The sequence below is a fragment of the Streptomyces sp. NPDC042336 genome (assembly GCF_055581985.1).
Window position 1 is genome coordinate 1 of the sequence record NZ_JBVJEA010000035.1, and the last position, 57671, is coordinate 57671.

Annotated in this window: 42 protein-coding genes, 1 pseudogene and 4 CRISPR repeat arrays (1 of these 47 running past the window's edge); of the genes and pseudogenes, 22 read left to right on the forward strand and 21 right to left on the reverse strand. The window is 70.9% G+C overall.

All coding sequences use genetic code 11. The features are described 5' to 3' along the window. The first annotated feature begins 1233 nt into the window (after positions 1-1233). A CRISPR array of direct repeats spans positions 1234-2238; the repeat unit is 28 nt; unit sequence GAGCAACCCCCGCGGGCGCGGGGACGAC. Positions 2239-2259: 21 nt separating this feature from the next. From cas2e to cas3, 8 genes are all read right to left on the reverse strand, one after another. Beyond that, the gene (gene cas2e / locus ACZ6IM_RS38195) at positions 2260-2604 is read right to left on the reverse strand and encodes a type I-E CRISPR-associated endoribonuclease Cas2e (protein ID WP_469563331.1); all 345 of its coding nucleotides are present in this window, start codon (positions 2602-2604) and stop codon (positions 2260-2262) included. After that, a complete protein-coding gene (gene cas1e, locus ACZ6IM_RS38200) occupies positions 2601-3566 on the reverse strand; it encodes a type I-E CRISPR-associated endonuclease Cas1e (RefSeq protein ID WP_469563334.1) in 966 nt (321 codons plus the stop codon). Before cas1e ends, cas2e begins: the two co-directional genes overlap by 4 nt. Continuing rightward, a complete protein-coding gene (gene cas6e / locus ACZ6IM_RS38205) occupies positions 3559-4344 on the reverse strand; it encodes a type I-E CRISPR-associated protein Cas6/Cse3/CasE (RefSeq protein ID WP_210985173.1) in 786 nt (261 codons plus the stop codon). The genes cas1e and cas6e overlap by 8 nt, the downstream gene beginning before the upstream one ends. Positions 4345-4348: 4 nt before the next feature. Further along, positions 4349-5140: a type I-E CRISPR-associated protein Cas5/CasD gene (gene cas5e / locus ACZ6IM_RS38210; RefSeq protein WP_210985174.1), complete on the reverse strand. Its 792-nt coding sequence runs from the start codon at positions 5138-5140 to the stop codon at positions 4349-4351. Continuing rightward, positions 5137-6315, reverse strand: a complete 1179-nt coding sequence (gene cas7e, locus ACZ6IM_RS38215) for a type I-E CRISPR-associated protein Cas7/Cse4/CasC (protein WP_469563338.1) — start codon at positions 6313-6315, stop codon at positions 5137-5139. The genes cas5e and cas7e overlap by 4 nt, the downstream gene beginning before the upstream one ends. Positions 6316-6436: 121 nt before the next feature. Further along, a complete protein-coding gene (casB, locus tag ACZ6IM_RS38220) occupies positions 6437-7636 on the reverse strand; it encodes a type I-E CRISPR-associated protein Cse2/CasB (RefSeq protein WP_469563340.1) in 1200 nt (399 codons plus the stop codon). After that, positions 7633-9324 carry a type I-E CRISPR-associated protein Cse1/CasA gene (gene casA / locus ACZ6IM_RS38225; RefSeq protein ID WP_189285066.1) on the reverse strand — a complete coding sequence of 564 codons (1692 nt, stop codon included), beginning with the start codon at positions 9322-9324 and terminating at the stop codon, positions 7633-7635. Before casA ends, casB begins: the two co-directional genes overlap by 4 nt. 333 nt (positions 9325-9657) lie before the next feature. After that, positions 9658-12594: a CRISPR-associated helicase Cas3' gene (cas3, locus tag ACZ6IM_RS38230; protein WP_469563343.1), complete on the reverse strand. Its 2937-nt coding sequence runs from the start codon at positions 12592-12594 to the stop codon at positions 9658-9660. A gap of 139 nt (positions 12595-12733) precedes the next feature. Then, positions 12734-13738: direct repeats of the CRISPR family, unit length 28 nt; unit sequence GTCGTCCCCGCACCCGCGGGGGTAGCTC. 842 nt (positions 13739-14580) lie between these two features. Here cas3 and ACZ6IM_RS38235 point away from each other — a divergent pair. From ACZ6IM_RS38235 to ACZ6IM_RS38250, 4 genes are all read left to right on the forward strand, one after another. Beyond that, positions 14581-14853: a hypothetical protein gene (locus ACZ6IM_RS38235; RefSeq protein ID WP_052842461.1), complete on the forward strand. Its 273-nt coding sequence runs from the start codon at positions 14581-14583 to the stop codon at positions 14851-14853. Then, the gene (locus ACZ6IM_RS38240) at positions 14850-15236 is read left to right on the forward strand and encodes a PIN domain-containing protein (protein ID WP_469563347.1); all 387 of its coding nucleotides are present in this window, start codon (positions 14850-14852) and stop codon (positions 15234-15236) included. Before ACZ6IM_RS38235 ends, ACZ6IM_RS38240 begins: the two co-directional genes overlap by 4 nt. Positions 15237-15926: 690 nt before the next feature. Next, complete coding sequence (locus ACZ6IM_RS38245) at positions 15927-16487, forward strand: GNAT family N-acetyltransferase (RefSeq protein WP_469563350.1); 561 nt, start codon at positions 15927-15929, stop codon at positions 16485-16487. A 440-nt stretch (positions 16488-16927) separates the two neighbouring features. Beyond that, complete coding sequence (locus tag ACZ6IM_RS38250; RefSeq protein WP_469563352.1) at positions 16928-17509, forward strand: hypothetical protein; 582 nt, start codon at positions 16928-16930, stop codon at positions 17507-17509. Positions 17510-17589: 80 nt separating this feature from the next. Here the strand turns inward: ACZ6IM_RS38250 and ACZ6IM_RS38255 are convergent, their stop codons facing one another. Further along, positions 17590-18159 carry a hypothetical protein gene (locus ACZ6IM_RS38255; protein ID WP_469563355.1) on the reverse strand — a complete coding sequence of 190 codons (570 nt, stop codon included), beginning with the start codon at positions 18157-18159 and terminating at the stop codon, positions 17590-17592. 29 nt (positions 18160-18188) lie between these two features. Beyond that, complete coding sequence (locus ACZ6IM_RS38260) at positions 18189-19286, reverse strand: C40 family peptidase (RefSeq protein WP_469563358.1); 1098 nt, start codon at positions 19284-19286, stop codon at positions 18189-18191. A 251-nt stretch (positions 19287-19537) separates the two neighbouring features. On the opposite strand from ACZ6IM_RS38260, the gene ACZ6IM_RS38265 reads away from it, so the two are divergent. The 11 genes from ACZ6IM_RS38265 to ACZ6IM_RS38315 all read left to right on the forward strand — a co-directional run bounded on the left by ACZ6IM_RS38265 (position 19538) and on the right by ACZ6IM_RS38315 (position 32925). Then, on the forward strand, positions 19538-20530 hold the full coding sequence (locus ACZ6IM_RS38265; RefSeq protein WP_469563361.1) for a hypothetical protein: 993 nt from the start codon (positions 19538-19540) through the stop codon (positions 20528-20530). A 13-nt stretch (positions 20531-20543) separates the two neighbouring features. Next, entirely contained in the window at positions 20544-20891 is a 348-nt protein-coding gene (locus tag ACZ6IM_RS38270; RefSeq protein WP_469563364.1) for a hypothetical protein, read from the forward strand. Between the two features lie 11 nt (positions 20892-20902). Beyond that, positions 20903-21661, forward strand: a complete 759-nt coding sequence (locus tag ACZ6IM_RS38275; RefSeq protein ID WP_469563367.1) for a hypothetical protein — start codon at positions 20903-20905, stop codon at positions 21659-21661. A 67-nt stretch (positions 21662-21728) separates the two neighbouring features. Then, positions 21729-23615, forward strand: coding sequence for a hypothetical protein (locus ACZ6IM_RS38280; RefSeq protein ID WP_469563372.1), 1887 nt, complete (start codon positions 21729-21731; stop codon positions 23613-23615). A gap of 3 nt (positions 23616-23618) precedes the next feature. Further along, a complete protein-coding gene (locus ACZ6IM_RS38285) occupies positions 23619-25172 on the forward strand; it encodes a PrgI family protein (protein WP_469563375.1) in 1554 nt (517 codons plus the stop codon). Beyond that, positions 25172-26755: a type VI secretion protein gene (locus tag ACZ6IM_RS38290; protein ID WP_469563378.1), complete on the forward strand. Its 1584-nt coding sequence runs from the start codon at positions 25172-25174 to the stop codon at positions 26753-26755. Before ACZ6IM_RS38285 ends, ACZ6IM_RS38290 begins: the two co-directional genes overlap by 1 nt. Positions 26756-26757: 2 nt before the next feature. After that, positions 26758-28464 (forward strand): type IV secretory system conjugative DNA transfer family protein, encoded by a 1707-nt coding sequence (locus ACZ6IM_RS38295; RefSeq protein WP_469563381.1) that lies wholly within the window; start codon positions 26758-26760, stop codon positions 28462-28464. Beyond that, positions 28457-28975, forward strand: a complete 519-nt coding sequence (locus ACZ6IM_RS38300) for a hypothetical protein (protein WP_469563383.1) — start codon at positions 28457-28459, stop codon at positions 28973-28975. Before ACZ6IM_RS38295 ends, ACZ6IM_RS38300 begins: the two co-directional genes overlap by 8 nt. A 164-nt stretch (positions 28976-29139) precedes the next feature. Continuing rightward, the gene (locus tag ACZ6IM_RS38305) at positions 29140-29565 is read left to right on the forward strand and encodes a hypothetical protein (RefSeq protein ID WP_469563386.1); all 426 of its coding nucleotides are present in this window, start codon (positions 29140-29142) and stop codon (positions 29563-29565) included. After that, the gene (locus tag ACZ6IM_RS38310) at positions 29562-31136 is read left to right on the forward strand and encodes a hypothetical protein (protein WP_469563389.1); all 1575 of its coding nucleotides are present in this window, start codon (positions 29562-29564) and stop codon (positions 31134-31136) included. The genes ACZ6IM_RS38305 and ACZ6IM_RS38310 overlap by 4 nt, the downstream gene beginning before the upstream one ends. Positions 31137-31296: 160 nt before the next feature. Continuing rightward, the gene (locus ACZ6IM_RS38315) at positions 31297-32925 is read left to right on the forward strand and encodes a hypothetical protein (RefSeq protein WP_469563392.1); all 1629 of its coding nucleotides are present in this window, start codon (positions 31297-31299) and stop codon (positions 32923-32925) included. 259 nt (positions 32926-33184) lie between these two features. Continuing rightward, positions 33185-33579: direct repeats of the CRISPR family, unit length 27 nt; unit sequence GTGCTCCCCGCACCCGCGGGGATGGTC. 359 nt (positions 33580-33938) lie between these two features. Here ACZ6IM_RS38315 and fxlM read toward each other — a convergent pair. The 7 genes from fxlM to ACZ6IM_RS38350 form a co-directional block, all read right to left on the reverse strand. Beyond that, positions 33939-35135, reverse strand: a complete 1197-nt coding sequence (gene fxlM, locus ACZ6IM_RS38320) for a methyltransferase, FxLD system (protein ID WP_469563395.1) — start codon at positions 35133-35135, stop codon at positions 33939-33941. Between the two features lie 13 nt (positions 35136-35148). Further along, positions 35149-36291: a lanthionine synthetase C family protein gene (locus ACZ6IM_RS38325; RefSeq protein WP_469563397.1), complete on the reverse strand. Its 1143-nt coding sequence runs from the start codon at positions 36289-36291 to the stop codon at positions 35149-35151. Next, a complete protein-coding gene (locus tag ACZ6IM_RS38330) occupies positions 36288-39317 on the reverse strand; it encodes a lantibiotic dehydratase (RefSeq protein ID WP_469563399.1) in 3030 nt (1009 codons plus the stop codon). Before ACZ6IM_RS38330 ends, ACZ6IM_RS38325 begins: the two co-directional genes overlap by 4 nt. A 101-nt stretch (positions 39318-39418) precedes the next feature. Further along, the gene (gene fxlA, locus ACZ6IM_RS38335; protein ID WP_469563402.1) at positions 39419-39607 is read right to left on the reverse strand and encodes an FxLD family lanthipeptide; all 189 of its coding nucleotides are present in this window, start codon (positions 39605-39607) and stop codon (positions 39419-39421) included. A gap of 236 nt (positions 39608-39843) precedes the next feature. Next, a complete protein-coding gene (locus tag ACZ6IM_RS38340; RefSeq protein ID WP_469563405.1) occupies positions 39844-40347 on the reverse strand; it encodes an ATP-binding protein in 504 nt (167 codons plus the stop codon). A 42-nt stretch (positions 40348-40389) separates the two neighbouring features. Then, positions 40390-40866, reverse strand: coding sequence for a DUF6302 family protein (locus ACZ6IM_RS38345; protein WP_469563408.1), 477 nt, complete (start codon positions 40864-40866; stop codon positions 40390-40392). After that, entirely contained in the window at positions 40854-41330 is a 477-nt protein-coding gene (locus ACZ6IM_RS38350; protein WP_469563410.1) for a DUF6415 family natural product biosynthesis protein, read from the reverse strand. Before ACZ6IM_RS38350 ends, ACZ6IM_RS38345 begins: the two co-directional genes overlap by 13 nt. A 320-nt stretch (positions 41331-41650) precedes the next feature. Between ACZ6IM_RS38350 and ACZ6IM_RS38355 the strand changes: the two genes are divergently transcribed. Next, the gene (locus ACZ6IM_RS38355; RefSeq protein WP_469563413.1) at positions 41651-42976 is read left to right on the forward strand and encodes a DNA-binding protein; all 1326 of its coding nucleotides are present in this window, start codon (positions 41651-41653) and stop codon (positions 42974-42976) included. A gap of 50 nt (positions 42977-43026) precedes the next feature. On the opposite strand, the gene ACZ6IM_RS38360 is transcribed toward ACZ6IM_RS38355, so the two are convergent. Beyond that, positions 43027-44040, reverse strand: coding sequence for an NAD-dependent epimerase/dehydratase family protein (locus ACZ6IM_RS38360; protein WP_469563416.1), 1014 nt, complete (start codon positions 44038-44040; stop codon positions 43027-43029). 392 nt (positions 44041-44432) lie between these two features. Continuing rightward, positions 44433-45437: a CRISPR direct-repeat array (repeat unit 29 nt; unit sequence CTGCTCCCCGCACCCGCGGGGATGGTCCC). A 258-nt stretch (positions 45438-45695) separates the two neighbouring features. On the opposite strand from ACZ6IM_RS38360, the pseudogene ACZ6IM_RS38365 reads away from it, so the two are divergent. The 3 genes and pseudogenes from ACZ6IM_RS38365 to ACZ6IM_RS38375 form a co-directional block, all read left to right on the forward strand. Continuing rightward, positions 45696-47663 (forward strand): annotated as a pseudogene (locus ACZ6IM_RS38365) (DUF6531 domain-containing protein); the annotation flags it as partial. A 409-nt stretch (positions 47664-48072) separates the two neighbouring features. Beyond that, positions 48073-50370 carry an RHS repeat-associated core domain-containing protein gene (locus ACZ6IM_RS38370; RefSeq protein WP_469563419.1) on the forward strand — a complete coding sequence of 766 codons (2298 nt, stop codon included), beginning with the start codon at positions 48073-48075 and terminating at the stop codon, positions 50368-50370. Between the two features lie 31 nt (positions 50371-50401). After that, positions 50402-51133, forward strand: coding sequence for a hypothetical protein (locus tag ACZ6IM_RS38375; protein WP_469563421.1), 732 nt, complete (start codon positions 50402-50404; stop codon positions 51131-51133). 186 nt (positions 51134-51319) lie between these two features. Here ACZ6IM_RS38375 and ACZ6IM_RS38380 read toward each other — a convergent pair whose 3' ends face one another. Then, positions 51320-53470, reverse strand: a complete 2151-nt coding sequence (locus ACZ6IM_RS38380) for a hypothetical protein (RefSeq protein ID WP_469563424.1) — start codon at positions 53468-53470, stop codon at positions 51320-51322. Between the two features lie 182 nt (positions 53471-53652). Between ACZ6IM_RS38380 and ACZ6IM_RS38385 the strand changes: the two genes are divergently transcribed. Further along, a complete protein-coding gene (locus ACZ6IM_RS38385) occupies positions 53653-54273 on the forward strand; it encodes a hypothetical protein (protein WP_469563427.1) in 621 nt (206 codons plus the stop codon). On the opposite strand, the gene ACZ6IM_RS38390 is transcribed toward ACZ6IM_RS38385, so the two are convergent. After that, positions 54270-54818, reverse strand: a complete 549-nt coding sequence (locus tag ACZ6IM_RS38390; RefSeq protein WP_469563430.1) for a recombinase family protein — start codon at positions 54816-54818, stop codon at positions 54270-54272. The genes ACZ6IM_RS38385 and ACZ6IM_RS38390 overlap by 4 nt on opposite strands. Further along, positions 54778-55533 (reverse strand): class I SAM-dependent methyltransferase, encoded by a 756-nt coding sequence (locus tag ACZ6IM_RS38395; protein ID WP_399947034.1) that lies wholly within the window; start codon positions 55531-55533, stop codon positions 54778-54780. Before ACZ6IM_RS38395 ends, ACZ6IM_RS38390 begins: the two co-directional genes overlap by 41 nt. A 417-nt stretch (positions 55534-55950) precedes the next feature. Here ACZ6IM_RS38395 and istA point away from each other — a divergent pair, with 417 nt between their 5' ends. Both istA and istB read left to right on the forward strand, forming a co-directional pair. After that, positions 55951-57546: an IS21 family transposase gene (gene istA, locus ACZ6IM_RS38400; protein ID WP_469563443.1), complete on the forward strand. Its 1596-nt coding sequence runs from the start codon at positions 55951-55953 to the stop codon at positions 57544-57546. Next, positions 57543-57671: the beginning of an IS21-like element helper ATPase IstB gene (gene istB / locus ACZ6IM_RS38405; RefSeq protein WP_469563433.1), read on the forward strand. Its footprint extends 636 nt past the window's final position; 129 of the gene's 765 nt are visible here — the first part of the coding sequence; it begins with the start codon at positions 57543-57545; the stop codon falls past the right edge of the window. Before istA ends, istB begins: the two co-directional genes overlap by 4 nt.

Genomic DNA, 57671 nt, shown 5'->3' on the forward strand with positions numbered 1-57671 from the left:
AGCCATCTGCCGCCAGCTGTTCAAGATCCTCGAACGCTCAGGTCGAACCCCGACGACCTCCTCCGAACCGCTTGACTCGATATAGCAGCCTCGGGGGGGGGCAGACCGGGTTGGGCTGGGCCGTCAGGACCGGGTGGGGACCATCTCCGCGGGTGTGGGGAGCAGCACGAGAAGCGGAAGTTCGGCGACCCCGCCATGGGACCATCCCCGCGGGTGTGGGGAGCAGGGCGAGGCGAACGGTTTGAGGGTTCACGCCGAGGGACCATCCCCGCGGGTGCGGGGAGCAGCGGCTCAGCACGGCGACGGCGGGGGTACGGCGGGGACCATCCCGGCGGGTGCGGGGAGCAGTCTGTTGCGGGAGCCTTCGGGCTCCCGCTCTCGGGACCGTCCCCGCGGGAGCAGGGAGCGTCGAACCCCTCCGTGAGCACCATGCAAGGACCATCCCCGCGGGTGCGGGGAGCAGCCGACGAGAGCTGTCGACACCTGCTTGGGGGCGGGGCCATCCCCGCGGGTGCGGGGAGCAGGAAGCCGACGGCGCCGAGTACCACGTCGACACGGGGCCATCCCCGCGGGTGCGGGGACGACGTGACGAACCGGCGGGTGTTCTCGGTCGCGAAGGAGCAACCCCCGCGGGCGCGGGGACGACGGCCGCCTGGACACCGCCCCGGCGGTCGCTGCGGAGCAACCCCCGCGGGCGCGGGGACGACGGAGCCATGCACACGAACACCAGGATGCCGAGGGAGCAACCCCCGCGGGGGCGCGGGGACGACGGCGGGGCCGACCCGGGCGAGTAAACCCAAGGAGAGCAACCCCCGCGGGCGCGGGGACGACACCGTGACGCCGTAAGGGCTCATGATCGCGCAGGAGCAACCCCCGCGGGCGCGGGGACGACACCCCGGGTCCGCGTCCCGCGCGTCCAGCTCCAGCGAGCAACCCCCCGCGGGCGCGGGGACGACCTCTCGGGCCACCAGCTCCGCATCCTCAACCTGGAGCAACCCCCGCGGGCGCGGGGGACGACGGCAGAAGGCTGCGGAGGGCGTCAACCGGGCCGGAGCAACCCCCGCGGGCGCGGGGACGACGGCCCGGCCCACAGCCCGGCCGACGCTCCTGTCGAGCAACCCCCGCGGGCGCGGGGACGACATGATCCCCGGTCTGCTCGGCCCCCTGCTCAAGGAGCAACCCCCGCGGCGCGGGGACGACCCGGGGAACGCTGCCGTACGGTCGCAGGAGCCGGAGCAACCCCCGCGGGCGCGGGGACGACGCCGCGGTGAGGAACAGAGCGGCGGTGAGTCGCGAGCAACCCCCGCGGGCGCGGGGACGACTGGGCACCGCGTCCGGCACGCTCGACGTCGCCGGAGCAACCCCCGCGGGCGCGGGGACGACAGGCTGCGGAGCAGACGGCTGCCGCCACCACGCGAGCAACCCCCGCGGGCGCGGGGACGACGCCCTCCGTGACCAGCCGGAAAGCCCCATACAGGAGCAACCCCCGCGGGCGCGGGGACGACCAACGGGTCACCACCGCCGGATCCGCGCTGCTGGAGCAACCCCCGCGGGCGCGGGGACGACCGACCCTGCGCTGTGTCTCGGGCGTGCTTCGGGGAGCAACCCCCGCGGGCGCGGGGACGACCGATCCCGTCACGGAGCTACCGGCCGACGCCATGAGCAACCCCCGCGGGCGCGGGGACGACTTCGGGTACCGGGAGGCGTGCAGCGCGGCGTAGGAGCAACCCCCGCGGGCGCGGGGACGACCCGCCGGCCGCGCCGGTCATGTACAGCTCGGCGGAGCAACCCCCGCGGGCGCGGGGACGACGCGATGGGGACCTTCCAGTCCATCGGCTCGTCGGAGCAACCCCCGCGGGCGCGGGGACGACCCGTCGCCGCCACTGCCGCTGTCGCCATCCTTCGAGCAACCCCCGCGGGCGCGGGGACGACTTCCCACGAATGTCCGCCCCCGGCAGGGTTTCGGAGCAACCCCCGCGGGCGCGGGGACGACTCCGCACCGGTCACCTTGCAGCCCAGGAAGTTCGAGCAACCCCCGCGGGCGCGGGGACGACTGGCGGGCCGATGTGGCGATGCCGTCGCATCGCGAGCAACCCCCGCGGGCGCGGGGACGACAAGAAATATGCAGGCCAAAGCGCCGAAGGGGGGTGAGCAACCCCCGCGGGCGCGGGGACGACCACCTGGTCAGGGTCTTCGGAGTGATTGTGTGTGAGCAACCCCCGCGGGCGCGGGGACGACACTTCATGACCTGCGGCGTTGTCAGGTGATCATGTCATTTTCCTTTGCCTCGTTCGCAGGCCGCCAAGATTGTCCGTTCTGGCGGGGGCGGGCCATGAGGGTCAGGCCGTCGAAGTCGACGGGGGTCCAGCGGTCGCGGCCGGCTGTGCGGGCTGACCAACCCTGTTCCGTGGCCGCCGGTTCGATCATGACGGCTTGGCCGTCGTGGATGCGTTCGGCGAGGACGGTCCAGAGGCGGTCGCGGATGCGTGGGTTGGGGTTGCCGACGAAGACACCGGCGGCCACTTCGACGAACCAGCGGGTGAGGTGTCCCCGGAGCCCGGGCGGGGCCGCGATGAGCACGACCACTGTGGTCCCGGCGCTCACGGGGCCGCCGTAGGGTCAGGGATGATGTCGAGGTGGTGCGTGGCGCTCCAGTTTCGGCCGCCGCTGACGATGCTGTCGCCGTCGTCCCAGAGGGCACCGAGGTCCTCGTCCGGCAGGTCGCCGCCGTCGGGCACGAGGAGCTGCTTGATGTCGGCGACGACGCGGGGCAGGAGTTTGCCTCGTACGGCGGCGTCCCGCAGGGCGGTACGCGCGTCGCGTTCCGAGGTGAGGCCCTGTGCGACGAGGTCGAAGGCGAGGGGGATGGTGAACTCGGCCTTGTAGAGGTCGGCGATGTCCAGGACGAAGGAGAGGGCGTTGCCAGTGTGGACGAAGCCGAGGGCGGGGCTGGTGCCCAGGCCGGTGATCGCGGCGTGGCAAATGCCGTAGAGAGCCGAGTTGGCGGCGGACAGGAGCCGGTTGACGTCGTCGCCGGCGGCGAAGGCGTCACCCGGTTTGTAGTCGCGTTTGGTCCAAGGCACTCCGGTGCGTTCGGCGTGGTGGGCGTAGAGCTTGCGGATGCGGGTGCCCTCGCGGCCGCGGAGTTGCTGGAGGGTGAGGCCGGTGGTGTTCTCGCCGGGGAAACGCATGTCGTACATGCGGCGGGCGACGGCGACGCGCTCCTTGGGACGGGTGACCAGCCAGGCCTGGCGGAGCTGGAGCTGGGAGCCGCGCGCCGTGCTGGTGCCGGTGGCGTACAGGCGTACGCCCTGCTCGCCGACCCAACACACGGCGGTGCCGGAGTCGGCGAGCAGGGTGACGGCGGGGTGGGTGACGCGGCTGCCGGGGCCGATGAGGAGGACGGCGAGCCAGGCGGCCGGGACGTGGACGGTGCGCACTTTGTTGACCAGGACGATGGCGTTGTCGTCCCGGTCGATGTGGCAGCGCTCGGCATACAGGCTGGAGATGCGGTCCTCCAGCCTGTGCACGTCCTGCGGTCCGGTCCGCCACCAGGGTTCAGCCATGGTTCGCCTCGGTGGTTCGGAGTGGGGCGAGGGTGAGCAGGCCCTGCCCGTATCCCTTCGCTGGGCCGATGCCGCCCAGGAGGGTGGCGCGCAACGCGTCGGGGTCGGTCACGTGAAGGCGTCCCTCGAAGGTGGCGGTGGACAGAGTGACGCGTGGACCGGCGGAGCCCTTGCGGAAGCGGAGGATGTCACGGGCGACGATGGTCACCGCCGGTCCGGCGGAGAGGTCTTCGCCCCGGTTCTGCAGGCCGGGGGCGAAAGACGCGACGGTGGCGTCGGGGACGGTGAAACCGTGGCGCTCACACCGTTTGAGGAGCCACTCGAGCTGCTGCGCGGCGGTGCGGTGGGCGACCCGCGCGCCGCGAGGTCGACCGCCGTTGTCGGCTCCTTCTTTCAGGCGTGCGGCCTGCTGTTCGCTTGGTTTGTTGGGCTGAAGGGCGTTGCGGACCGGGTTTGCGGTGAGACGGAAGCCGAACTCGCGTCCCCGGACGAGGCGTTCCAGCAGTGGTGTGTAGTCGGCGATAAGTGGATTGCCTCCGTCGGCGCCCGGCCAGCCGGCTTCGTCGACGAGGTGGGCCCAGGAAGGGCGGCTCTCGGTCAGGACGAGGATGTCCGCGCGGTGCGGAGTATTGCTCTCCAGGCGCCACAGAACGCGTTCGGCGACGGGCTGGACGGCCAGTCCGGACAGGATGGAGGCGTGCAGACGGTGTGGGCTGGAGAGGAGCGCCGTGGCGGCGCGGCGGCGCGGGTTGAGCGCGATCTTCGACAGGTAGGGCATGCGGTCACCAGCCCAGGAGGGCGAACGGGTCGTGGTCGGGCTGTCCGGCGGAGGCCGTTTCCGTCTCGGGCCGGTCGCTGCCGCTGGGGATGGTGACCCAGAGGTGGCGGACGTCGCGCCGGACGAACCGGGTGCCGGTCTTGAGGTCGTAGGTGTCGGGCACATCGAGGGCGATCTGGTCGCCGGCCGGGTCCTCAATGGTGGCTTCCAGGGACACGGTGGTCCCCTGAACCTGTCGGCGGCGGTGGCTGCCGGCCTGCCACGGCACGTCCTCCAAGGCTTCCTTCAGCGGGGAGTCGGTGCGCAGTCCGAGGCTGACGGGTCCGGTGGGCGGGCAGGAGCGGCGGCCGAGGCTGAGCGGGAAGACGGGGTTGCGGACGGCTTCTTCGAGACTCTGCACCAGGGCCTTCGGGCCCCGGAGGGCGGCGACGAAGACGGCGTCCTGGAGGTAGAAGCGCCGGGTGACGCCTGTGTGCTTCGCCGGGGTGGTCCTGGTCTGCTGTCCCTTGGCGTTGGTCTTGGCCGACAGCAGCGGCACTCCGCGGTAGTCGCTGTAGGTGTGGTAGTCCCGCAGCAGGGTGCCGGGCTGGTCCACCCGGACGCCGAGCTGCAGGCCGACCAGGTCGGTGAGGGAGGCCTCGCGGTTACGGCCCTCGGCGGCGGCGAGGAGGCCGAGGACGCCGGACTTGGTGGGCTGGGGGCGGGTTTCGCGCTGGTTGTAACGGGACGGACCGCCCCATGACTGGAGCGGGGCGGCCAGCCGCATCACGAGGACGGCGTGGTCGGTGCCGGTCATCGGGCACCGACCTCCGCGGTCCCGGCGGGCGCGGTCTCGCCGTCGGCGAGCCACTGTCCCACCAGGGCGTCGACGGAGCCGAGCAGGACGGGGAAGGGCAGAGAGGAACCGAAGACCTCGGTGATCTTGTCGCCTTCGGCGGTGTAGGTGGCCAGGGTCCGCAGTGGCTTGTCGCCCCAGGTTTCGCCGACCCCCTTGAGCTCGTCGGCGAGCCGCACAACGGATTCCGTGGCCAGGCCGGTGACGCCGGTGACGGGTTCCTCGTAGGCGGAGACCAGGTTCACGGGCTGGTCGGCCCGGACGGTGAGCAGCACCAGATGGGGCAGGGTGCGGTGGGCGAAGGAGTTCTGGTGCCCAGTCGGCATGGAGCGGGCGAACGCGTCGACGAACCGCACGGCCGCCCGGCGCGTCTCGTCCGCGTCGCTGAGGTTGTCACGCAGCTGGTGCACGCCGAGGACGGCGTAGCGGTACAGGGTGGAGGAGTTGAACTCGACGGTGCCGATCATGCCGGCGCCGTGGTCGTCGGTGTTCTCGTCGTCGACCGCGGTGTAGTAGTCGAACTCGGTGCGCACGGCGTGGGTGGACAGGGCGTGCGCGACCTGGACGGAGGCGTCCACGTTCAGGGCGGGCAGGTCGGCGACCATACGGCCGAACAAGGCGACCTCGGCCGGGTGCCCGGTGGACAGCGTCTGGACGACGGGGAGCTTCTTCACCTCGTTCTTGAGGTCGTCGTCGGGCAGGGCAGCGAGCTCGGCGGCTCGGCCGTCGAGCAGACGGACCAGGTCGTCGAGCTGCTTCTTGCCGAAGAACAGCAGGTAGGCGGACTGGTCGTCCTTCTTGGCCGACTTGGTGATGCCGAGCGGCTCCAGCAGTGCGGCGGCCAGCCGGTCCGCCGGACCGGTCTCCAGTCCGGCGCCGCCCTCGGTGACGGGGCGGGCGAGGCGCTGGGCGAGCAGGCCGACGATCCGCTTGGTGCGGGTGGCCCGGTCGGCCTCGGGCACCTGCTTGGCGTACTCGGTACGGGTGGCGCGCTTCCACGCCTGCGAGGAGACGCGGGCGCGGCGGGCACCGCCGTAGACGGCCTGCTTGGGGGTGCCGGAGTCGTCCCGGTTCACGTTGGACGGCGGCAGGCTCTGCAGGATGTGGACCTCGACGAAGAGGGTGGGCCGGCTCATGGCATGACTCCTTGAAGACGTGAGGCGCCGCTCGGACGGGGCGCGGTCGAAGACGGCTTGAAGTGGGCGGGGCTGCTCGACCGATGGCACGGAGCCGTGGCCGGCCGGTCCCCGGGTGGCGTCAGGAGGACGCGGTGACGGTGGTGTGGAAGTCGCGGTCCCATCGCTGCCGGAAGCGGTCGACGGCGTGCGGGCGGCGGGGGTCGTCCCAGGTCCGAAGAGCGGTGCGGAGCAGGTCGTAGTCGAGTCCGACTCCGGCTCGGTTCAGCAGCGGGGTGAAGGACCGCAGGTGCATGGCGAGTTCGTCGGCGTCGGCGGAGGTGAGTAGATGGCCGAAGCGCCGCTCCAGTGCCACGGTGGCGGCCTTGCCCTCGCTGTCCGTGGCCGCCTTCCGGGCGAGCAGCCCGACGGCGGTGCCCGGGCTGTTGCCCGTGACGTGCATCCGGCGGTCGTGCGTCTGCTGGTGGCGGGCGAAGAGGGTGAGCGCGGTGTGCTCGGCCGCCAGGTCCCGGGTGAGGGAGCCCTTGTTCCGCCACTCGGACGCCATGCGGGTGCGGTGGAACGGCCACATCGAAGCGACCGTGCCCGGCTCGCGGCCGGTACCCGAGCGCAGCGCGGCCAGCTCCGCCCCTGCGTCCGGGCTGCCAGGCTCGAACGTCACCCAGTACGGCGCCCGTTCCTGGCCGCCGGTCTCCTCGTCGGCCTGCCCCTCGGCCGGGGCCGGTGTGCCGGGGTCGGTGTACTGCAGGCCCCAGGCTCGCAGTACCCGGTCGCGGTCCGGTCCGTGCCACGCGGTCATCTCACGGAACAGGCGGGTGTAGTCCAGGCCGACACCCGCCTGCTGCAGGAGCGGCACGAGCCGCTGGAGGTGCTGCACCAGCTCGTGGAGGTCCTGGGCGGTCGCGGCCGCGATCAGCCGTCGCTCCACGGCGGCCTCCGTCAGTGCCTCGCTGCGGCGCAGCAGCAGACAAGCGGTGCCCAGTCCGACGCCCGGCCGGTGGACAGGTTCGGACGCGGTGTGCTGGTGCAGTCCGAACAGGGTGAGCGTGCAGTGTTCAGCGACGTAGCGGTCCGGGAGGCGGTCGGCGCCGTCGTCCCGCAAGGAGACCCGGTGGACGGACCGCATGGCCGGGACGGTGCCGGCCTCCCGGCCGACACCCTCGCGCAGGGCCCTCAGGCTCCGTGCCACGTACTCGGAGAATTCCGGACGCCGCCCTTCCTCGTACGCCGACCGCCAGTCGTCGGCCGCCTCCTCCCAGAAGAACGGCCGGGACCGGCCCGCCGGGGGAGTGCTGCCGGAAGCGCTGCTGGTGGTGGTCATGCTGCGGCCCCCTCCTCGCGCTCGGCGCGGCGTTCCTCGGCGATCCGGGTCAGGATCTCGGCGAGCCTCGCCCGGAAGACACCGACGGCCTTGCCACTGCGGTATACGAACTCCTTGTCGCCGTTCCTCACCGTGCGGCCCACCACGGCCCGCGGCGGGACCGCCGCGAGCAGGAGGTCCGCCTCCCGATCGGCGGCGAACTGCACGGACTGCTCCCACGCGAGCTGGGCGCGCTCCAGGAGCTCCTCGTCGTCCTCGTCGACGGTCCGCAGCCCGGCGAGCAGCCGGCGCATGGTCGTGTCGAGGGAGTGCAGGAACTGCGCGGACGGCCGGCTCCCCTTGTCACGGGGCAGCGGATCACCGCCGGAGGCACGCCGAAGGTCGTTGTTCAGACCGTCCAGGGCGCGGGCGACCCGATCCGCCTGGTCCACGCACTCCAGCAGGGCTTTGCGCAGCCATTCGTCCTGAGCGAGCAGGGCCATCACCGGCAGGGGCAGGTCGTCGCCGATGGCGTTCTCCACCACGGCAGACTGTGTGCCGTACTCGAGCCCGGACGTCTCGACGCCCAGCGGGTACTGCTCGGACAGCACCCTGAGGACCTGCAGGTCCCCGATCTGGCGCAGCAGCAGCGAGGTGTAGGGGCCGTCGCCCTGCGCGGGCAGCGTCATCGACAGCAGTGTTCCCAGTCCCTGCCAGGCAGCGCGGCCCGAGGTGGGCCGGCGGGGCCGCCGGTGGGGCTGGCCCTTCTTCGGTTTGGCGGTGTGCTGCCACGCTGTGTGCGGCTCGATCTCGGGCGTCTGCGTCAGCCGGTCGCCGGCCGACACGATCGCCCGGTGGACCCGCGGCCCCTGCTCCGTCTCGCAGGTGATCAGACGGATACGACGGGCCTGGAAGGTCAGCAGGTCCAGCAGGCCGGACGCCGGACGCTCGGACCAGGCGGCCCCGGCCGGTGACGTGCAGCCCAGACCGGCCGGACGCTCGTCCCACGCCCACTGCGGCCGGTCTCCCGGCTCCAGGCCGTCGGGCAGGATCGGTGTGTTCAGCAGCAGCGTCTCGTAGAGGGTCCGACCGGTGGGCACGATCACGCCGAACTGGCCGAGCGGCCCGGTTGGGTTGCCGGTCGTTTTTCCGCTCTTAGCCTGCGGGTCCCCCACGGCACCGGTCTTGATCGACGCCGTGTCCCAGCAGTGCGCGTGCAGCAGCCACAGCGCAGCGTCCCCCGGTGTCAGCAGCAGCTCGTCGGCCTCGCTGAGCGCGCTGAACAGGGGCACGTTGTTGCCGGACGCCATGGACGGCACCAGCTGAGCGGCCGTCTTCGTCTCCCCGTTCAACGCCTGAAGACCGACGACCTGAGCGAACGGGCGCTCCGCGTCGAACAGGCGGAAACGGTCCCCGTAGCGGGCGTTCAGGTAGTCCGCGAGACGGTCCTGCTCGTCCTGCGAGAAGCGGCCGCGGTGGAACCGCTCCGCCCACTCCTGCCGGGTGCGAGGCGCCCCGAGGACGTCGATCACCACGGGCAGCAGTAGTTGCCGGAGTACCACCGGCAGCATCGTGTGCACCGGCAGCTCGATCCGCCGGACGGTGTGCGATTCACGCAACGCGCTCAGCAAGCCGACGGGTTGCCGGTTGCCGTCACGAGTGACGGCAGTGAGCCATGCGTCGTGGACGAGGTCTCCCTCGCTGGCCATGGCGGTTCCCCCCTCCATGTACTGGCATTGCCACGTCTCCCCAGACGTGCCGACCGAGAGGGTCAACTCCGTTTCTTTTTAAGGGAGTTAGCTCCGTCCGGTCATCAACAGGGTGGCACTCGAATGCTTGCTACTTCAAGCGGGTTGAGGAAACTCGGTGAAGGTGACCGGCTGGCACAGCCATCCAGGCGGACAGTGGGTACCCTGCGCACGGCTTGTGGGGTCGGCGCCCTCCCCGTACACGGGGGTGTTCCCGCTTGGTACTTCGCTCAGCACGAGAAGTCGTCCCCGCAGCGCGGGGTGAGGCGGTCCCGGCCCGGCTCCACAGCCGCTTCACCTGGCCTCCCGCTCGATGACCAGCCCGAGTACGTCGTGGTACGACACCCGGTCCGCGCCCAGCAGCCTCGTGCCGTCCTCCTCCAGTACGAGCGCCAGGCGGTACTGGAGCCAGGGCCGTCCGGTCCACCCCGGAAGCGGGCTCAGCTCGGCCCGGGCGGCGTCGGTGAGCCCCGGGGGGAGGCGGACGGTGCCGCCGATCAGACGGTCGGTCACCTCGTCGTCGTCCACCTCGCCGTGCGTTCCGAGCCAGGTTCCGTCGATGCCCCGGTAGCCGCTGGAGGCCCGCCGGACGATGACCACTTCGACGGAGGGGTCACCGTCACGGACGACGGCGTCTAGCTGTTCCTCGGAGGCGGCCCGGCTGCCGGCGTAGTGGAGTCCCTCCAGGGTCGGGAAGGCCCACTCCCGCCGACGGCACAGCAGGAATTCCTCGGCGTTCTTCTCCCGCTCCCGCTCCTTCGCCTGCCACTGCTCCCACGCACCTGACTCGTTCCAACCCGCCGGGCAGATCCCGGCGTCACCGTAGGCGCGAGCCACCAGCTCCGGCACATCGGCGGGAATACTCCATCCGGATGCCGCCGGCACGCCCGTCTCCCCGTCCGTGAGCGGGCCCGCGGCCTCCGTGACCAGGGCCGCCGTCCGCAGCAGTGACCACTCGCCGTAGATCTGCTTCGACGCGTACAGGAACCGCGGTGTTCCGTCCCTTTCGGGCGCCACACCGGTGACCAGCACCTGAGGTACGCGGTGTGCGGTGGGACGGCGAGTGCCACTGTGTCGGTGCAGTCGGCCGATGCGCTGCAGCAGGAGGTCGGTGGGCGCCAGGTCGGTGATCAGTACGTCGGCGTCCGCGTCGAACGATTGCTCGGCGAGCTGGGTGGCGATCACCACCATGCGCCCCGGTCGGTCCTCGCCGGCCTGCGGTCCCATCTGACGCAGGCACTCCGCGGTCCGGTCCGCACGGTGGGCGGCGCAGAGCCGCGCGTGCAGAAGGTGCAGAACGCCGTCGAAGCCTCCTTTTTGCAGATCGCGGTAGATCGCTTGAGCCCGGGCGACCTGGTTGACCACCACCAGAGCGACACCGCCGTCGGCGACGGCCTTGCGCACGGCCGCGGCGATCGGCGTCCCAGCGGGATCCGTGTCGGGCAACCAGGCCAGCCGCACGGGCGCCGACTCCCGCCAGGACCGCACCGCCTCCGGGGACGTCTCGGCCACCGCCCGGCCACCGGTGCCGTAGGCCACTGTGACGCACGGGTACCCGGCCGACTCCGGCACGCGCTGGTGCACGTCCGCCGTACCGAGTACGCCGGACAGATAGGCGTCGACGAACCGTTGCCGCTGAGCGGGGGGCAAGGTCGCGGACAGCAGCACCACGGGAACCCCCACCTGCCCCAGCCAGCGCAGCGCCTCGACGAGGAACTGCCGCATGTAGATGTCCGCGGCGTGCACCTCGTCCACGACCACGACCTTCCCGGCCAGCCCGGCGAACCGGAGCATCACGTGCCGGGTGCGAGTCGCCGCATGCAGCAGGTGGTCGACCGTACCGACTGCGAACGCGGTGAGCAGGCCGCGCTTGTTGTCCAGGAACCAGTACGCCGGGCCGTCTGGCTCGGGGCCGGCGGCCCGGTCCGGCGAAGGGTGAGCGGACACCATGTCGTACTCGGCGTCCTCGTCGATCGCGCCGAAGTCGTCATCGGCCATGCCCTCCGTGCCGAGGAGGCCCTCTCCCTGGCATCCGCATCCATCGCCGTCGGGACGCGGCTTCCCGGCCCAGATGCTCCGCCACCAGGCGTTGAACCGCCGGCGGCCGTGCAGGAGCGCCACCTGGGACTCGAGCTCCGGGTCGAAGGAGCGCACCCACTGCAGCACCTGCTCGTACATCGGGTCGCTTGTCGCCTGTGTCGGCATGGCCACGAACACCCCGTCGAGGCCGAACCTCGCCGCCAGAATCTCGGCGGCCGCGAGCGCTGCCTTCGTCTTTCCCTCGCCCATGGGGGCCTCGGCCACCAGCAGCCCCGGTGCCGGCATCGACCATGCCCGCTCCACCAACTCCCGCTGCGACGCTCGCGGCTGCACACCCAGCCGACGGGTCAGCGGTTCCAGCGGATCCTCCGGCAGCGGTAGGTCCCGCCAACCGCCGCGAAGCCGCAGCCGCTCCCACGCCGCCTCCGCACGGCTACGTGACGAGGCGAAGGAGACCAGGTCGGCGTCCGACAGACCGACGAAGTGGCTGCTGTCGCTGGCGATCCAGTCCGCCATCACGATCAGACCCGACAAGGCCAGCTGCTCGGCCTTCCGCAGTGAGCCGACCGGCCGCACATCCGCCAGTTCCTCGAAGCCGACAGCGCGTGTGAAGACGTCCACGACCGCCCGCTGGGCTTCCTCCCAGGCGGCGCCCCGACCCTGGGCCCCGCGCGGCGGATCGAGAGCGCGGGCCGGCGGAAACGCCCCGTGGTGTCCGGCGACCAACGGCCACACCCACCCGGCGGCCTTCTCGTCGCCCCACTCGGCGACCAACCGCGGCCGCAACAGCACCGCTCCGGCCACGTCATGACGCCACCGCTTGCCCCGGCCCGCCGGTAGCCGCCCCCACGTCAGTCCCGCCGCCAGCACCGGTGCGGCCTCGGCCGCGTCCATGGCCTGGAACGCCGGGCACGCCTTACCGCAGTCGTGGATGCCGCACACCCACATGAACCACGCACGCCCTCGGCCACCGCTGACCTCGTCCAGCCGCCGCCGGAACGCGGCCGACACGTACTGGTCCCACATCGTCCCCGCCACGGCAGCCGTGTCCAGCAGATGCCCCAGCAGTAGATGCGTCCGCCCACCGTTGCGCGCAGCCGACTTCCCCCACAACCGCGACACCCGCGTGATGACCTCGTCGGCCAGGCCCATCGACCGCATCAACTCGACGACCGACCGCTCATCCTCCACGCCCGCCCCCTGAAGACTCGGCTGCTCGCAGCCAGTTGGTGCCGGCACTGTAAACGGAGCCACTGACAATGCCTGCCGAGGCCGAAGCGAGGTGAAGGAAAACAGGTACCCTCGCTCACATCACCGCAGCTCACGAAGTGTCGTCCCCGCACCCGCGGGGGTAGCTCGCCCACCTGGCCCGGGTCAGCCGCCTGGCTGGCGTCGTCCCCGCACCCGCGGGGGTAGCTCCCTTGCAACGTCGCAGGTCAGACCCGGTTGCGGGTCGTCCCCGCACCCGCGGGGGTAGCTCGTATTCTCCCGCGCTAGGAGCGAGAGCCCCTCCGTCGTCCCCGCACCCGCGGGGGTAGCTCACAGAAAAAGGGTGACCGGTGAATGGTCACCCTGTCGTCCCCGCACCCGCGGGGGTAGCTCCAGTTCGCTCATCTTGCTCCTTCCCTGGTGCGGGTCGTCCCCGCACCCGCGGGGGTAGCTCGCGGAGCTGCCAGGGGGCCTAATCCCTGACCGCGTCGTCCCCGCACCCGCGGGGGTAGCTCCTGGGAGGCGGTCGAGGAACCCCGCGACCAGGAGTCGTCCCCGCACCCGCGGGGGTAGCTCTTTTGAGCAGCGTGAACAACTTCGGTGGCGCGCGTCGTCCCCGCACCCGCGGGGGTAGCTCGAGATCCGGGCCGCCGAAGCCTTCTTGCAGCAGGTCGTCCCCGCACCCGCGGGGGTAGCTCGCGGACCAACCACACGCTGAAGCTGGCGGATTTGTCGTCCCCGCACCCGCGGGGGTAGCTCGCGCACCATCGCGGTCGGTGGCGGCGTCGTCGTGTCGTCCCCGCACCCGCGGGGGTAGCTCCCCGTTCGACGCCGACATCCTCCAGCACCTGCTGTCGTCCCCGCACCCGCGGGGGTAGCTCTCGCCGGGGCGTGAACCGTTCACGCGTGAAGTCGTCGTCCCCGCACCCGCGGGGGTAGCTCCGCGGGCTACGACCCGGCCACGGTCTACGGCGCGTCGTCCCCGCACCCGCGGGGGTAGCTCCGTGCGTGAGTCGAGGAGGGCGTCGGGGTCGCCGTCGTCCCCGCACCCGCGGGGGTAGCTCGTCGTCGCCGCGCTGAAGGCAAAGATCGTCAGCGTCGTCCCCGCACCCGCGGGGGTAGCTCCGAGGAGACCCCCAGCACCGTGGGGCGTGAAGTGTCGTCCCCGCACCCGCGGGGTAGCTCCTGATCCCGGAACATGCGCGGCGCCGCCGACACGTAGTTCCCGCACCCGCGGGGGTAGCTCGAAGAAGGTCACGGTCGAGGCGATCATCCAGCAGTCGTCCCCGCACCCGCGGGGGTAGCTCGTCGACCGCGGCCTGGGAGAGTTGCCACTGTCCGTCGTCTCTGCACCCGCGGGGGTAGCTCCAGGCCGACCGAGTCGAGGTGGCCATGGTCGAGGTCGTCCCCGCGCCTGCGGGGTAGCTCTCCACATGACCATGACCATGACCGCGACCGAGGCACCGGGTCGTCCCCGCACCCGCGGGGGTAGCTCCTGCTTCAGGTCGAATGCGACCTGCTCCATGCCGTCGTCCCCGCACCCGCGGGGATAGTTCGAAGGACCAGCTCCGCGACGTCCTGGTGGCGCAGTAGTCCCCGTCCCCGCGGGGGTAGCTCGCGGTTGGTAAAGGTGGTGAAGGCTCGGGTCAGGTCATCCCCGCACTCGCGGGGGTAGCTCGCCGACACACAGGACCGCAGGGCCTCCGGAGATGTCATCCCCGCATTCGCGGGGGTCCGACGTTTCACTCAGTTATACAGCTCGGAGGAGCTCTGCTCCCCGCACCTGCGGGGACGGTCCTGAGGTCAAAGCTGTGGCTCCGGCAACGGCACCGCTGGTCCCCGCACCCGCGGGGACCCGCTGCTACGAACCGGCTCGTTTCACGGCTGATTACTCGAAGTGAGGGCCTCCTGAAGATCACTGCCCTGACGCCCGACCCCGTAGGTATTCATGGCGGTATACTTCCCGGTGTGGATACGACGATCAAGATCGGTGCGGAGACTCGCGACAAGCTCGCCGCTCTGGCCGAGGCCAGGAATATGTCGATGCGGGCGTTGATCGAGGAGTTCGCCGCGACCGCGCTCACTCCTGCGCAGTTGCGTGAGCGAGCCGAACGCACAGACGCGTTCTTGGCCGCAGAGTTCGGGCACAGGGTCAGCGACGACGAAGCCGGCGCATTGCGTGAGCGGATGCGGCAGGCGCAGAACGCCGGGCAGGCTCGGGTTCGGGGCACGGCGGCGTGATCGTCGAGCACTACGTCCTGGACAGTTGCACACTCCTTGCCCTGGGGGGCAACAAGCAGGTCTCCGGGCTCATCCACATTGCCGCGGGGGATCCCACGGTGCGTTTGTGGGTCCCCATCGTGTGCGTGCTGGAGGCCGAGCGTGAACGGGCCGGGATCGTCGACTACCTGGGCATCCTCGATGTCCTGCACACCTTGGACGCCGACTATGCGACGGCGCACGCGGTCGCCGACCTGTATCGCCGCAACGTCCCCTTCGGCGTAGGGGCCGCCGTACACGCCACCCAGCCCACGCTGGACCGCCCCGACGGTGCCGTCGTCGCCACGGTCGCGCCCGCCGACTACGACGGGCTCGAAGCCCCGGTCCTCGACCTCAATCGATAGGCGGTCCGCAGCACATCGGCGTCAGCCGTACGGCCGAGCCATTCACATCCCCCTGGACTCCGCCCGCGGGTTCGTCTGTTCCCCGCACTCGCGGGGATGGCCCCAACGTGGGGCGGGCGAGCATCTCAGGCCTTCGCTGCTCCCCGCACCCGCGGAGATGACGACCCCCACGTGGACCCGGTCGCCCGGCGGACGTCCTCCGGGGAGCGGCACCGCAAACTCGTACAGCCGCCTCCGGATGTGGTGGACGAGTGGGGAGCCGGGGCCGTGGATGGCGGTGGCGACGGTCAGCAGAGCGGCGCCCAGGCGTTGGCGGTCCGGCTCCGGCGGAACGGCTCGCCACAGGCTGTAGGCGCGGCGGGTGGGTCATCTCCGCGCCCGCAGTGGTAGCTTCACGTGACGCTGGTGGGCAAGACCGGTTCGGGCGTCGTCCCGGTACCTGCGGGGGTAGCTCCCCGGGTACGGCGGAGCCTGCCCGACCGACCGGCCGTCCCCGCGCCCGCGGGGGTAACTCGTTCTTGGTCCGGTCGTAGGGCACGTTGTTTGTAAGCACTTCTTTGGGTACGGAGCACCAGCGTTTCGCGGCTCCATGGCGTAGGAAGTTGATCCGGCGCCACCGGTATGACAAGGCAGTCCAGGCCAGGGGCAGGAGAGCCTGTGCGCGCATCGTTCGGCGTGATCGAATAGGGGATGACTTCGTTCTGGACTGGCAAGCGGGTGCGTCTGCGCGGGATTGAGCCCGAGGACTGGACGGCGTTCGGGGGCTTCGCCATCGATGAGGAGCGGTTGGGCGACCTGCTGCATCCGCCCCGATCTGCCGAGGGACTCCGGGCTTGGGCGAAGGAACAGGCCGTCGCGAAGCCCCTTGGTGACTGCTTCACGTTGGCGGTGGAAGCCGTGGGCACGGGGCAGATCGTCGGGGCTGTCGGCTCTCACTACGCAGATCCGCGGGCGGGGCGGTTCGAGTACGGCATCACGATGGGTGTTGGGTACCGGCGTAAGGGCTACGCGATAGAAGCCGTGCTGATGCTGCTGCGATTCATGTTCGCCGAGCGGCGCTATCACAAGTGCGAAGCCCGGATCTTCGCTCACAACGAGGCGTCGTTGGCACTGCATCGCCGTCTCGGCTTCGCCGAGGAGGGGCGCCTGCGCGATCACGTGTTCTTTGCCAGCCAGCACCATGATCTCGTCGTCATGGGCATACTCGCCGATGAGTTTGCGCAACTGCACCCGATGAGCGAACTCAAGTGAACGCTGTGCCTCCGGAGCAGAGTGCGGCTGCGGCAGCCTACCGACGACCCGCCCTCTATCGAGGTAGAGCCAGATCATGTTACTGCGGGGGCGTGAATCACACCGGCACACGTCCCCTGCGACCCGCCGCTGGAGCCGAAACAAGTGCCTACAGACAGGCACGTCGTTGTTGGTCGTCCCCGCACCCGCGGGGGTAGCTCCTACGACCGGTAGGCCAGGCAGGTCGACGGCAGGTCTTCCCCGCACTCGCGGGGGTAGCTCGTCGGACACCGAGGTCAGTGCGTGGCTGTTGTCGCCCTTCCCGCACCTGCGGGTCAGTTCCGTCCTCCAACATCCGAGTTCCGTGCGCCCAGGTCTGATCACGATCTCAACACCAAGCTTTCACAAGTACTCCACATCAGCGCATGATTCTCCCTACACGCCAGCCACAGGGGGGACACGTGACCGACAGCCTGCCGCCGATGCCCGACCACCAGCCCCAACCCATGACCCCAGCCCCGGACGGTCCGAGGCCAGCCAGGAGACCTCAGAACTGGGTGGTCATCGGTGCGGCAGCAGCTGTCATCGCCGCAGTCATCGGCACCGGCATCGTCGTCGTCCAAGCCACCAACGATGACAACAAGCCCGCCGCGACCGCCGCGGAATCCAGCGCTCCCGCCGACATGGCCACGACTGTCGACGACGAACCGGAACCCGACCTCGAGCCCACTTTCGTGGAACCGGCCGTCGGTGACTTCACCATCGAACTCCGTACCACCAGTCGGCAGTGCTTTGGATCAGCGGGCTGCAACCTCACAGTGGAACCCAAGCTGTCCTACGTGGGCGTCAGCGACGAATTGGACCCGGACGCCGTGTACGAGATCACCTACGAGATCAAGGGGGACGAGTCCGGGCCCATCCTCGAGACGGCTGAACTGTCAGACCAGACGACTCTGAACTACACGGAGACGAGCCTTACCACGAAGTCGGCGGGCACGAAGGTCTCCGTGAAGATCACCGACATTGTGTCGACGGGCCTGTAGGGAGAGGCACGGTACGGCAGCCTGGCACCTATCCAGCGGCGGTCCCTTACGGCGGCGGACGGCGCTGCCCTCGAGAAGGATCACGAGTTGTGCAACTGTCTAGCCGCAGTTGCGGCAGACGAAGGAAGAGGCACCGCAAAGTCGTACAGCCGCCCCCGGATGTGGTGAACGAGTGGGGAATCCGGGCCATGGATGTCAGTGGCGACGGTCAGGAGGGCGGCGCCCAGGCGTTGGCGGTCCGGCTCCGGCGGCACGGCTCGCCACAGGCTGTACGCGCGGCGGGTGGCAGCCTCGACGTCGGGGTGCCCCGGGCCCTGCACGGTGACGCGCAGCTGCGCGGCGTGCAGGTACCAGGACAGGCCCGACGCGTGGTCGCCGGCGAGGGCGGCGAGGTAGCCGCGCACCTCGCGGACCTGGATCGTGTGCAGGTGCAGTTCGCCGTACTCGGCGGTGGCGTCCCGATCGATCCGGGCGGCGAGACCGGCGGCATCCGGCAGGTGTCCGGTCCGGGCGATCTCGGCGACCTTGACGAGTCCGGCACGCAGCATGTCGGGAGTCAGCCCGGGTGGGGGTGGTGCGGCGCCGGGCTCGGGGGCGGCCCAGAACTCCGGCGTCACCGTTCCCCAGGGGCGGTAGAGAGGTTCGGGCATGGACGGGCTCTCCTGCCGTGGTCCGGGGCTCACCAGGCCACCACCCGGCGGACCTCGGTGATGCGGGTCAGGTGACTGGTGCTGTTGCGCCAGCTTTCGTACGTGACCAGGCGGGTCTTCAGTCCGGTACGCGGTGCCTCGATGATCAGGCCCTGGCCGACGTACATGCCGACGTGTCCGGGACGGGCGTCCGAGCCGTCGGACCCGGGGTTGAACACCAGGTCGCCCGGCTTGGGAGCGTCGATACCGACCCTGGTGCCGATGCCGACCTGGTCGTACGTGGTCCGCGGGATGCTCACCCCGGCCGCCCGGTAGGCCTGCTGCATCAAGGAGGAGCAGTCGCACCAGTGGGCCGGGTTCTTGCCCAGCGCGGCGGTGCAGTCGCCGCCCAGCCGGTACGGGCCGCCTCGCTGCTTCAGAGCCCACGACACGGCCACGCGTACCTTCTCCGGCGTTCCCTCGGGCAGTTCGTACCCAGCGGGCAGCGTGCCGTCCTTGCTCGCGGACGGGGCGGCGAAGTCGGCCGACATTCGCATGATGTTCTGCACGTAGTGGTAGGTCTGGCCGCCGGCGAACGAGGGCGGCGGTACGCCCTGGTACTGGTCGACCCGGCCCCAGCCGGCGTTGTACCCGGCGAGGGCGAGCTCGATCGGCGAGCCGTTGTAGCGCGGGTGTGCCTTGCCCTTCTTCAGCAGGGAGCACATCATCCGGCCCTGGGCCGGGATGGCGTCCTCCGGGTCCCACACGTCCTTGCGGCCGTCCCCGTTGCCGTCCACCCCCCAGGTGGCCCAGGTGCCGGGCATGAACTGCGCGATGCCCTTCGCGCCGGCAACGCTGGGGCCCGCCTCGGGATCGAAGCCCGATTCCTGCTTGATCTGGGCGGCCAGTACCGCCGGGGACAGGCCTTCGCCGCAGTCGGCGGCTGCCTGGAGGATGAGCGGCGCGTACCGGACTGGCACCCCGTCCTTGCCGATGCGCAGCCCTCCGAGCGGGTTGCCGACACTGCCGTCGCCGTCCTCGTCGAACGTGGAGATCAGCAGGACCACGCCCAGACCCATCGCGAGCGGCGTCATCACGAATCCCAGTCCGAGGGCCAGCAGGCCCCGCCGGACCGACTTGCCTGTCACGCCGCCCCCTCTTGACCTGCCCGCAGATTTGCTCCCCCAAATCTGAAATTCAGACTCCCTGTCGGGTGCCGTTAGCGGAATCGTAGCGTGATGAGGCGTGACGTTACGCAATCTCACCACATCAGGGTGATGCTTTCATCTGCCTTTCCGGATGGGTCAGTTGTCCGTGTAGGGTGCGCTTTCGGGGTGGCGACGGCGGTGGCCGCGTAGTCAATTGACTATTGCAAATTCAATCTGCGGAGGGGGAGAGGGTGCTGCGCACACGGACCGACGCCGTCCCGCAACTGCCCGTGAGTGCGCGCTTGGTGGTGCCGGTGATGGCCGCCACCGGAGGCAGCGGACGTACCACGGTCGCGAGACTCCTCGGCGCCGGGTTGGCCTCGAGTGGTTCCACCGTGGTGCTGGATCTCGCGCCTCGGCTGTCCTCCCCCTGGCCCGCTCTGCTCTCCGGCCAGCAGGCGGGCGGGCTGGCCGCGCTCCCACCGGATCGGCCGTTGACGCGGTCGGCGGTTCAGCAGGCGTGCGTCGTTCAGCGGACGCGCGCCGTCGGCGAGGATACGGACGACGCGGTCTGGCACCTCCTGTCCGACGGGCAGGAGTGGCACACACGGCCCTTGGAACTGCCCGAGAATCCCGCCGCCTGGTACCAACTGGCGGCGATCGGCGGCTGGCAGGCCGTGGTCGCGGACACGATCCACCCGCTCGCCCACGACCTCCTGGCCGCCCGCTGCGCCGGTGAGACCGGGCGGACGCGCGGCTGGTATGACCTGCCGTTCGCCATCCCCGTCCTGTGCGCGGCCGCCACCGCCCAGGGCATGCGAAGCCTGCAGCAGGCGGTCATGGTCCTGCACGCCGAGGGCCTGCCGCTCCGGCGCACCGTCGTCGCCCTCGTCGCGACCGGAGACGGCCGCCCTCCGGTCGCGGTGCGGGCCGGGGCGGCCATGCTCACCTCCCGCACCGCCGCGGTGGTGCAGGTGCCCCACGATCCGCATGTCCACGCGCACGCCCTGGCCACAACCCGCCTGCGCTCGCGCACCGTGCAGGCCGGCACCCGGCTCGCCGGGGCCGTCCTGGCCGCGGCGCATGCCGCCTGGGGCGGTCCGCTGCCAGACGCTCCGCAACCCGCCCCCGTCACACCAGCCCCGCGACCTACCCCCGCCATCCCTGCCCCCACTGCGGTTCCCTCCGCCGCTGGGGGCTATGGCACCCCTGCACTCGACACCCCCGCCGTCACCGCTTCTTGACGAGGAATCGGATATGAGTCAGTTCCTGGCCACAGTGCACACCGTCACCGCTACGGTCGCCGGTGCCGTCGACCCGCACGTGGGCCTCCTCGCCGACGCCGTCCCCGACGTCACCCCGGAGATGCCCAAGGACGTCGACAAGCCGGTCCAGTCCCTCCTGAACTGGACCGCCGGACTCGGCCTTGCCGCCGCCGTCCTCGGTGGCCTGCTCGGCTGGGCCGCCGTCGCCGTCGGGCACAACAGCGAACGGGCCGCGCTCGCGGCGCGAGGCAAGCAGGCCATCCTGTGGAGCCTGTTCGGGGCCGGTGGAATCGGCGTGACCGCGGCGCTGGTGACCACGTTCTACAACATGGGCAAGTGAGGACGGGGTCGATGAGCGACAGCAGGGCCCGCAAGGCCCGCCTCGTCCTCGCCGGGCTCGGCGTTCTTACCGTCGGGGTGCTGGTCGGAGGTGGCGTCACCGCGGGTGTGGTGCTCGGCGACGACTCCAGCGGAGGCGGGTCGGAGCCGGAGGCGACGGCGCCCGTGTCCTCGAAGCCGAGCACCACGGAGCAGTCCGAGATGACCCCGGACAAGGCGCGCAAGCTCGAACTTCAGGTCCCCACCGGACAGAAGGACGGTCTGTCCACCGGCTTCTCCGACGGTCCGGTCGGGGCGATCTCCACCGCCGTCCACTTCTGGGAGGAGTACGCCTTCCTCGACGACCGGAAGGCTCGTCAACAGCTCGAGGCGATCGTCACCCCGGAAGCCGCAGGATACGTGGACGAGCAGGTATCCGAGGTGCGCAGGCTGCGTGAGAGTGCTGGCCTTCCGCCGTCCGGAGGTACCCCGGCCGGGATCACCTTCAGCACCACGGTCAATGCCGTGCGCCCGACGTCACTGGACAAGACCGGCAAGGTCGTACAGATCTGGATCAATTTTGATCGGTACACAACGAAGTCCGATGGCGTCTCCGGTGACGAGCCGCTGAGGGATCAGACCGTCGATTTGATTCTCAAGGCGCAGGACGGCGACTGGAAGCTCACCAACGAGCCGGAGTATCACGAGAAGCGCAGCTTCCCTCGTGCCTACGACCCTGACTCGCACGTGTCCTGGCTGGACGGATGGCGGCAGGTGAGTCATGTGGACTGAGTGTCGGCATTCCTTACCGGCACGTCTTTCCGTTCTCCTGGCCGCCGTCCTGGTGTGCTTCGGCTGCATGCTGAGCACCGCGCCCATGACGCTGGCCGTCGACAAACCGGAATACCACGCCGACCACGGGCCGGGCGACAACGGAGGCGGATGCCCGGAGGAGTTCGGCGACACCTGCGGCATCGACGACGACGGCAACTACTGCGACTACTACAACATCGACGACGAGGACCTCTGCCGACTGCCTCAAGCAGGCGAGATGCCAGGGACTGGCGAGATCTGTTCCAACCCCCGAGCGTGCAGCGACTCGGGACGCAAGGTGGTCGAAGAGGAGAAGCTGGAGAAGTGGCGGCAGACCAACGTTGAGCTGGTCAAGAAGGGAGAACTCGAGCAGGCCGACTTCGACAAGTGGTTTGAGTATCTCGGCGCATGTGTCGACAAGGGCAAGCCACTGGAGGCATGTAAGGACCGGGCCTACGCGAGGTTCGGTCCGGTCGGAGGGGAAACTCTTTCCGGCTGGGTCGGTGACCAAGTCTCCGAGATGGCCCGGGACGCCCTGGAAGAGGCCGCCCAGTACATCGGCAACGCGGTGGTGTGGCTGCTCGAGGAGTTCGCCGACGTCTTCAACGACGCCTCCGGCGTGGACCTCGACGACACCGGCGTCAAGGAGCCGATGGGCATCGCCACGGCGTTGTCCGCGGCCCTGGCGGTGTTCCTCCTGCTGCTGCAGTTCGGGAAGACGACCGTCAGCCACCGCGGCGAGCACGCGGCGACGGCGCTCTTCGGCCTGGCGAAGTGGGCCCTGATCACCGCGGCGTACTGGACCGTCACCACGACGGCGCTGGAGCTGTCCGACGCGATCTCCACCTGGATCATCGACTACTCCTTCGACGGCGGTGAGGGCGTCGGCGCGGACGAGGCCATGAAGGCCCAGTTCGGCACGTTGTTCGGCGGCCTGATCACGGGCGGGGGAGGGGCCGCCACCGCGGGCGGGGCGCTGGTCACCGGCCAGGGCGTCACCGCGGCCGCCGTCGCCGTGGTCATCGTCATCGGCATCGTGTGCATCCTGGCCATCGGCGCGCTGTGGATCGAGGTGATCCTGCGTCAGGCGGGAATCATGATCCTGGTCGCCACCATGCCGATCGTGCTGGTGGGGCAGATGTCGGACGCCACCAAGGACTGGTGGCCCAAGGCCCGGGACGCGCTGCTGGCGCTCATCCTGATGAAGCCGATGATCGTGTTCTGCTTCTCGATCGGCTTCTTCGCCATCGCCGACGGCAAGGGGATGCAGAACGTCATCGTGGGCCTCGTCATCTTCCTGATGGCCTGCTTCTGCTGGCCCGTCCTGGCGAAGTTCATGACCTTCTCGACCCTCGGTGCCGGCGCCGCTGCGGCGGGCGGGCTGATCAGTTCTCTGGGCTCGTCGGCCACGTCGACGGGCGGCGGCTACCGGCCGGAACTCGGCGGCGCGGGTGCCGTCGGCGGGGGCCCCGCGTACACCCGGGCGCTGGAGCGTGACAACACCTTGATCCAGGCGAGTGGTTCCAACGCCCACGGCGGCGGGGGCTTTTGGACCAACGAGTCGCTCAAGGCCCGCGCCAAGGGGCCCGGGGGCCGTCTCGGTACCCGGGTGGCCGGACCGCTCGGGCTGGGACTGCAAGTTCTGGCCGCGGGCAAGGACACCCTCGAGTCCGGGATGGCCAACACCGCCGCGCACGCGGGGCTCGACTCCGCGTCCCCCGGCGGCCGTCACGTGGTCGTACCGCCGCGCGGCCCGGACACGGCGAGTCTGCCCCCGGCCGGCCCGGCCGTTCAGACCGCCCAGGCATTCCAGGCTGCCGCCCAGGCATTCCAGGCTGCCGCCCAGGAGCACGCACCGCAGCCGCGCCCGGGCACCGCGCCGGTGAGTACCGCCCCGCCCGGCACCGACGTCCCGTCACCGAGGGAGGGATAGCCGATGACCGGATCCCGTACCGGCTTCGGTTCCGGCGCGGCCCCCGTCACGTACGGCGGCTGGCAGTCCGAGCGCAGCGGATTCATGGGACGGCTCTCCGGGGCCGGCTTCGCCCTGGTCGTGGGTGGGTGCGTGCTGCTGCTCACGCCGGTCAACCTGGGCAGCTGGACGGCGGCGTTCGTGTGTCTGCCGCCGGCGGTGGTGTGCTTCGCGCTCGCCTTCGGGAGAGTCCTGGGGCTGAGCGCGGAGGAATGGATCGGTCTCGCAGTAAGGCATCAGATCAACGTGGCCACCAGGCGCAACATCTTCCAGTCCGGGGCCTTCGCCCCCCGCTCGAGGACGTCCGGGCAGCAGCCCACCGACCTGCCGGGTGTGCTGGCCCGGCTCCGCTTCCTGGAGGCTCCCGGCGGCCTCGGCGGTGACCTGGGCGTCGCCCACGACCCGGTGGCGAACACCTACACGGCCGTCGCCCGCATCACCTTTCCCGGCCTCGCCCTCGTCGACAGCGACCGGCAGACCGCCCGGGTCGCGGCCTGGGCGGGTTTCCTGCGTGGCTTCTGCACCGAGGACTCGCCGATCGTCCGGATCGCCGTGCACCAGCGGTGCCTGCCCGACGACGGCGCGGCGCTGCGCTCCTGGACCGACCGGCACCTGGCGCCGGACGCTCCCAAGGAGGCCGTGGCCGCGCTCACGGAGTTGATGGAGGGCGCCGGCCCGGCTGCCACGACGCGCGAGACCTATCTGTCCGTCACCCTGTCCGCGTCCAGGGCCCGGACGGCCGTCAAGGGCGCCGGCGGCGGGCAGGCCGGCGCGGCCGCGGTCCTGGTGCGCGAGCTGCACGCGATGTACGGCTCGCTCTCCTCGGCGAGCCTGCAGGTCGTCGAGTGGCTTGCCCCGCGTGCGCTGGCCCAGGTGGTGCGCACCGCGTACGACCCGGAGGCGCAGCTGATGCTCGCCACTCGCAACGCGGCCGTACAGGCACCCGGCTGGCAGGGCCTCGAGCCCGGGGTGGCCCCCGAACTGGCGGGACCGGCGTACGCCGAGGCCGACTGGGGCACCTACCGTCACGACGGTGCGTGGACCGTCTCCTACCAGGTCCGCACCTGGCCGCAGTCGGACGTGTACGCCACCTTCCTGCAGCCGTTGCTCCGGCCCCGGCAGAACGCCCGGCGCAGCCTGAGCCTCGTCTACGAGCCGATCGGGCCGCGCCGGGCCCGGCAGGACCTCGCCCGTGAGAAGGCCAAACGGGAGTCCGCCCGCAAGCTGCGCGCCAAGACCGGCCGGGACGAGTCCGCCGACGAGCTGCTCGAGGCGCAGAAGGCCAGGGCCCAGGACGTCGCACGCGCCGGGGGCCAGGGCGTGGTGCGGATGACCGCGGTGCTCGCCGTCACCGTCACCGACCCGGGCGAACTGGAAACCGCCTGCGCAGAGCTGCAGGCGGACGCCGCCGCCTCCGGACTGGAGCTGCGGCGCATGTGGGGCGCCCAGGACGCCGGCTTCGCGGCCGCCGCGCTGCCGCTGGGGCAGGGGCTGCCGGACCGGAGGATCGGATTCTGATGCCGCTGCCCTCGTTGCTGTCGTCGTGGTCGGGGTCGTTCAGGCGCCGTGAGGCTGGCGACACCTTGCTGAAGGAGACCGAGTTCGGCGAAGCCACGGGCCTGGACCGGCTTGCCGCACCGGCGTCGCCGACCGCGCCGAGCGTCCGTGACCAGCGGCACGCGAGACTGCTGGAGGACCCCGGGACGGTCATGCGGGTCGCGCCCCGGAAGGGCTGGGCGCAGCCGTACGCCGGGCGTGCCGCCTCGCTGCCCCGCGTCGAGGCCGTCCGTGCCGACACCGCCAACGCTGCCGGTGCCTACCCGTTCCTGCACGCCGCCTCCCTGCCGCCGGTCGGCGCGTACATCGGGCAGAACACCCTGACCACCGAGGCGTTCAGCGCGCACCCGGCGGTGTGGGTGAAGGAAGGGCTGTGCACCAACCCCAACGTGATGATCACCGGCATCCCGGGCAGCGGGAAGAGCGCGCACGTCAAGGCGCTGTGCTTCCGGCTGATGGCGTTCGGCCACCGGGCCCTGATCGCGGGCGACGTGAAGGGCGAGTACGCCGCTCTGTGCCGTCACCTCGGGGCGGAACCGGTCCGGCTCGGCCCCGGCCTGCCCGGCCGCATCAACCCGCTGGACGCCGGACCACTCGGCCACGGCCTGGACGGCATCACGGACCCGGGCGAGCTGAACAACCGGCTCAGAGAGATCCACCGCAGGCGGCTGACCCTGCTCAAGGCCCTGCTGGAGCTGCAGACGCGCCGCACCCTGCTGCCGCAGGAGGAGGAAGCCCTCGACGTCGCCGTGCGCGAGGTCACCGGCGAACTCCACGGGCAGACGCGCCTGGAGACCCCCACGCTGCCGCTCGTCTACGACAGACTGCGCGACCCCACCGACGCCATGGCCGCGGAACTGCGCGTGCGCGACGGCGAGGTGCAGCGGGCGCGCGAGCAGATGGAAACCATCCGCTCCGCCCTCGGCGCCATGGTCAACGGCCATGTCGCCGGACTCTTCGACGACCGGACCAGCATCGGCCTCGACTGGGACGCCCCGATCCAGAGCGTCGACGTCTCCGCCCTCGAACAGTACGGCGACGAGACCGTGGCCATGGTCCTCACCTGCGTCTCGTCCTGGGCGCAGGCGGCCATCGACCGGCCCGGCAACCGGCCGTGGATCGTCGTGCGCGACGAACTGTGGCGGCAGATGCGCTCCGGCGGCGCCTCCCAGATCAGGAAGATCGACGCCGACCTGCGCCTGTCCCGCGCGACCGGCACGATCCAGCTCCTCGCCACCCACCGCCTGAGCGACTTCGAGGGCGTCGGCGCCGCCGGATCCGAGGCCGTCAACATCGCCAAGGACCTCATCAGCTCGTGCGAGACCCGCATCCAGCTCGCCCAGGACACCCGCCCGCTGGCCATCACCCGCGAGGCGATCGGACTGACCGACGCCGAGTGCGACCTGATCGGCTCCTGGGGTGCCGGGCAGCGCGGGCGGGCCCTGTGGAAGGTCGGCCGCGGCGGGGGCTCGCACGCCGTACAGCTGATGCTTTCCCACACCGAGGAACGGCTGTTCGAGACCGACGAGAAGATGGTGATGTAGCCGTGGCAGCAGCCGGCAGGCCCGCGGGCGGCGGGCTCGACGACGGCACGCTCCTGGCCGCGTACGGCGCGGGACTCGCCGTCACCCTCGGCGGCGCGGTGCTGCTGGCCGGTCCGCTGGCCGCGCTGCTGACCGGCCGCGGCTGGGCGCACCCCACCGCGAGCCTTCCGGAAACGGTGCTGCGCGCGGTGGTCGACGGACCCGGCTCGGTATTCGCTCCGGCCCCGCCCGGCGGGCTGTTCTACGTCCTGGTCGCCGTACTGCTGCTCACGTTCTTCCTGCTCCTGCTCAAGGCGGCCACCAAGCTGAGCCCCGGCGCGCACACCGGTGGCGCGCAGTGGGGCGGCGCGCAGGTCGAGCGCAGGCTCAGGGCCCCGCAGGACCCGGCCCGGCGCGTCAACCGCGTCACCGCCGGACGCGGCACGCACACGGGCCGGATCGTGGCCGCGCAGCCCAACATCTCGGCGACCGTGTTCGGCGTACCGGGCAGCAGCAAGACCACCGGCCTGGTCCTGCCCAATGCCGCCGAGTGGCAGGGCCCCCTGGTGGTGACCACCACCAAGGCCGCCGACCTCGACATCATCCACGCCCGGCGCCGCGCACTCGGCCCGGTCTGGGTGATCGCCCCCGCCGGCGTTCCCGGCCGCCGGACGGACAGATGGTCCCCGGTGGAGTACTGCACCGACGCCAAGGCCGCCGACCGCATGGCCGCCTGGATGGCCGAGTCGTCGGCGTCCGGGGACAGCAAACGGGCCGCGCCCTGGGTCGACCAGGCCAAGAACGTCCTCAAGGGCGTGCTGCTCGCCGCGAACCTCTCCGGCGGCGGCATCAACGCCCTGCGCCGCTGGCTCTCCCTGGGCAAGGACGCCGTGGACCACGTCCGCTCCGTACTCCAGCAGCACGGCTACACCGACGTCGCCGACGACTACGCCTCCCCGTGGCTGCGGCTGCACGAGGACGGCATCGGGTCCATCCAGTTCAGCCTCAACGTCCTGGCCCGCGTCTACGCCGACGAGGAGGTGCGGGAGACCTGCGCCGGCACCGACTTCACGGTCGAGGACCTGCTGACGAGGAACGGCACCGTGTGCCTGATCGCCTCCGAGGCCGACGCCGAACGCTTCGCCCCCCTGCTGACCTCGATCATCGCCTCGATCATCCACGGCGCCGAGGTCGCCTACAACGCCACCGGCAAGCCCCTCGACCCCGGGCTCGGCGTGCTGGTCGACGAGGCGGGCAACATGCTGCGCTACCCGCGGCTGCCCAACATCCTCACCACCGGCCGCGGAATGGGCATCACCCTGCTGACGGTGTGGCACGACCTGTCCCAGCTGCGCGACCGGCTCGGCATGCAGAAGGCCAACACCGTGCTGTCCGCGAGCGGTCTGCGCATGCTGCTGCCCGGCTGCGGCGACCTGGAGACGCTGCGCTACTTCTCCGGCCTGTACGGCCGCACCGAGACCCTGCGCACCTCGTACGGGCGCTCCCGCGGCGAGTTCTCCTCCAACACCTCGCCCACCGAGACCGACCTCGCGCCCGTCCACTCCCTGCAACAGCTGAAGGAGTTCACCGCGATCGCCCAGTACTCCAACCAGCCGCCGATCAAGGTGAGGATGCGGCTGACCTTCCGGGACCGCGACCTCAAGCGGCTGCTGGCCGCACCCCGGCCGACCGAGGCGGCGGAGACGGAAGCGGGGGCGGACCGTGGATGACTTCCTGGACAACCCGGCGTCCCTGTGGCCCACCGTGCCGCCGACACCGGCCGAAGCCTCGCCGCCGCGCCGCTGGGTGTGGTCGGCCATGCCCCCGGACGAACGCCAAGACCGGCTGCGCGAACTGCGCACCTGGGTCCAGTGGCTGCGCCACACCGCCGAGCTGCACAACGACATCCCGACATGCTGGTACCGGCACCGCTGGACCCGGGAGATGCTCACCGCCCTCTACCTGGGCTGGCTGCGCACCTACGAGGGCGAGAAGACTCCGGGCCGCGAGCTGGCCGAGGCGGACTGGATCAACACGCTGCTCGCCCTCAGACCGCACATGAAGCTCCCAGCCTGCGTCGGCGGCCACCAGGAGCCTCCCTTGCCTCCGCCGCCGGACCCGGGAGCCGACGAGGAGTGGGAGCTGTACCTGGCCACATCCACCGACACCACAGCCCCGGCGTCCCACCCGGCGGAGGCGGAGGTGGGACGGATGGCCGCCGAACGGGACCCGCCGCTTTAGCTGTCTCGTACGTGGCCTCGGGTCACATTTCCCGTCCGTGTGGTTCTGCGATCCGACGGTCATCCACAGGCTCCGACCGTCGTTGAGCCGAAGTGGGACCCTCGCGGAAAGCCGCAGCTGCCGCTCCGGTGGTGTGCGGCGAGGCCGACAGGAGGAACACAGCGATGACGCAGCCGACCATCACCGATCTCGCCACCACCCTGGACGACGCTGGCCGGGTAGACGTCGTGCTCGGCGCCGCCTGGGACGCCTTCGACGTCGTCGGCCGGCTGGCGGACGCCCTCGCCCTCGACGAGGGCAGCGACGAGATGCAGGCCATGCTCGTCGGCATCAAATGCGCCGACGCCCGGCGCTTGCTGCCGCCGCCCGAGCACGGCCGACCGTTGGAGCTTGGCGCCCCGGACCCCGGCAGCGCCGGACTCGAGCCGTACGGGGCGCTGCTGCGTCACGTCGAAGCGGCAATGCGCCGACTGGCCTCCGTACCGGAATGCGCGGACGACGCGGAGCAGCTCACCCTCGTGGCCGGTCACGCGGCTGCCGCCGCGGATCTCCTCATGACCGTACGGCAGGACGGCGGCCCGGCCTCATGACCGTCACGCTCGGAGAGCTCTACGACGTCGTCCACCACCGCCTCGAACGGGCCGCGTCGGCGAGCCTGCCCGGAGACGATCCATTCGCACACGCCCTCGCGCTCGCCCAGGTCGGCACCCTGGTCGGGCACGTGCACCTCTTGCTCAGCCGGCCGGGGGAGCGGGTCGACTCCGCGGCAGACGACACATTCCGCCACCTCGACCACGCCCGTCGTGCGCTAGACGGCGCCGCCCGCTGGCTGCCGGCGGTCGACCCGGACAGCGCCGCGGACCGCGGGGCCCTCGGCTCGGCCGTGGAGGCCAGCGGGGCGGTCATCGACCTGATCCGCGGTCACCGCGACGACACCGGCGCTCCGGTCACCCCGTACGCGCTCGCCTTCACCACGCGTTCCGCACGGGCGTACCACCTGAGCCACGCCTCCGGCACCCTCCAATCCGTGAGCCGGATCGTGCACACGGTGAGCCGGACCCTCGGCAACCGGAACGCCTCGGTCAGGCTCCAGACAGCCCACGCCTCCCTGCAGTACGCGTCGGTTCAGGCCCGCTACACCAGCGCCGGCGCGGATCCGGTGCTGGCGGTCTTTCCCCAGGCACTGCCGCTCACTCCGGTGCCGGCCCTGCCCACCGATCCGCTCACCCAGGACGCCGGCCGGATCCGGGACGACTGCGAGCGACTTTCCCGCGCCGCGTACGAGACTCTCCACGGCCGCTGCGCCCAACCCCTCAGCGGGTCCGACCTGCAGATGATCATCCGATGGCGTTCCCTGGGCACCATGCTCGCCGGGCGGCTCCTCGTCCAGGCCGCCGGCGAAGCGCCGAACGGGGCGGGCACCTTGCTCAGGAACTGCGCGGACCTCTTCCGGAACTCCGCCCGCGCGTGGAGAGACGTCCAGGAGCGCTGGGACCGCGTCGTGGACGTGGACGATCCCCAGATCCGTCCTCGGCTTCCGAAACCGAGCTACGAGATGGTGCGCCGAGGCCAGATCTCCCGCATGCCGCGAGGGGCGGCTCCGCATCCGACCGTCGAGATCGCGCGCGCATCGACTCTTCGCGCGGGACGGCTGCTGTTCGGCGCCGACTGGGACCCCGACTCCCCAACCGGGCCACCCGGGACAAGGCCCGCAATGGACATCGTGGCCGATGCGGGGGGCGTCGCCGAACTGGCCCAGACCGCTTACCGGCTCACCGTCGCCGACTGGCGGATCGCGGTGGCCGCGCCCCAGGCCGTGACGGCTATCGAGCACCGCCTGCTCACCGATGTCCCGGAACACTGCCCGGCCGACCACCCGTACCGCTTCTACCGGCTGCACGGCCACCAGGTGGAGCGCCTCCGCAACTCCTTCCAGCAGGTCTGCGCCACACAGCAGGCGGCAGCCCAGAGCCTGCTGGCCGCTGCTCCCGCCATCGGCATGGACACCAGCCGTGCCGTCCTCGACGCGGCGGCACACCGGCACATCACCGCTCGTACCTGGGCTCCGGCCCCGGCCGCGGTCCCCGCCACGCCGGGTGTGCTCATGCGAGGGCCCGCCGTGCCTCCGCCGGCTGCCCCGGGGAGAGGTGTGCGTTTGTGAGACCCGCGAACCTCGTGGGCGGGCACCCGCACAGCTCCGGCGCGTCTTTCCGTGCTGAACGGCGGCTGGAGCGGTACGCACTGGGCGGGCCAGTCGGCGAGGAGCACTTGGGGCAGCAGTCACGGCGACGGGCGAGGAGCAGGGCGTGGAAGGGGCGAGCATGGAGAACGGCGCCGAGCGGACCTTGGTGGCCACGAAAGCCGATGAGCAGGCTCGGCAACCAGCTGCGGCCGTTACCGCGGTGGCACCGGAGCCGCCACGCGAAGAAGCGGCCACCGACCGTATCGCCGCCGATGGCGCACGTCTGCGGGCCTTCGCCGAAGCCGCGGTGCTCAGGGCGCGGTCGAGGAACGGCAGCCCGGGCGGTCCTGACGCCCGGGCAGCGTCGCAGTCCGGGGCGGAACGGGGTGACGCGTTTCGTGCCCGCGCACTGGCGCGGGCCGCTGCTGCGCCCTCGCCGGAGCAGCGGGACCTACCCCTGTGGACGGGCAGCGACTTGCCGTCCGGCGCCTGGCACAAGGTGGACGGAGTACTCCACGACGCCTATGGCGTTCCGCAGTGGCGACTGCGGAACGCCATAGGGGCTCGGCCACTCACGGAAACGCCCGTTGGAACCGCCGCGTACGAACCCGTCGGTCTCAGGCAGGCTTTCACCTCCACCGTCGCGCAGGCATGGGCCGACATCGTCCCGCCCGAACACGGCACGGTCGAGGATCTGCTCGAGGCCGTCGATGCGCCGCTGCGCGAGCTGGAGGAACAGTGGCGGCGGACTGTTCCCGCTGCCTGGGGAGACGGCGAACAGCAAACGAAGCCCGCCGGCACTGGTCCTGTACCTTCACCGCGCGATCCAGGACCGGTCGACGTGGCCCTGCGAGAGACCGACGCCCACGCCGCCGCGTTCCAGGACTTCCCGGAATGGCGGCGCCTGCAGACCGTCCGGGGCGCAACCGCCCACCTGTGGGACGTGCTTCGCGAACAGGCGGGCGAACACTTCGGCCGACTGAACACCGACCTCCGCGTCCAGGGCTTCTGGCGCACGGTCTCCCTCCGCTCGGCCAAGGTGATCGGCCGGTGCGCACAGGTTCTCGCCGACCGCCTGCGCAGCAGCCTCCGCCGCGACTTGCCCGCAGCCGAGGCTCTGCTCAGGCTCAGTGACGCGGCCCTCGCCTACAGCACCCCCGGCATCCCTCGTCCCGACCACCTTGTCCCGGCCGCGAATGACATCGCCGACGAGGTACGCCGACTGCGCACCACCCTGCAGACCGGCACCCCACTCCCGTACCGAGCGCGCGAAGAGGCCGTGCACGCCTCGCGGGAGATTGCCGAGGCATTCCGGGCGTGGCGAGAGACTCCGATGGGCCGGGAACTGACCGCCTCGCCTGAACATCCCCGAGTGGTCGCCTTCCAGCAGGCATGGCAGCGGCTGCCCGCCGCTGAATTGCTCAACGGCCCCGGTACAGCGGCCGGCCCCTACGGTGACGTCGGCCGCAGCGCCCTGGACCTGGTGGAACGGGCCGAGGCCGCGAACGCCCGGCGTGCCCAGGCCGGACAGTCTGCCCGCTTCGCCGCCGCCGATTTGGACGCCCTGCGGGCAGTCGCCACGCTGGCCGAGCACCACGGCGGACGACTCGCAGTCACCCTGCCGCCCGGCCTCACCCGCCTCGCCCCGCGCTGGTCACAAGGACCACGGAGGGCTGCTCCGTCTCCCAGATCAGTGGCTCCGCCGATGTCGGCCGTCCGGCCCGCGGCGACAGCACGCCAAGAGTCCACATTCCGGGGCCCGCAGTGACCATGAGCGGGCGGGGCCAATCACGGTGAGGTCGTCCGCGCACAGGCTGACCTGGAGCGGGCCATTGCCAGGGTCAGGCAGGGCGCAAGGACGACCACGTGCCGTCACTGCCTCGATCCCGGCTGACGGCCAGCCTTCCGGCCACCCGCGTCCTCGTACACGCCCTACGGACACACACTGCCGGATGTCCAATTCGCCTGATTCCGCAAAGGTTACTGAAAACGCGCCTCTGCGCCCATAGAATCGCAGGTCAAACAGTGTGCTCCCCGCACCCGCGGGGATGGTCCCAGCCCGCATCGCGTGACCCGCAGGAGCCACGAGTGCTCCCCGCACCCACGGGGATGGTCCCCGCCCGGCGGACGGCACGGGCCTGGTGCTCCCGTGCTCCCCGCACCCGCGGGGATGGTCCCCATGCACCCGTGCCGCAGGTGGGTCATGGCCTGTGCTCCCCGCACCCGCGGGGATGGTCCCCGGTGGGGCCGATGAACGAGATGTGCTCGCCCGTGCTCCCCGCACCCGCGGGGATGGTCCCGGTCCGCTCCAAGGCTCCGGCCTCCCGCCGTAAGTGCTCCCCGCACCCGCGGGGATGGTCTCCGCGAGTTCATCGTCAACGCCCGGCAGACCGCGTGCTCCCCGCACCCGCGGGGATGGTCCCCTCGAAGTGATCAGCGCCGCCGCGATCCACGCCTGCTCCCCGCACCCCGTGGGGATGGTCCCGCGTCGGCGGTCTACCAGCTGCTCATGCCCCTGTGCTCCCCGCACCCGCGGGGATGTCCCACCGGCCTGGACTGCTGAGCGGAGACCGCCTGCTGCTCCCTGCACCTGCGGGGATGGTCCTGTCCGCGAGGAATTGGCGGTGACCAACTGCTTTTGCTCCCCGCGCCCGCGGGATGGCCCCCACGAGATCCGTGAGAAGGGCATGGAAGGGCACTGCTCCCCGCGGGGATTCGTTGCAGGCTTCCCAAGGGCGGCGTCCCCATCGGTGTAGACGGGGACGCCGTCGGGAGGGGGACTCAGTACGTGAGCGTGATGCGGCTCTCCGGCTTGCTGATGACGTGGCCGGGCGCGGCGCCGGCTGCGGAGGGGACGACGGTCATCCGCGGTACCGCCAGGCGGGCGGCGCCCCATGCGTCGATGTGGGCGATGAGGTCGTGGGCCAGATCCTCGCCGCGCGGCCCGTATGCGGCCGCGCCGAGCCGGAACGGGCGATCCGGGTCGGCGCCTTCACGAGTCACGGTGAGGTAGGCGAGGGAGCCGCCCTCGACCAGGACGGGACTGCGGCCCGGTGCGGCGGGCTTGGGGATCAGGTCCTGCTCCACGGCCTCCGGGGTGACCTCGAGGCGGCACACGCGGTCGTCGTCGGCCGTGGCGCGCAGCCAGACTCCGTCGAAGGATTCCTCGCCGCCGATTCGCTGCGCGGAGAGGAAGTGGCCGGCCGGTTCGTCAGCTGCCAGGGTGCCGGCGACGGCCTCGGTGTCGACGGCCTGGTCCTCGTCGTAGTGGAGGCGGATTGTGTCGGCGGTGTTGAGGGACGCCGTCTTCTCGCCGTTCTGCCCGATGATCGGAACGAAGCCGCACAGTTCCATGCCGTCGGAGACCAGCTCGTTCCCGCGGCGGGTCAGGGCGACCGACCGGGTCTGTCCGCGCCATCGCAGCGGCAGTACGAGGCGCCCACCGTCCACCAACTGGTCCCACCAGGTGGCCGGGATGTCCCAGACGCCCACCGTGGCGATGATCCGGTCGTACGGCGCGTTCTCGTGGACGCCGAGCAGGCCGTTGCGCTCGATGACGGTGACGCTGTCGTAGCCGGCCGCGTTGAGGGTGGTCCGGGCGTGCAGGGCGACGTCGGAGTCGATGTCGACCGTGGTGACGTTGCCGCCGCCGACGAGCTCGGCCAGGAGCGCGGCGTTGTACCCGGTTCCGGCGCCGACCTCGAGGACCTTGTCGCCGGGACGGGCGCCGAGTTGGTCGAGCATCATCGCGACGACGGACGGCACCGAAGCGCAGGACAGCGGGAGCGGCTTGCCGGGGTTGTCCTTGATGGTCACGGCCTGGTCCGTGTACGCGTTCTCCAGCTCGATGCCCGGCAGGAACGCGTCCCGGGGCACGGTCCGCATGGCTCGCTCCACGTCGGAGGGGACAGCGCGTTCGCTGAGGATGGCGTCGACGAGCCGGTTGCGGAGTCGGTCGGCCGCGGGGGTCTGGCTCACAGTGGCTTCGCTTTCAGTTGAGGAGGAGGCACGTCTCCCACCCCAGGTCGAGGGGGCGGGAGACATTGAGGGTGTGCTGGGTGAGGAGGACGCCGGCGTTGCCGGTGAGCAGGCCGGCGTCCTCGGTCGCCTCGTCCTGTGCCATGGCGGAGGCGAGGCGTGCGTGCAGTGCCGGCAGTGCGCCGGTGAGGTCGGGGAGCGTGGCGTCGGAGGCGATCCGGTCGGTGGCCAGGAGCAGTCCCGCCCATCCGTGGCAGACCGATGCGTCAGTGATCTGAAGGGTCTGTCGGGAGTCGGTGACGGCCTGAAGCGCCGTGCGTTCCGCAAGGCGGCGGGCCGTGTCGTCGCGGAGGGCGAGTGCGGCGAGTTGCAGGGAGCGTGCGATGCCGGGGGTGCCGTAGCACCACGAGGGGCGGCCGGGTGCGGCTCCGGGCTCGGGGCCCTTCCGGTAGGCGTCCAGGGGCAGGAGTTCGGGCCAGCCGATGCTGCCGTTGTCCAAGGGCTGCGCCCAAGCGGTGAGGTGAGCGATGCCCTCGGCCAGGGCGTCGTCCTGCCCGTCGACGGTGTGGCCGGCGCGGCGGGCCAGGGCGAGGAGGGCGAGCGGGCCGGTCACACCGTGCGCGATGCCGAAGTTGGCGTGGCCGTGCGCGAACCGTCCGGTGCCGACGGCATCGCGCGGATCGGTCGCCGCCCACCACCCGGGGACCTGGTGGCCGTCGACGGCAAGGGGCTCGGTGATCAGCCGTACCAGGTAGCGCAGCACGAGCTTGAGGACGTTGTCGCGGCCACGGTGGAGGAGGTACGCGCCGAGTCCGGTGAGACCGCTGATCAGGTCGTACTCACGCAGGCGTGGCGGGCGTCCGCTGTCCATGCGGTGACGCGCGGCGTCCAGGCGGTCCGCGACGATCGCGACCGTCTCCGCGTCGAGCCGGGCGAGGGAGCGCGCGTAGGCATGGTGTCCCGCGATGTGCAGGACGTACGCGACCGCGGGCGCGCCTCGATACAGGTTCGCGCGGGCCGGGTGAGCCGCAACGGGACGGGAGCTGATCGCCTTCGCCGCGGTGTGGGCCGCCGTCCAGTCGCCTTGACCGCGGGCGATCACCATCTCGTACAGCGCGTTTCCGGTGAGGCCGCCGCCGAGGTCGTCGTGGTTCATGGGGTCCTCCTCAGCACCAGGGACCGGCATGCCTGCCGTGCTGCGTGGCGGGACGCGGCCTCACTGTCCCGATCGGGCCCGATCAGCCGGTTGTGGTGCATGTGGAGCAGGGATTCGAGGGTCTGTCCCAGACGGTTCGCGTCGGCGTGCGCCCGGTACGCCCCCAGTGCGGCCCGCCGCTGGGCGACGGCCTGGGCGAGGCGGGGTGTCGCGTTCAGAAGGGGGTGGTTCTTCACCTGGTCGACGGTCTGCCGTGTGACGTCGAGGCGGCCCGTGCCACGGGCCGAAGTCCGTGCTGGAGTTCGCGCCCGAGTCCGCGCCGTCCAGGCCCGGCCCTCGTCGGTGCCGAGGAACCCCTCCGCCATGTCGACCAAGTTCAGGGCGCAGACCGCTTCCCTCTCCAGGGCCGACACATCGGTGAGAGCGTAGCGAGCCACGAGGCTGTCGGCGACGAACACGTCCTCGGCCGCTTCCATGGCGGCCCCGGTGCCGTAGCGGCCGGTCTCGGGCCGGTAGCCGTCGAGGACGAGCTGGGAGGCGAGACGGTCCTCGGTGAGCCGCTTCGTCCAGTCGGACAGGGCGCGCAGGCGCAGGGCGGCCTCGCGGCCGTCGCCGTCCGGCCCGCCGGTGGGCACGCGGATCCGGAGGTGGTCGGTCTCCTGCAAGGACCTGTACCGCACGAACCACGCCCGGGAGGTCCTGAGCGCGTCGAGCAGGCGCGGCAGCCACAGCGTCAGGATCTGGTCCATGGCGGTGGGGTGGGTGAACACCTTCGCCTGGATCCATCGCTGCTCCGCGTCTCCGGGGTGCGTCAGGTCCCGGTTCGTCACCACGGGGGCGCGGCTCAGATCCGGGTGCGGTGCCTGCGGGCGGGTCGAGGCGAGCGGGACGGTGATCTCGTGGGCGTGGCCCAGCCAGCCGAGTTCGTCGTCGTTCACGGCCTCGGTGAGCACCGCGTGCTCGTTGCGGCGAAGGTGCTGGTGGATGAGTCGGGCGTGGAGGGGTTCGGTCCGGTCCACGGTCATGCTGCGGTCGTCGTCCAGCAGTTGCACCCGGGCCGGGCATCGCCAGGTGGCCGCCCATCTGCCCAGTGCCGTGTGCCAGGCCGGCCCGAACGGACCGGACGGCAGGTCCGCGGCGGACAGCTTCCACCGCGCCGGGGCCAGCACGGTACGGCGATGGCGCACACGCGGCAGGTAGGGGAGCGCGGCGGCGACCGGACCCCAGTCGAACACGGTCCACGCCGTCGCGAAACCACGCCCCAGTTGGGCCAGGAACCGGACCAACGGTGTGGCCTGCTTCTCCAGGGCGAGAGGGTGCAGGACGTGCGGCTCGACTATGCGCCGTCGGGACATGCTGACGAGGTGCAGCTGCTCGCCGGTGGAGAACACGGCGAGGTCGTCGATGCCGATGAGGCCGTCCGCCGCCGTCCGGGGCTCGCCCACGGGAATGACGTAGGGCAGCAGGGCGGGGATACGGGAGACGTTCTGGGCGTGCGGGAAGCACGGCACGAAGGAGAGCTGTGCGGACAAGGCCCCTCGGGTCATGGTGGGCAGTGTCCGGTACAGGTCCGACAGCCGGTGTCCCAGCAAGGAGGCGAAGCGGCCGGACAGGACGCCGGCCGTCCATGCCGGTCGAACGTCGAGCGTGAAGTCTCCGCTGCCCACGGCTTCCCTGCTGACCGCCCGGATCCGGAAACCGACCTCCACGTGCGGCGCCGTCGGGCGCCCCGTATCGCCGGCGGCGAGATCGTCGATGTCCTGCTCCGAGAGGACGATCTCGCGGGTGCCGGTCATGGCCGCCCGCATGGCACGGGCCGCCAGTTGTTCGTCGCGCGGCAACACCCTGAGCGGCTCCTCGCGCCACACCGACATCGGGTAGTCGGCGGGCAGCCCGATGCCCGCGGCCAGGTCGGCGGCGTCACGGACCGGGACCAGGACCCCGGCGCCGTAGCGCTCCCAGAAATGCGTCTGGTAGGCGGCCCAGGCAGGTGATTCCCCTTGTGCACGGGTCAGGCGTACGAGCGTGTGCGCGGCACGTTCCACCTCGTCCAGGACCTGGTGCGGCACGGAGACCTGAGCATCGACGCACAGGTCCAGGCTGATCCTGCTCCGGCAGTCCGCCGGCTGGATCTCCTGCATCCCCTTGTCGGCCATGGCGCGCAGTCCAGGGGCCGCTCCGGGGTCAGCGCGGTTGTGCAGGGCGAGGGTTCGTCCCGTTTCCCCGAGGAGGTCGATGATCCGGACCGTGTCCGGCTCGAGGGCGTCCACGTGCGGCCGCAGTGTGCCCGTGATGTGCCGGGCCGGATCCTCGACCGTCATGGGAGCGGTGAGGTCGCTGGTCAGATACCCGTCTTCCAGGGCCTTGCCGAGCAGGCGGACGGCCTGCTCAGGCGTACCGCCCGCCTCGGTCAGCGCCTCGAGGAGGTGGCGGCCCGGGGTCGGTGTGACAGCCGCCTTCAAGAGGACGGCCAGCGGACGGGGCACCGTCGCGCTCGCCAGGCGTCCGCCCGGCCGGGGAGTGCAGATGGCGTTGCCACGCCGGAAGGACAAGGTGTTGACCTGGATGGTCAGATGCGGAAGCACGTCGGCTCGGCGCTGCAGCGTACGGCGCACGTGGTCCACCCACAGGGTGTCAGGGCGCGCCACGACCCGATGACCGGTACCAAGGTGCGCGGACACCGGCCCGATGTCGGCGAGCGCCACACCGGCGAAGAGCCCGAAGGGCGTCGCTCGGGTCGAGGCCCGCAGAAGGTACCCGGTGACGGACAGGGTCGCGCTGCGGACCCGCTTCTGCGGGACTTCGTCGCCGTTCAGGATCCTCTCGACGAAGCCGGCCAGCCGCGGAGACGCCGCGCGCAGCGGAACGACGAAAGCGTGGTCGGACCACACCCTGGTGAGCCACTCAAGGCAACTGTCGGGCGATTCGACGTCGGGCCAGTCGTCCGGGCGGGCCCGCGCCGGCAGAACGGCGGCACGCAGGACCAGGACGTCACCATGCCTGCGGAAGACGGGGCGCGTCGTCATCGGCGATTCCTCATCATCGGCGGTTCCTCGGTGGGCGGTGCGTCGGTACGGCGGTGCGGGCGCGGGAAGGCACACCCGCACCGCCGCGAGCTGCCTGCGCGTCAGCTGGACGCGCAGGACGAGGCGCAGGTCTTGGCGCAGCCGTCACCGGTACCGCAGGCCTCGACGATCGGCGTCGGAGCCCGGGTGACGGTGGTGTCCAGCTCCCACTCGTCGACGGACACGGGCAGGGGCTCGGCAACGACCGCGGCTGCGGTCGTCGGCGGAGGCTGGTAGGTCGGGATCGACACGGACGCTCCTTGGTAGTCGGTCCGCCCCGGAACGGAGCGGGGGATCTCAGGACCCCAGGTGCGGGCTGCCATGCCGAGGTGTGCGGGTGCAGCCTGCACCTGGGGCACTGCTTGGCACCGGAGGGTGTGCTGAACCCGCCGTCCGGCCCTGCGTCCCCCGCCGCCCGGGCTGTCGGGCAGCGTTCGGGGCGGTGTTGGGCAGGGTCGGCAGTGTGTCGGCCCGGTGACCGCCGGCATCACTGCCGCTGCCAGGGGGGTACGCGAAGGTTGCACCAGGTCGCCGCGCCGTCCTCGCTGGCGCCCCAGGTACCGCCGCGCTGTTCGGCCAGGACCTCGACGAGTCCCAGCCCACGCCCTGTCTCGGCCTCGTCATCGGCCTTCCTGCGCTTCGCCCGGCCTGGCATGCCGTCGGTGACGGTGATGCGGAGGAAACCGCCCCGGACGGCCAGGTTCAGCGTGATCTCCGTCGTCACGCTGTGCAGCAAGGCGTTGGTCAGCAGTTCGGAGGAGATGAGGAGGACGTCGTCGATCAGCGCGTCGAGCCCGCGGTGCTTGAGCTTGGCGGCAGCGATCCGGCGGAGGACGCCCACCCGGGCCGCATCCCGTGAGCAGGGCATGCCGTCATCGCGGCGAGGGGCCACCACGATCCGCTCGTTCATCACCTCCCCGTCGACGAGCAGGGCCGTGGGTGTGTGATGCGTTCGTACCGCTGTCGTCGCTCCGGCAGGACTGGGGGACATGGGAAGACTCCTTGATCCATGAATGCGCATGTCCGTTCCCTTTCAGCGGGGGCCGCGGCCGTACGGAGCTGCGGAGGAACAGCTGAAGTCGGCGGGGGAGGAGGACCGGGCGCGGTCGTGGCGACCGGATTCGGGGCAGGGGGCGGGCCGCCTGAGTCCGTAGAAGGCCAGGCGCTCGTTGTCGTCGAGCCACGTGGCCGGAGGACGGTCCCCCCACTCGACGGCGTACGACGAGCGCGGTGTGCACCGCCACGTGATGCGCGCGCCGGGGAAGCCGTTGAGGGGCGCCAGGACGTCACGGACGGCCAGCGCCACGGCGAGGTTGTCGGCGCCGAACCAGCCGCCACGCCTGATCCCGCCCACCGGCACGGCGAGGAGCGGCATGCGGAACACGCGGACGGCGATGCTCCGCGACAGGAGTCCGGCATCCACCCGGGTCCGGAAGTACTCGAAGTCGTACGCCTCGGCCGCGGGCATGACGACCACGTCGGGCTCCGCCGGTGGTGTCAGGCCGGACACGGCGTCGCCTCCTCGTCGTCGGGCAGCAACAGCTCCAGCAGGTCCTGAGCGGCGAGAGCCAGCCGGCGGAGATGACCGAGCCGTGTCATGCCGCCCGAACACGTCGGTGTCCCCAGGGCGTCGTTCGCCCTCGCGATGAGCCGCGCCCTGACTTCCGGTTCGCCGGACTGCTTTTCGGCCACGGCGTCGATCAGGGCCGCGAGGTGGCCCGGTACTTCCCCGGTTCCGCGGAAGCGCTCAAGGAGGACCGGGATGTCGTCCTCGGCTGGGTCGGTCCCGTCGCCGAAGACCGCTGCCACGTCGTCGAACGCCCGGTCGACCGGAAGGCCGGCCCGGAGCATGACGACGATGCGCTCGAGGTCCTCCCTGCGCTGCGTCCAGGAAGGAACTGCTGGAACGGGCGTGACGAGCCGCATGAGCGGGGGAGTGGGCGTAACTTTCGCGGCAGTCGCGGCAGGGGCCATGGGTCGGTTTCCTCCAACGGGGCGTGGGTGAGGAGGGGGAGCGGGATGCGGTGAACGGACGGCAGGGTCAGGGGCGACTGTGTTCGGGCGGACACTTTCGGTGAGGAGTGGCGATCATCGTTCACCCGCCGCGCGTGGCCCCGCCATGGCCCGGCCCATGGCTCCTGGGGCTCCTACGGGTGACACACGTGGCCTCGGGATAGCTTTGGAGTGGCTTCCGTACGAGGTGTATTGCCGTCCGAAGGACAGCCGGGGTCCCCTGCAGGGGAAGGGATCCATCCGCAGGCCGTGAGGCGCGGCTCCGCAGACTTGGGGGCGGGATGAGAAGCGAACCGAGGACACTGCTCGCCAAGCTGTGCGACCGGGACAAGCTCACCTACCGCCGGTTCGACAAGAAGTTCAACGAGACCGGCGTCCGCCTCTTCGGGAACAGCCCCAACAACCCGACGTGCGGAGAGACGCAGTTCCGGCGCTGGACCGGCGGCAAACTCACCGGGTTACCGGGGCCGGAGACCTGCCACGTCCTGGAGGCCATGTGGCCCGGGCACACGGCGGCTCAACTGTTCGCGGCGCCGCCGGCGGACGATCCCCAGGTATCCGTGTTCGACCTGGAAGAGCGAGTTCAGATGACCGCACGTGAAGCCCACGACGGCGCCGACGCGACCGCCGCGGCGTCCATCTCCGACAACACCATCGACGAACTCCGCGACCAGGTGGTGAGTCTCGCCCGGCGCTACCACAGCCTGCCGGCCGCGGGCGCCTACGAAACGGCCGACCACCTGCGCCGCGACATCGAGCGGCACCGGGACCGCACGCAGGTGCCGTTCCAGCAGCAGACCCTGATGATCCTCAACGGGCAGACGGCCGCGCTTCTCGCGGTTGCGGCGTTCGACCTGGGGTACTTCCCCAGCGCCCGTACCCTGGCCCGCACCGCGGCCGTGTACGGCGAGAGCACGCGCTTCGCGCCCTTGCAGGCCTACGCCGACGGCACCCTGGCCTACATCGCCTACCACTCGGGCGAGTCGAACGAGGCCCTGTCGAAGGCGCGGCGAGCCCTGACGTACGGCGGTATCGGCGATGTCGCCCGACGGCGCCTGCGCGCCATCGCCGCTCGCGCGTACGCCCACCTCGGCGACATCGCCTCGGCACGCCGCACGATCCGGCTCTCCGAGGACCGGGGCCAGGACACGCGCGACGAACTGCACGACGAGGTGGGCGGCGAGTTCGGCTTCTCCGAGGAGCGGTTGGCCATGTCCAACAGCACGACGGCGCTGCTCATGGGGGACGCAGAGCAGGCCGAGACCGAGGCCGGCCGCGCCATCGCCCTTCTCGGCCGGCGGGCGCGGGACGAGCAGTCCCCTCACGTCCTGGCGGGCGCGGCGGCCGACCTGGCGTACGCCCGTCTCCTGTCCGACAACGTGGAGGGCGCGGCCGAGGCGCTGGCGCCGCTCTGGGACGTGCCGGCCGAGCAGCGCAAAACGGGTGTCGTCGTCCGGACGGCCCGGATCGGCAGGCACCTGGCACGGCCGCACTACCACGGTTCGTCACTCCCGTCGCAGCTGCGCGAACAGGTCGAGGAGTTCACCCGGGTCTCCCCGCCGTACCGACTCGGCCCGTCCGCGGCGCTCCTGGCGATCGGGCCCTGATCACGGAGAACACGGGGATCGGACGAGAGGGGCGCTCGGACGGCAGTGGTTCACAGGGAGCCGAGGATCCGCGCCTCCTTCTCCGCCGCGATCCCGTGCTCCGCCCGTCGCGGGTGGTCCACGGGACGTCCGTCTTCCGCCCACCACTCCCAGGTGTCCCGCACCGTGTCGGCGATCGGCCGGCAGCGAAGACCTGCCTCGACCGCACGCCGGGAGTCCACCGCCCAGACGCCGGCGTGAGTGCGCCACAGGGGGATTTCGGTCCACTGCTTCACGCCGTGCTCCGTCAGCACGGCCGGGTCGACCCAGACCGGCGTCCCGTCGCTCCCGGTGACCCGCAGGCATTCGGTGAGGAAGTCGCCGAACGAGATCCCGTCGGGATGAGTCACGTTGAAGGCGCCACGTTCGGTGCCGGCGGCCAGGTGCACGGCGAAGGCGGCGACGTCCCGGACGTCCACCGGCTGGATCCGCTGCTCCGCCGGCGCGGGCGCGAGCGTGCGTCCACCGCGCTTCGCGCGCTCCAGCCACCAGGGCAGCCGGCCCACGTACTCACCGGGCCCCAGAATGACCCCCGGCCGGAGGAAGACCGCTTCGTCGCCGAAGGCTTCGGCCACGGCCCGCTCTCCACCGGCCTTCTGAAAGCCGTACTTGGTGGGGCTCCCGTCCTCCCCGGTGTAGCCGAACGACCCGTCGGCATCGGCCGGGCACCGCAGCAGGGGGGAATCCTCCGTCAACGGCTCGTGCGGCCAGCCTTCGTAGACGGAGACGGTGGACAGGTGCACCCAACGGCGCGCACGCCCGGCCAGCGTGGTGGTGGCCAGGCGGACCTCGCGGGGCGGCAGCTCCGAGCTGGACGTGTCGACGACGGCGTCCCACGGACCGCGCTGCGCGAGCTTGAGCAGATCCTCCTGGACCGTACGGTCACCGTGCACCGCCTCCACCCCGGGCACGTCCACGCCGGACCGGCCGCGGTTGAAGGTGGTGACGTCCCACCCTCTCGCCAACGCGGTCTCCGCAATCGCCTTGCCCAGGAACCACGTTCCGCCCATGACGAGAATCCTCATGCCCTGATCCTGCCCTGCCCGGGGCGCGGACGACAGGGCGGGCGGCGCCGCCAGCCGAGCTGTGAGTGCGGGGCTCGCATGTCAGAGGCGACTGCAATGCTGGGAGGGTGATCGGTGGCCCGTCTGGAAAATCTACTCGACGTCGACAGACGGAACCCTATGCTCGCCAGCTACCCTGTCGACACCAGCAGGTGAGCTCAAGCTGACGCCCGAGCGGCTCCACGCGGGGCTCATCCAGCACTGTGCGAGGGAGGCCCTTGTTCAGGGGCACGGACGATAGGCCAACTCCGAAGTGCCCCATGGATGGACACCACCCTATGTCTCATTTGTCGGTTTCTGTAAAGCTTGCTGAAAACGCGTCCACGCGGCCGTGAACTCGCAGGTCAATCAGTCTGCTCCCCGCACCCGCGGGGATGGTCCCGCCTCGTCGACGGCGATCTCGCGGCGCTGGATCTGCTCCCCGCACCCGCGGGGATGGTCCCTTCTTCGGCGACGCCATCACCCTGGGCACGGTCTGCTCCCCGCACCCGCGGGGATGGTCCCGCGTTCGCGCCGGTCACCGGGGCCTGGTACATCTGCTCCCCGCACCCGCGGGGATGGTCCCCGACAGGAAGCGAGGGCGCCATGTCCGCCACCCTGCTCCCCGCACCCGCGGGGATGGTCCCCGAACTTCAGCACCCCACCCCATCCCACTGCACTGCTCCCCGCACCCGCGGGGATGGTCCCCTCGACCAGGCCCACGAGCGCCGCATGGGGCTCTGCTCCCCGCACCCGCGGGGATGGTCCCTGTCGACCAGCCTGAACACGCTGATCTCCACCCTGCTCCCCGCACCCGCGGGGATGGTCCCATGGGGCAAGATAGAGACGTACCGGAGAACACCTGCTCCCCGCACCCGCGGGGATGGTCCCCCGCCCGCAGCGTCGGCGCACTTGCGCGCCTCCTGCTCCCCGCACCCGCGGGGATGGTCCCCTCGACAAGGCTCTGTCGATCGGCAGCGCGATCTGCTCCCCGCACCCGCGGGGATGGTCCCGGCGTCATGTCCTCGCCGTTCACCGCCGCGGCCTGCTCCCCGCACCCGCGGGGATGGTCCCGGCGTCATGTCCTCGCCGTTCACCGCCGCGGCCTGCTCCCCGCACCCGCGGGGATGGTCCCCCCTGGCTGGGCCGGATCGTGCGTCAACTGCCCTGCTCCCCGCACCCGCGGGGATGGTCCCACGTACAAAAAGGGCCACTTCGGGCTTTTCCGCTGCTCCCCGCACCCGCGGGGATGGTCCCGACGCCGGGCCCCTCAAAAGAGGCCCGGCACTCTGCTCCCCGCACCCGCGGGGATGGTCCCGACGGCAGTCGGCGGACGAACCGGGAAGGCCGCTGCTCCCCGCTCCCGCGGGGATGGCGAACCGTTTCCCCTCCGGCACCCGCAGCGGCCACGGCACAGCCCGCGCTGGCCTGATCCGCCGTCACGCCGTCCCCCAAGTCCTCGGCCACGCCTGTCCGCACGACGAAGCCCTGCTGATCGGCCCTCCGGACATGGTTCCTGCGAGGCGGTGCCTTCGGTCGCAAGCAGCCCTCTTCTACTCGAACTTCCGTGCCTAGTAAGTTCACGTGTGCGTATACGTTGTTGATGTCACCTGCAGGTGTCGACGGGGGTAGCGGGGATGGTGGGCCACAGGCCGAGTGACTGGCATGTGCTGGACCTGGACAAGGACCCGACCCCGGGGGATCCGCAGCGGGTACGGACGCTCGCCAAGACGCTGCACGACTTCGCCGACGATGTATCCGAGGCGTTGCGTCTGGTGAAGGGAATGGCGGGGGAGTCCACCCTGGCCGAGTGGGCGGGGAAGTCGGCGACCGTCTTCAAGGAGGAGTTCTCCGGCGTTCCGAAGAACTTGAAGAAGCTGGAGAAGTCGTACGGGATGTGCGGCGACGCGCTCGCGGACTTCTGGCCGAAGCTGGAGCGGGCGCAGGCCCTGGCGGACCGGGCGCTCATCAAGGCCCGCGAGGCCCGCCAGGACCTCACGTCCGCGCAGTCGAAGCTGTCCTCGGCGGACTCGTGGGTGACGCGGGCGTCGAAGGAGGCGGACAAGTACAAGGACGACCCGACCAGCAGCAAGTCGGACGCGGACAAGCCGGACGAGGCGAAGGTCCGGGCCGCCACCCGTGACGTCCAGCACGCCAAGACCGCTCACGCCAACGCCCAGTCCGCCGTCGACTCCGCGCAGGGTGCGCTGGACGCGGCGAAGAAGATGGCCGAGGACGCGCGCAAAATGCGTGACGACGCGGCCCGGGAGGCCAAGAACAAGATCGACGAGGCGTCCGACGCCGGCATCCAGAACCGGTCCTGGTGGGAGGACGTCGGCGACTGGTTCTCCGACAACTGGGACACCATCGTCGCCGTCTGCAAGGTCGTCGTCGCCGTCGTCGGCATCGTCGCGATGATCATCGGCGGCCCGATCCTCGCTGCGATCGTCGTCGTGGCCGCCCTCGTCGTCCTCGCGGACACGCTCTACAAATACAGCAAGGGCCAAGCATCCCTGTGGGACGTGGGGCTGGCGGCCCTGGACTGCATACCCGGCATGAAGGGCCTCACCACCCTCGGCGGACTCGCCAAGGGCATGAAGGGGATGGCCACCGCCGTGCGGGGCGGTCTGAAGACCCTGCGTTCCGGTGCCAAGGATCTTCTTGCGAAGGCCAAGCCCTACAAGGGCCGGTGCCGGGGCGGCGACCCGATCGACATGGTGTCCGGCGAGATGCTCATGGAGCAGGTGGACCTGGAACTCGGCGGGCTCCTGCCGCTGGTCGTCCGGCGCACCCACGTCTCGACCTACCGCTGGGGGCGCTGCTTCGGGGCGAGCTGGGCCTCGACGCTGGACCAGCGCCTGGAGATCGACGACCAGGGCGTGGTGTTCGCCACCGAGGACGGCATGCTCCTGGCCTATCCGATCCCCGCACCCGGCACCGCCACCCTGCCTCTGGAGGGGCCTCGGTGGCCGTTGACGTGGAGCGGTGACGGCGAAGGCACGATCACCGTCCACGACGACGAGACCGGACGCACGCACCACTTCGCCCCCGGTGTACGGCGCGAGGGTGACACCCCCGCCTACACCCTGCCTCTCGTCGCGACAACCGACCGCAACGGGCACCGCATCGACTTCCTCTACGACGAGGCGGGCGTCCTCGCCGAGATGCGGCACTCGGGCGGTTACCGGGTGGCCATCGCCACGGAAGACGGCCGGGTCACGTCCCTGAGCGTTCTCAGCTCACCGGAAGACGGCTACGGCGCGGAAGCCGACTCACCGTGGGCGGTGGTGCGACGCTACGGCTACGACACGGAGGGCAATCTCCGTGCCGTCTCCGACGGGCAGGGCCGCGACTTCCGGCTCACGTACGACGCCGAGTCCCGCATCACGAGCTGGACCGACCGCAACGGCGGCTGGTACCGCTACACCTACGACGAGCGGCACAGGGTCACGGCCGGCAGGGGAGCGGACGGTTTCCTCGACTGCTCCCTCACCTACGACGACGCGGCACGCGTCAACACCTACCGCAACTCCCTCGGCCGGACCACCACCTACCGGTTCGACGAACGTCTGCAACTCGTCCAGGTCACCGACCCCCTCGGAGCCTCCACTCACCGGGAGTGGGACGAGAACGGACGCCTCGTCTCCTGGACCGACCCCCTGGGCCGCACCACCCGCCAGGTCTTCGACGCCGCCGGTCACCTGACCGAGGTGGTCAGGCCGGACCTCAGCTCTGTCCGGGCCGAGCGACGAGGCGGGCCGCACCCGCCGGCTCACGGACCCCGACGGTGCCTTCTGGAGCTACACGTACGACGAGCGGGGCAATCGCCTGTCCGTCACCGACCCGTCCGGCGCGACCACCCGCTACAGCTACGACGCCCTGGGCCGACCCGTCTCGGTCACCGACGCGCTCGGCCACACCCGGCACATCCAGACCGACCCGGCAGGCCTGCCGCTGGCCCTCACCGACCCGGAGGGCCGGACGACCCGAGCGCTGCGCGACTCCTTCGGACGCGTGACCGCGGTGACCGACCCCGCCGGCGCCACCGACCGCTTCGGCTGGACCGTCGAAGGACTGGCCTCGTGGCGTTCCCTCCCGGACGGCGCGACGGAGGCCTGGAGCTGGGACGGCGAGGGCAACCTCGTCTCGCACACGGCCCGCAACGGCGCGGTCACCACGTACGAGTTCACCCACTTCCACCAGCCGACCTCCCGCACCACACCGGACGGCCGCCGCTACACGTTCTCCTACGACACCGAACTGAACCTGACCGGTGTCCACAACGCGGACGGCCGCACCTGGGAGTACGCCTACGACGAGGCGAACCGCCTGATCCGGGAGACGGACTTCAACGGCCGCACGCTCATCTACACCCACGACGCGGCCGGGCAGCGTACGTCGTGGACCAATGGCGCCGGACAGACCACGGACGTGACCGTGGACCTGCTCGGCCGGCCACGCCAGTACCGCACGGCGGACGAGGTCACCACCTACGAGTACGACAGCGCCGGCTCACTGCTCCGCGCGGCCAACCGCGACACCACGGTCGAACGCACCTACGACTCCATGGGCCGCACGTTGACCGAGACGGTCAACGGCCGGACCACCACCTACACGTACGATGCACTCGGCCGCCGCATCAGCCGACGCACTCCCTCGGGCATCACCTCGACCTGGACCTACGAGGCGACGGGCCACCCCCAGACCCTGAGCGGCGCCGGCAGCCAACTGCGCTTCGACTACGACACCGCCCATCGTGAGATCCGCAGGACGCTGGGTGCGCAGGCGGTGCTCCACCAGAGCTGGGACGGCTCCGGCCGGCTGACCGGGCAGTCGGTGACCATGCCCGGCCGCGGTATCGGCGACGCGGGCGGTGAGCTGCTCCAGCACCGAACCTACGAGTACGACCTCGACGGAGCGCTCCGGGAGATCGACGAGCTGCTCGGCGAAAGCCGCCGGTTCGACGTGGACCCGGTCGGCAGGCTGACCGCGGTCAGGACCGCCGACCGCGAGGAGAACTACGCGTACGACCGCGCGGGCAACCTCGTCACCAGTTCCCCATACGACGGCACCGCGGAACCGCAGCCCCACCACGTCGACGGAACCAGACTGCACCGTGCCGGACGCACCACCTACGCCTATGACGGCCAGGGGCGCCTGATCCGCAAGACCGTCCGTCTCCTCAGCGGCGGCCGGCGCACCTCCCAGTACGGGTGGAGCGCGGAGGACCGCCTGGTCCGGACCGTCGCACCGGACGGATCCGAATGGCGCTACACCTACGATCCGGACGGCCGACGGGTCGGCAAACAACGTCTCGGTACCGGCGGGGACGTGCTGGAGGAGACGACGTTCAGCTGGGACGGAACACGCCTCGCCGAACAGATCGAGACCGACGGAACCGTCACCACCTGGGACTACGCGCCGGGTTCCTACCGACCCGTCGCCCAGACGGTCAGCGGTGGCCGCGAACGGCCGGCCGCCAACCGAGGCGGAAGCGACCGGGGCGACACCGACGCCCGCTTCTACGCCATCGTCACCGACCTCGTCGGAACACCGACCGAACTCCTCTCGGCGGACGGCCGGATCGTCTGGCACCGCAGATTCACCGCCTGGGGGCAGCCGACCGGCGCACCGCCCACGGCCCCGGAAGCCGACTGCCCCCTGCGCTTCCCCGGGCAGTACGCGGACGCCGAGACCGGCTGGAACTACAACTACTTCCGCTACTACGACCCGGAGACCGCGCGCTACGTCAGCGCCGATCCGCTGGGCCTGGCACCGGAACCGAACGACTACGCCTACGTCACCAACCCGCTCCTTCTCCTCGACCCGCTGGGCCTCATCCGCATCCGCGGCCAGCGCGGCCGATGGGAGAGGGACCCGAACTCGCCCGCACAGGCCCACAACCGCGACACCGAGTACCCCGGCAGCTATCGCCAGTCCACCCACGACGCCATGACCGCCGCCTGGACCGACGAGGGCATCGCCCAGGGCGGCACCCCCATGCGGCCCACCGGACAGCTCGACTCCCAGGGCCGTCAGATCATGGAACGCATTCCCAGATCGGAACTGACCTGGCGCAACTCCGCGGGCGAGATCATCCCATCCAACCAGCTCACGTACGAGCACCTGACACCGGTGGTCGATCACTGGAACCAGACGGGCTACCGTTCCGACCGGGCCACCCGCAACGACTTCTACAACGATCCCGACAACATGGAGCCCATGACGAGAAGCGAGAACTCCCGCGGCGGTGCGCTCATGGATGCCACCTACCGCCAGGATGTCGACCCCACCCTCTACTCATGCAGCTAGGGCACCCGACCCGAGCACAGGAGCCACCCTCATGAACCTTGGATCCGTCCTGTCCGCCATGCCCGGCGCCGCACCCGTTCCCGGTCTGGCATCAGCGTGGCGGTGGTCGCCGAACCCGATGTTCACCTTCACCGCCGCACTCTCCACCGACGGCCGGCACAACCTGCAGGTCAACGTACGCGGCCGCTACGACGAGGCGCTCGTTGCGGCACTGCTCGCCCACGCGCGCGCCCATGACGACACCTTCGTGGGGCAGGGGCGGCCCCTGGTGGCCGTCGGCGGCTTCCACCACGACGGGACGGAGTTCGACACCGTGGGAGTGGCGACGGCCGAGGTGCACGGCTACCACGCCAACGACAACCCCGAGCTGTCCGCGGTCACCTACGCCGTCTTTCCCGCCTACGCCAGTGAGATCTCCGGCCGGGAGAACGAGGAGGAGGCCTGGGGCAGGTTCCGCAAGATGCTCCAGCCGAACAAGCTCGACCGCACCGAGGTCCCGTTCGTCAAGATGCGCTACGACAACACCCGTACTCGGAGCATGAGCAAGGGCGACGCCCGCGGCTTCGCTCCCCTGGACACGCTGGTGCGGGAACTGGAGCTGCTCGACGGCGCTCCCGGCAGCTTCGTCGAGTGGGAGAACCGGCACGGCACCGTCTGGCGGGTGGACAGTACCGGCGACACACTCGAGCTGACGCACGACGCAACGCGGGAACCGGTGCTCCCCGGCCAACTGCACACCGTGGCCCGCACCAGCGTGCAGTAAGCACCCGTCCGTTCTCCGCAGGCCCGGCACCCGGTGGACCGTGCCGGGGCCTGCGTCGAGGCGAGAGGCTTCCGGGCACGGGACTGCAAGTGCGTGTGTTCCCGACCCTCTCCGGGACTGCTCGGGGCGCCTGTCGTTTCTCCGGCGGCGCCCGGAGATGCAGCACAGCGGACGATGATCGGCAGGTCAGGGTGCCGCGGTGTCCGGGCAGGCGGTGAGAAGTGCCCGGGCGCGGTTTCGGAGGGCTTCGTCCTGGCGGATGACGCGATCTTCGACGCCCGAGCGGACCACCCGGGCGTCGCCGTCGGCGAGAGCGGCAAGTCGGCGCGCTTGGTCGTCGGTCAAGGCGTCGAGGCGGAGTGCTTCCAGGGCGTCGCAGGCGCCTGCCGGATCGGCGTCCGATTCGGCCGACCGCAAGGCGGCCTCGGCGAGCGCGGTGCGGTCCAGCGAGGCAGTTTCGGCCACGGCCGTGAGGGCCAGCACCGCGGCCGGTGCCTGTACCGGATCGTTCAGGGCGGCTTCCAGGCGGGCGGCGAGCGGCCGTCCCGCGGGGCCGAGGAGAAGCGTCGTACGGGCGGCCCGCACCACCGACCACCGGGACCAGGGGTTGTGTTCGGCGCGCGCGAAGACCGAGTCCAGAACGGCAACCACCCCGTCCGCGTCCCCCGTGACACGCCACAAGGCCTCAGCGAGGGCCGTGTCCGTGTCCAACGCGGGCGTCGTGTCGCCGTCCGTGCCGCTGAGCGCCTCGCGCAGGGCAGGCACGAGCGCCGCTGCCCGGGGACCGAGCGCACCAGTCACCCTGGCGGCCTCCCTGAGCTGGCCGGCGCCACGCCGGAGGTCCTGTTCGAGGCAATGCAGCAGGGGCGCGATCTCGCCTTCGAGGTCGTACAGGGCCTTCGCCGCCGGGAAGACTCCCTGCTCGGCCGCCACTGTCCGCAACGACGTGACGGCCCGGGCGCGGACCGCCGGGGCGCAGACGGCGACGACCGAAGCGATGGCCCGGGCGGCCTGGCCGGGAAAACACTGGAGCGCCGCGCACAGCTCGGGCAACGCCGGCGCTGCCTCGGCGCCCCACCCCGCCAGCAGGTTCGTCAACTGCCAGGGCTCGTTGCCGCTCAGGGACTCGGGCCGGGCAAGGCGGCCCCGGACCGCGTCGAGGAGTTCGCCGTTGTACGGGAAGGCGGAGTCCTCCGGGCTCCGGAACCCGGCGGCGGCATCGAGGGCCCGCGGGCGCCGGCCGAGGCCGGCGGCCAGGAGCGGGGCCGACTGCTGGGGAGCAACCAGTACGAGCGCGGCCAGGGCCCGGTCCGCATGGTCGTCGTCGTGGTCCGGGTTCCGTCCGGCGAGGGGGGTGAGGATGTCCGCGGCCGGTGCGGCGACGCTGCCCAGCCGGCCAAGGAGGGACGACATGGCGACCACCGACTCCTCGTCGACGGCCGCCGCCCGCAGGTTCCCCACCAGTCGACGCGGGGCACTCCGGGAGAGCATGCAGGCGCGGTCGGCCGCCCAGAGGCCTTCGGCCCGCACCTCGGCCCGACCGTCGTGCAGGGCCGCGTCGACCAGTGCGAACGCCGCCGTGCGCTCCATGCGACGGCCCCGGCCCAGGAGTGCCTCGACGACGGCGGCCAGCGGCTCGCCGCGTTCGAGATCGAGATCAGAGCGCAGGGGGTCGGCGGGCAGAAGGGACAGCATCGTGGCGTGCAGGGGCTCGGTCCACGGAACGCCTGCGTCGAGGGAGGCGAAGACGGCGGCCATGCGCACCTCGGCCGCCTGGGACGGGTCCAGAACGGCGGCAGCGGCCGCCGCTCCGCCCTGCGGGTCGAGCCGTGTGATCCCGGCCAGGACCTCCGCGCGCACGGAGGGTTCGGATTCCTCGTCCCAGCGCGCGCACAGGGCGGGGAGCGCAATCGCCGTCGCGCGGGTGTGGGACACAGCCCAGGCCGCAGTCCGGCGGACCTCCGGCTCCGGGGAGGCCAACAGGGGCAGGAGCAACGGGAGCCGGTCCGCCACGGCCGCCCGGACCGCGCCCGGTGCCACGCCGTACTCGTCCTCGCTCTCTGCCATGCCGCCGAGCAGCGCCAAGACGTCTGCCGTGCGGTGGCCGGCCGCCGCGAGCTCGGCCAAGAACGGCACCGCCTCCGCGCTGGCGGCGTAGACCGTCCCCTGGTGGAGAACGCTCCCGTACAGCTCGGACAACGCCTCGTCCGCCGCATCCACATCGGCGCCGGTCAAATCCCGCAGCAGACCGGGAATGTCCTCCGCGCTTCCGTACGCGTGGGAGAGGGAAGACCAGGGCCGAGCATCCAAGCCGTCGAGCGGGTGTACGAGATCCATGCGGAGCATCGTGCCAGCCACTTCTGACATCACCCGACCGCGGTCATCGGTGAGAACGATCTTGTTCAGGGTGTGAGTGCGCTGACCCGGTTCTCGTACTCGCGTCGGGCCTTGCGCTGGGCCGGGACCGCCCGGGAACCCTGGCCGCCGTCAAGCGGCTGGCAGCGATCGAGGAACTGGCGGTGTACGGCGAGGACGGCGCTGACGCGCAGGGTGCAGCCCTGGCCGCGCCGTACGGTCGTCCCCTTGAAGGGCTGTCCCGTAAGTGCTGGCCCGTCAGACGCGTGGTTCGACGTGTGAGACTGTCGGGCATGCGGTGGGGTGATTTCTGGCGGGGGAAGAGGGCGCCGCTTGCGGTTGCGGCGGGATCCCTCGTGGTGGCAGTGGTTGGAGGCTGCTCGCTGGCTGGCGAAATCTCGGACGCCCGGCGGATCGACGCCTCGCCCCTGCGGGTTAACGGTGTCGTCGACCGCGTGGTGCAGGTCAAGTACGGGGCCCATGTCCGGGTGTCTTACCAGGCTGGCGGTCAGCGGTTCGTTACCGAGGACCTCCCGGTGGGCCATACGGCCGGGTTGACCGATCCAGTGGTCGGCTCCGCGGTGTGCCTGGAAGCCTCGGCGGAGCACCCGGGGACGGTGCGGCTGTGTGGGCAGAGGTATCCGGGCGGCGACGACATGATTCCCACTGAAGGTCTGGTCGTGTTGGCGGGTGCAGCAGGAGCCCTGATGGCCGCTGGTTGGATCGTGGCGGTCACCCGGCAGGAGAGGCGTGAACGGGAGAGATCAATGCGGGGCACCCCCTAGTCGAGCGCGGCGCGCTCGGCGGCCTCCAGCTCGGTGGTGCGGAGGAAGTCGGCGACCGCCGTGCGGATCGCGCCTCGACTGATGTCGTGGTCGCGGGCGAGGGCGGCGATGGAGCGGCCCTCCAGGTACGCGGTGCCCTTGGCCTCTGCTGCGAGCAGTCCGTCGTAGGTCAGCTTGCGCTGGAGCTCGCCGGCTGCGGCGAAGGTCCGCACCAGGAACTTCTCGGTGGACAGCAGTTCTCCGGTACGCGGGTGGCGGGCGGTGAGGTTCATCGCGGAGAACGCTCGGTCGTGGATGCGCAGCGCCACCTGGTCGCGGTGAAAGACGTCGAGGACGTCGAGGACGTGTCCGGTGCCGCGTACGAGGCGGAACGTCTCGGAGATGTGCACGGTGTCGCCCGGCCGCGCGTAGGTGAGCAGTTCGGGGAACTTCGGGCGCTGGAGGGGGTGTAGGCGGCAGGAGGTGCCCGGTTCCTCCTCGAAGACGACGGGGTCGGTCCGGTGTTTATACCTTGCTCGCGACCACCATGTAGTTCTCGGCCTCAAGATCGAACGTGCTCAGTTCCGTCTGGAGTCCGACCCGGTGCAGCTCGACTTCGAGTTCCTCGTACCGGTAGGGCCAGCAGGACAGCAGTTCCGAGCGGACAAGAACCAACCCTGTCGCATCGACTTGCGCGATCGCAATCTCGATGTGGTGCTCCTCCTCCCAATGCGGTGCAATCTCCCAGCGGTAGACCACGACGGCATCGCGACCGTTCCGGCGGACGAGTCGGTCACTGATCTCCAGCCGGGAACCTCTGGCCCTCACGAGTTCCCAAGTGCGGGATGTGAGGACCAAGCGCCCGCCGGGGCGCAGAAGCCGTGACATCGACTCCAGAGCAGCGCCCCTGCCTGTCGCGCCCGTGGCATGGTGAAGCGAGTTGCCAACGCAGAACACCATGTCGAACGTGTTGTCCTGGAAATGGTCGGGCAACTCTTCCCAGCTCGCCCGTACGGCCCGGACGGATGCCCCGAACTCCTCAGACAACTCTGCAGTCCGGCGAACCATCGCCTCGCTGGCGTCAGTTGCGACAACCTGCATGCCACGACCGGCGAGGCCGACCGCCAACTGTCCGGTTCCGCAAGAAGAGTCGAGGACGTGAGCGTTCGACGGCAGGAGATTGAGAACGTCGTCGAACGACGCAGCGAACTCGGCTGGAGGCAACTTCGCATCCGAGATGAGCCATTCGTACACCTCGGCAAGCACGTCATAACCTGTCACAACCACTACCTCCGTCACGCGGCAGAATCGCGGTAGGACGTCAGTCCATCAGCGGAGCAAGCCGGGCACCAATGGTTTTCGCAAGGATGGACCTGACGGAGTTTGTGGGTGTCGACGGTCAAACAATTCCCCACCATCTGCGTGATCGGCGTCAGCCAATTCCCCACCCCTGTGGTCACGACTCCCCATGGGGACGCTGACCGTCGATGGTGCCGCTGAACACGCTCGAACTAGCCTGATATTCCCTGTTTCGGGTGGTTTGGGAAGCTTTTAGATCTTCCTTGCGAATCGGCCTGATTCCCCATGGGCATGCCGGTGCCCGGGTTGAGGGTCCTGGCCTCTCGGAGCCGTCGAGGTCCCTCGATCTGCGAGCCGAGAGGCCGACGGACGCACCGGATGGCAAGGAGAACATTCACCGTGGTCGACATCGTCGAGATCTACGTGCACTGGTACGCGGGCCGGTCCAAGAGCCAGGTATCCGCCTCGCTGGGGGTGGACCGCAAGACGATCAGGAAGTACCTGGCGCCGGCGGAGGCGGCCGGGATCACTCCGGGAGGGCCGCCGATGGGCGAGGCCGACTGGGCCAAGCTGCTCAAGAGCTGGTTCCCGGAGCTGGCCAGCCGGAGGCTGAACCAGGTGCGGTGGGCAGAGATCGAGCCGCACCGGGACTACGTCAAGAGCCTGCTGGAGACCACGACGGTCACCACGATCCACCAACGCCTCCGGGACGAAGGCAAGTTGAAGGTGTCGCTGTCGACGTTCCGCCGCTGGGTGCATGAGAACCTGCCCGAGGAGGCGGCCCGCTCGAAGGTCACGGTGCTGCGGGAGAACGTCGAGCCGGGCTCGGAGGCCCAGATCGACTACGGCTTCCTGGGGCAGTGGATCAACCCCGCGACCGGGAAACGACACCGGATCTGGGCGTTCGTGATGGTGCTGCCCGCCTCGCGGCACATGTTCGTCCGCCCGGTGGCACACATGGACCAGCACGCCTGGACCGAAGCGCACGCGGAAGCCTTCCGCTTCTTTGGCGGTGTCCCGCGGCGTCTGGTGCCGGACAACCTGAAGACCGGGGTGGACAAGCCGGACCTCTACGACCCGCAGATCAACAAGTCGTACGCCGAACTCGCCTCCTACTACGGCACGTTGGTGGACCCGGCCCGTGCCGCGAAGCCGAAGGACAAGCCCAGGGTGGAGCGGCCCATGCCCTACGTCCGCGACTCGTACTGGAGCGGGCGGACGTTCACCTCGCTGGAGCACATGCAGGCCGAGGCCCTGCTCTGGGCGAGGAACGTCGCCGGTCAGCGGAAGTGCCGGCCGCTGGATGGCGCCAAACCGCTGTCCGTGTTCGAGGCGGTGGAGGCCGAGGCCCTGCTTCCGCTGCCGTCCGAGCCGTTCGTGCTAGCCAGATGGTCGAAGGCGACGGTCGGCCCGGACATCCACATCAAGGTCGGCCGCACCCTCTACTCGGTGCCCTGGAAACTGATCGGCCGCCGCGTCGACGTCCGCTCCACCGCCGTCACGGTGCAGATCTTCCACGAGGGCGAGCTGGTCAAGACCCACGCCGCCCTGGAACAGGGCAAACGCACCGACAGAGGCGACTACCCGCCCGAGAAGATCGCTTTCCAGATGCGCACGCCGATCTGGTGCCGCGGCCAAGCCTCCCAGGTCGGGGACGCCTGCCGAGAGGTCATCGACCAGCTCCTGGAGGTCAACGCCCTCTACCGGCTCCGCGCCGCCCAAGGGGTCCTGGGCTTGCGGAAGAAGTACGGGGACATCCGGCTGGAGGCCGCCTGCCGCAAGGCGGTCGCGGTCGGCGACCCCTCCTACCGCACCGTCAAGGGCATCCTGGTCGCCGGCACCGAGACCGACCCGGAACCCGAGACCGGCGACGCCGGAGCCTCGGCCTTCCTGCACGGACCCGAGGGCCTGTTCGCCGCCACCGTCCCCACCCAGACACCCGGCAGCGTCCACGACGACCAGGGCCACGATGACACCGAGGAGGCCGCCCGATGAGCGTGATGACCACCGCCCTGCGCGACTCCCTCAAGACCCTCCGGCTGTCCGGGATGCTCGAAACCCTCGATGCCCGCCTCACCCAGGCTCAGAAAGGGGAACTCGGACACCTCGACTTCCTGCAG

Coding starts and splice junctions, on each gene's coding strand:
- cas5e (WP_210985174.1), bottom strand. CDS start 5,140: ATGACCGGCACCGACCACGCCGTCCTCGTGATGCGGCTGGCCGCCCCG.
- ACZ6IM_RS38350 (WP_469563410.1), bottom strand. CDS start 41,330: ATGGCCCCTGCCGCGACTGCCGCGAAAGTTACGCCCACTCCCCCGCTC.
- ACZ6IM_RS38305 (WP_469563386.1), top strand. CDS start 29,140: ATGACGCAGCCGACCATCACCGATCTCGCCACCACCCTGGACGACGCT.
- ACZ6IM_RS38355 (WP_469563413.1), top strand. CDS start 41,651: ATGAGAAGCGAACCGAGGACACTGCTCGCCAAGCTGTGCGACCGGGAC.
- ACZ6IM_RS38270 (WP_469563364.1), top strand. CDS start 20,544: ATGAGTCAGTTCCTGGCCACAGTGCACACCGTCACCGCTACGGTCGCC.
- ACZ6IM_RS38315 (WP_469563392.1), top strand. CDS start 31,297: ATGGAGAACGGCGCCGAGCGGACCTTGGTGGCCACGAAAGCCGATGAG.
- ACZ6IM_RS38325 (WP_469563397.1), bottom strand. CDS start 36,291: ATGAACCACGACGACCTCGGCGGCGGCCTCACCGGAAACGCGCTGTAC.
- ACZ6IM_RS38340 (WP_469563405.1), bottom strand. CDS start 40,347: ATGTCCCCCAGTCCTGCCGGAGCGACGACAGCGGTACGAACGCATCAC.
- casB (WP_469563340.1), bottom strand. CDS start 7,636: ATGACCACCACCAGCAGCGCTTCCGGCAGCACTCCCCCGGCGGGCCGG.
- ACZ6IM_RS38360 (WP_469563416.1), bottom strand. CDS start 44,040: ATGAGGATTCTCGTCATGGGCGGAACGTGGTTCCTGGGCAAGGCGATT.
- ACZ6IM_RS38245 (WP_469563350.1), top strand. CDS start 15,927: ATGACTTCGTTCTGGACTGGCAAGCGGGTGCGTCTGCGCGGGATTGAG.
- casA (WP_189285066.1), bottom strand. CDS start 9,324: ATGGCCAGCGAGGGAGACCTCGTCCACGACGCATGGCTCACTGCCGTC.
- ACZ6IM_RS38280 (WP_469563372.1), top strand. CDS start 21,729: ATGCTGAGCACCGCGCCCATGACGCTGGCCGTCGACAAACCGGAATAC.
- ACZ6IM_RS38330 (WP_469563399.1), bottom strand. CDS start 39,317: ATGACGACGCGCCCCGTCTTCCGCAGGCATGGTGACGTCCTGGTCCTG.
- cas7e (WP_469563338.1), bottom strand. CDS start 6,315: ATGAGCCGGCCCACCCTCTTCGTCGAGGTCCACATCCTGCAGAGCCTG.
- ACZ6IM_RS38380 (WP_469563424.1), bottom strand. CDS start 53,470: ATGGATCTCGTACACCCGCTCGACGGCTTGGATGCTCGGCCCTGGTCT.
- ACZ6IM_RS38275 (WP_469563367.1), top strand. CDS start 20,903: ATGAGCGACAGCAGGGCCCGCAAGGCCCGCCTCGTCCTCGCCGGGCTC.
- ACZ6IM_RS38255 (WP_469563355.1), bottom strand. CDS start 18,159: ATGCCCGAACCTCTCTACCGCCCCTGGGGAACGGTGACGCCGGAGTTC.
- ACZ6IM_RS38290 (WP_469563378.1), top strand. CDS start 25,172: ATGCCGCTGCCCTCGTTGCTGTCGTCGTGGTCGGGGTCGTTCAGGCGC.
- cas6e (WP_210985173.1), bottom strand. CDS start 4,344: ATGCCCTACCTGTCGAAGATCGCGCTCAACCCGCGCCGCCGCGCCGCC.
- ACZ6IM_RS38310 (WP_469563389.1), top strand. CDS start 29,562: ATGACCGTCACGCTCGGAGAGCTCTACGACGTCGTCCACCACCGCCTC.
- cas1e (WP_469563334.1), bottom strand. CDS start 3,566: ATGGCTGAACCCTGGTGGCGGACCGGACCGCAGGACGTGCACAGGCTG.
- ACZ6IM_RS38375 (WP_469563421.1), top strand. CDS start 50,402: ATGAACCTTGGATCCGTCCTGTCCGCCATGCCCGGCGCCGCACCCGTT.
- ACZ6IM_RS38285 (WP_469563375.1), top strand. CDS start 23,619: ATGACCGGATCCCGTACCGGCTTCGGTTCCGGCGCGGCCCCCGTCACG.